Source organism: Roseovarius sp., from assembly GCF_040223625.1.
Taxonomy (GTDB): domain Bacteria; phylum Pseudomonadota; class Alphaproteobacteria; order Rhodobacterales; family Rhodobacteraceae; genus Roseovarius.
Window position 1 is genome coordinate 1 of the sequence record NZ_JAVKFX010000019.1, and the last position, 56279, is coordinate 56279.

The 56279-nt window shown below is 66.6% G+C and carries 55 protein-coding genes (1 of these 55 running past the window's edge); 33 read left to right on the forward strand and 22 right to left on the reverse strand.

Translation table 11 applies throughout. From position 1 onward, the window contains the following. Window positions 1–94 precede the first annotated feature (94 nt). Window positions 95–1018, reverse strand: a complete 924-nt coding sequence (locus RLN94_RS05230) for a LysR family transcriptional regulator (RefSeq protein WP_350130050.1) — start codon at window positions 1016–1018, stop codon at window positions 95–97. 97 nt (window positions 1019–1115) lie between these two features. Between RLN94_RS05230 and RLN94_RS05235 the strand changes: the two genes are divergently transcribed. Next, window positions 1116–1760, forward strand: coding sequence for a class I SAM-dependent methyltransferase (locus RLN94_RS05235; protein ID WP_350130048.1), 645 nt, complete (start codon window positions 1116–1118; stop codon window positions 1758–1760). Between the two features lie 9 nt (window positions 1761–1769). Here the strand turns inward: RLN94_RS05235 and RLN94_RS05240 are convergent, their stop codons facing one another. Next, window positions 1770–2225 carry an Lrp/AsnC family transcriptional regulator gene (locus tag RLN94_RS05240; protein ID WP_350130073.1) on the reverse strand — a complete coding sequence of 152 codons (456 nt, stop codon included), beginning with the start codon at window positions 2223–2225 and terminating at the stop codon, window positions 1770–1772. A gap of 124 nt (window positions 2226–2349) precedes the next feature. Between RLN94_RS05240 and RLN94_RS05245 the strand changes: the two genes are divergently transcribed. The 4 genes from RLN94_RS05245 to RLN94_RS05260 all read left to right on the forward strand — a co-directional run bounded on the left by RLN94_RS05245 (window position 2350) and on the right by RLN94_RS05260 (window position 5272). After that, on the forward strand, window positions 2350–3396 hold the full coding sequence (locus RLN94_RS05245) for a Glu/Leu/Phe/Val family dehydrogenase (protein WP_350130046.1): 1047 nt from the start codon (window positions 2350–2352) through the stop codon (window positions 3394–3396). Window positions 3397–3458: 62 nt separating this feature from the next. Then, window positions 3459–4040, forward strand: a complete 582-nt coding sequence (locus RLN94_RS05250) for a hypothetical protein (RefSeq protein WP_350130044.1) — start codon at window positions 3459–3461, stop codon at window positions 4038–4040. A 145-nt stretch (window positions 4041–4185) separates the two neighbouring features. Further along, window positions 4186–4536 carry a hypothetical protein gene (locus RLN94_RS05255; protein WP_350130042.1) on the forward strand — a complete coding sequence of 117 codons (351 nt, stop codon included), beginning with the start codon at window positions 4186–4188 and terminating at the stop codon, window positions 4534–4536. A gap of 28 nt (window positions 4537–4564) precedes the next feature. Next, window positions 4565–5272, forward strand: coding sequence for a class I SAM-dependent methyltransferase (locus RLN94_RS05260; protein ID WP_350130040.1), 708 nt, complete (start codon window positions 4565–4567; stop codon window positions 5270–5272). 4 nt (window positions 5273–5276) lie between these two features. On the opposite strand, the gene RLN94_RS05265 is transcribed toward RLN94_RS05260, so the two are convergent. Next, window positions 5277–6062 carry an ABC transporter permease gene (locus tag RLN94_RS05265; RefSeq protein WP_350130038.1) on the reverse strand — a complete coding sequence of 262 codons (786 nt, stop codon included), beginning with the start codon at window positions 6060–6062 and terminating at the stop codon, window positions 5277–5279. A 148-nt stretch (window positions 6063–6210) separates the two neighbouring features. Here RLN94_RS05265 and RLN94_RS05270 point away from each other — a divergent pair, with 148 nt between their 5' ends. After that, window positions 6211–6813 carry a GcrA family cell cycle regulator gene (locus tag RLN94_RS05270; protein ID WP_350130403.1) on the forward strand — a complete coding sequence of 201 codons (603 nt, stop codon included), beginning with the start codon at window positions 6211–6213 and terminating at the stop codon, window positions 6811–6813. A gap of 83 nt (window positions 6814–6896) precedes the next feature. Here the strand turns inward: RLN94_RS05270 and RLN94_RS05275 are convergent, their stop codons facing one another. The 4 genes from RLN94_RS05275 to RLN94_RS05290 form a co-directional block, all read right to left on the reverse strand. Continuing rightward, on the reverse strand, window positions 6897–7721 hold the full coding sequence (locus RLN94_RS05275; protein ID WP_350130401.1) for an MBL fold metallo-hydrolase: 825 nt from the start codon (window positions 7719–7721) through the stop codon (window positions 6897–6899). Between the two features lie 115 nt (window positions 7722–7836). Next, the gene (locus tag RLN94_RS05280) at window positions 7837–8346 is read right to left on the reverse strand and encodes a YHS domain-containing (seleno)protein (protein ID WP_350130399.1); all 510 of its coding nucleotides are present in this window, start codon (window positions 8344–8346) and stop codon (window positions 7837–7839) included. A gap of 49 nt (window positions 8347–8395) precedes the next feature. Next, window positions 8396–9253, reverse strand: coding sequence for a cysteine hydrolase family protein (locus RLN94_RS05285; RefSeq protein WP_350130397.1), 858 nt, complete (start codon window positions 9251–9253; stop codon window positions 8396–8398). A 167-nt stretch (window positions 9254–9420) separates the two neighbouring features. After that, a complete protein-coding gene (locus RLN94_RS05290) occupies window positions 9421–9885 on the reverse strand; it encodes a nuclear transport factor 2 family protein (RefSeq protein WP_350130395.1) in 465 nt (154 codons plus the stop codon). A 273-nt stretch (window positions 9886–10158) separates the two neighbouring features. Here RLN94_RS05290 and RLN94_RS05295 point away from each other — a divergent pair, with 273 nt between their 5' ends. Continuing rightward, on the forward strand, window positions 10159–10728 hold the full coding sequence (locus tag RLN94_RS05295; protein ID WP_350130393.1) for a TetR/AcrR family transcriptional regulator: 570 nt from the start codon (window positions 10159–10161) through the stop codon (window positions 10726–10728). Window positions 10729–10827: 99 nt separating this feature from the next. Here RLN94_RS05295 and RLN94_RS05300 read toward each other — a convergent pair whose 3' ends face one another. The 9 genes from RLN94_RS05300 to coxB all read right to left on the reverse strand — a co-directional run bounded on the left by RLN94_RS05300 (window position 10828) and on the right by coxB (window position 18266). Next, complete coding sequence (locus RLN94_RS05300; protein ID WP_350130391.1) at window positions 10828–11412, reverse strand: GNAT family N-acetyltransferase; 585 nt, start codon at window positions 11410–11412, stop codon at window positions 10828–10830. Next, window positions 11412–12674, reverse strand: a complete 1263-nt coding sequence (locus tag RLN94_RS05305; RefSeq protein ID WP_350130389.1) for a M16 family metallopeptidase — start codon at window positions 12672–12674, stop codon at window positions 11412–11414. The genes RLN94_RS05300 and RLN94_RS05305 overlap by 1 nt, the downstream gene beginning before the upstream one ends. After that, window positions 12671–14059, reverse strand: a complete 1389-nt coding sequence (gene thrC / locus RLN94_RS05310) for a threonine synthase (protein ID WP_350130387.1) — start codon at window positions 14057–14059, stop codon at window positions 12671–12673. Before thrC ends, RLN94_RS05305 begins: the two co-directional genes overlap by 4 nt. Further along, on the reverse strand, window positions 14056–14739 hold the full coding sequence (locus RLN94_RS05315; protein WP_350130385.1) for an SURF1 family protein: 684 nt from the start codon (window positions 14737–14739) through the stop codon (window positions 14056–14058). The genes thrC and RLN94_RS05315 overlap by 4 nt, the downstream gene beginning before the upstream one ends. Before the next feature lie 88 nt (window positions 14740–14827). Further along, window positions 14828–15634 carry a cytochrome c oxidase subunit 3 gene (locus RLN94_RS05320; RefSeq protein WP_350130383.1) on the reverse strand — a complete coding sequence of 269 codons (807 nt, stop codon included), beginning with the start codon at window positions 15632–15634 and terminating at the stop codon, window positions 14828–14830. A gap of 27 nt (window positions 15635–15661) precedes the next feature. Next, complete coding sequence (locus tag RLN94_RS05325; RefSeq protein WP_350130381.1) at window positions 15662–16243, reverse strand: cytochrome c oxidase assembly protein; 582 nt, start codon at window positions 16241–16243, stop codon at window positions 15662–15664. After that, on the reverse strand, window positions 16243–16404 hold the full coding sequence (locus tag RLN94_RS05330) for a cytochrome c oxidase system small membrane protein (protein WP_300896283.1): 162 nt from the start codon (window positions 16402–16404) through the stop codon (window positions 16243–16245). Before RLN94_RS05330 ends, RLN94_RS05325 begins: the two co-directional genes overlap by 1 nt. Then, on the reverse strand, window positions 16404–17345 hold the full coding sequence (gene cyoE, locus RLN94_RS05335; protein ID WP_350130378.1) for a heme o synthase: 942 nt from the start codon (window positions 17343–17345) through the stop codon (window positions 16404–16406). The genes RLN94_RS05330 and cyoE overlap by 1 nt, the downstream gene beginning before the upstream one ends. Window positions 17346–17420: 75 nt before the next feature. Next, entirely contained in the window at window positions 17421–18266 is an 846-nt protein-coding gene (coxB, locus tag RLN94_RS05340) for a cytochrome c oxidase subunit II (protein ID WP_350130376.1), read from the reverse strand. A gap of 190 nt (window positions 18267–18456) precedes the next feature. On the opposite strand from coxB, the gene tldD reads away from it, so the two are divergent. The 7 genes from tldD (at window position 18457) to RLN94_RS05375 (ending at window position 27333) form a co-directional block, all read left to right on the forward strand. Continuing rightward, complete coding sequence (tldD, locus tag RLN94_RS05345) at window positions 18457–19878, forward strand: metalloprotease TldD (RefSeq protein ID WP_350130374.1); 1422 nt, start codon at window positions 18457–18459, stop codon at window positions 19876–19878. Between the two features lie 14 nt (window positions 19879–19892). Then, on the forward strand, window positions 19893–20708 hold the full coding sequence (locus RLN94_RS05350; RefSeq protein ID WP_350130372.1) for a class I SAM-dependent methyltransferase: 816 nt from the start codon (window positions 19893–19895) through the stop codon (window positions 20706–20708). A gap of 121 nt (window positions 20709–20829) precedes the next feature. Continuing rightward, window positions 20830–22050: a DNA-processing protein DprA gene (gene dprA, locus RLN94_RS05355; protein ID WP_350126157.1), complete on the forward strand. Its 1221-nt coding sequence runs from the start codon at window positions 20830–20832 to the stop codon at window positions 22048–22050. Window positions 22051–22330: 280 nt separating this feature from the next. Continuing rightward, window positions 22331–24868 carry a type I DNA topoisomerase gene (topA, locus tag RLN94_RS05360; RefSeq protein WP_350126150.1) on the forward strand — a complete coding sequence of 846 codons (2538 nt, stop codon included), beginning with the start codon at window positions 22331–22333 and terminating at the stop codon, window positions 24866–24868. A gap of 139 nt (window positions 24869–25007) precedes the next feature. Then, the gene (locus tag RLN94_RS05365; protein WP_350126147.1) at window positions 25008–25580 is read left to right on the forward strand and encodes a L,D-transpeptidase; all 573 of its coding nucleotides are present in this window, start codon (window positions 25008–25010) and stop codon (window positions 25578–25580) included. A gap of 428 nt (window positions 25581–26008) precedes the next feature. Then, entirely contained in the window at window positions 26009–26704 is a 696-nt protein-coding gene (locus RLN94_RS05370) for a CoA transferase subunit A (protein WP_350126144.1), read from the forward strand. Window positions 26705–26706: 2 nt separating this feature from the next. Then, entirely contained in the window at window positions 26707–27333 is a 627-nt protein-coding gene (locus RLN94_RS05375; protein WP_350126141.1) for a CoA transferase subunit B, read from the forward strand. Between the two features lie 119 nt (window positions 27334–27452). Here the strand turns inward: RLN94_RS05375 and RLN94_RS05380 are convergent, their stop codons facing one another. After that, window positions 27453–28238 carry a lytic transglycosylase domain-containing protein gene (locus tag RLN94_RS05380; protein WP_350126154.1) on the reverse strand — a complete coding sequence of 262 codons (786 nt, stop codon included), beginning with the start codon at window positions 28236–28238 and terminating at the stop codon, window positions 27453–27455. 405 nt (window positions 28239–28643) lie between these two features. Here RLN94_RS05380 and RLN94_RS05385 point away from each other — a divergent pair, with 405 nt between their 5' ends. From RLN94_RS05385 to RLN94_RS05460, 16 genes are all read left to right on the forward strand, one after another. Beyond that, window positions 28644–28832, forward strand: coding sequence for a Flp family type IVb pilin (locus RLN94_RS05385; protein ID WP_350126138.1), 189 nt, complete (start codon window positions 28644–28646; stop codon window positions 28830–28832). A gap of 188 nt (window positions 28833–29020) precedes the next feature. Beyond that, entirely contained in the window at window positions 29021–29227 is a 207-nt protein-coding gene (locus tag RLN94_RS05390) for a Flp family type IVb pilin (protein ID WP_350126126.1), read from the forward strand. Window positions 29228–29404: 177 nt separating this feature from the next. Continuing rightward, the gene (gene cpaB / locus RLN94_RS05395) at window positions 29405–30274 is read left to right on the forward strand and encodes a Flp pilus assembly protein CpaB (protein WP_350126129.1); all 870 of its coding nucleotides are present in this window, start codon (window positions 29405–29407) and stop codon (window positions 30272–30274) included. 238 nt (window positions 30275–30512) lie between these two features. Further along, window positions 30513–31931: a type II and III secretion system protein family protein gene (locus tag RLN94_RS05400; protein WP_350126132.1), complete on the forward strand. Its 1419-nt coding sequence runs from the start codon at window positions 30513–30515 to the stop codon at window positions 31929–31931. Window positions 31932–31947: 16 nt separating this feature from the next. After that, entirely contained in the window at window positions 31948–32607 is a 660-nt protein-coding gene (locus RLN94_RS05405) for an OmpA family protein (protein WP_350126135.1), read from the forward strand. Between the two features lie 254 nt (window positions 32608–32861). After that, window positions 32862–34100 (forward strand): CpaE/TadZ family protein, encoded by a 1239-nt coding sequence (locus tag RLN94_RS05410; protein WP_350168646.1) that lies wholly within the window; start codon window positions 32862–32864, stop codon window positions 34098–34100. 14 nt (window positions 34101–34114) lie between these two features. Then, window positions 34115–35563 (forward strand): TadA family conjugal transfer-associated ATPase, encoded by a 1449-nt coding sequence (locus RLN94_RS05415; protein ID WP_350158742.1) that lies wholly within the window; start codon window positions 34115–34117, stop codon window positions 35561–35563. Window positions 35564–35568: 5 nt separating this feature from the next. Then, complete coding sequence (locus tag RLN94_RS05420; RefSeq protein ID WP_350127124.1) at window positions 35569–36537, forward strand: type II secretion system F family protein; 969 nt, start codon at window positions 35569–35571, stop codon at window positions 36535–36537. Between the two features lie 4 nt (window positions 36538–36541). Further along, on the forward strand, window positions 36542–37519 hold the full coding sequence (locus tag RLN94_RS05425) for a type II secretion system F family protein (protein ID WP_350127121.1): 978 nt from the start codon (window positions 36542–36544) through the stop codon (window positions 37517–37519). Window positions 37520–37546: 27 nt separating this feature from the next. Beyond that, window positions 37547–38095: a tetratricopeptide repeat protein gene (locus RLN94_RS05430; RefSeq protein ID WP_350127119.1), complete on the forward strand. Its 549-nt coding sequence runs from the start codon at window positions 37547–37549 to the stop codon at window positions 38093–38095. Between the two features lie 29 nt (window positions 38096–38124). Continuing rightward, window positions 38125–38982, forward strand: a complete 858-nt coding sequence (locus RLN94_RS05435; protein ID WP_350127116.1) for a tetratricopeptide repeat protein — start codon at window positions 38125–38127, stop codon at window positions 38980–38982. Continuing rightward, window positions 38983–39483, forward strand: coding sequence for a prepilin peptidase (locus RLN94_RS05440; RefSeq protein WP_350127113.1), 501 nt, complete (start codon window positions 38983–38985; stop codon window positions 39481–39483). A 114-nt stretch (window positions 39484–39597) separates the two neighbouring features. After that, on the forward strand, window positions 39598–40908 hold the full coding sequence (locus RLN94_RS05445; protein WP_350127110.1) for a DUF8689 domain-containing protein: 1311 nt from the start codon (window positions 39598–39600) through the stop codon (window positions 40906–40908). A 145-nt stretch (window positions 40909–41053) separates the two neighbouring features. Continuing rightward, window positions 41054–43459 (forward strand): ligase-associated DNA damage response DEXH box helicase, encoded by a 2406-nt coding sequence (locus RLN94_RS05450; RefSeq protein WP_350127107.1) that lies wholly within the window; start codon window positions 41054–41056, stop codon window positions 43457–43459. A 53-nt stretch (window positions 43460–43512) separates the two neighbouring features. Continuing rightward, the gene (pdeM, locus tag RLN94_RS05455) at window positions 43513–44175 is read left to right on the forward strand and encodes a ligase-associated DNA damage response endonuclease PdeM (RefSeq protein ID WP_300896258.1); all 663 of its coding nucleotides are present in this window, start codon (window positions 43513–43515) and stop codon (window positions 44173–44175) included. Between the two features lie 60 nt (window positions 44176–44235). Further along, window positions 44236–44661, forward strand: coding sequence for a PaaI family thioesterase (locus RLN94_RS05460; RefSeq protein WP_350127104.1), 426 nt, complete (start codon window positions 44236–44238; stop codon window positions 44659–44661). 111 nt (window positions 44662–44772) lie between these two features. On the opposite strand, the gene folD is transcribed toward RLN94_RS05460, so the two are convergent. Together folD and RLN94_RS05470 are read right to left on the reverse strand one after the other, a co-directional pair. Further along, window positions 44773–45675, reverse strand: coding sequence for a bifunctional methylenetetrahydrofolate dehydrogenase/methenyltetrahydrofolate cyclohydrolase FolD (gene folD / locus RLN94_RS05465; RefSeq protein ID WP_350127101.1), 903 nt, complete (start codon window positions 45673–45675; stop codon window positions 44773–44775). A 79-nt stretch (window positions 45676–45754) separates the two neighbouring features. Further along, window positions 45755–47431, reverse strand: a complete 1677-nt coding sequence (locus tag RLN94_RS05470) for a formate--tetrahydrofolate ligase (protein WP_350127098.1) — start codon at window positions 47429–47431, stop codon at window positions 45755–45757. A 258-nt stretch (window positions 47432–47689) separates the two neighbouring features. On the opposite strand from RLN94_RS05470, the gene RLN94_RS05475 reads away from it, so the two are divergent. Further along, complete coding sequence (locus RLN94_RS05475; protein ID WP_350127095.1) at window positions 47690–48685, forward strand: EF-hand domain-containing protein; 996 nt, start codon at window positions 47690–47692, stop codon at window positions 48683–48685. Window positions 48686–48759: 74 nt separating this feature from the next. Here the strand turns inward: RLN94_RS05475 and ileS are convergent, their stop codons facing one another. Continuing rightward, entirely contained in the window at window positions 48760–51693 is a 2934-nt protein-coding gene (gene ileS / locus RLN94_RS05480; protein ID WP_350127092.1) for an isoleucine--tRNA ligase, read from the reverse strand. A gap of 877 nt (window positions 51694–52570) precedes the next feature. Here ileS and RLN94_RS05485 point away from each other — a divergent pair. After that, on the forward strand, window positions 52571–52981 hold the full coding sequence (locus RLN94_RS05485) for a group III truncated hemoglobin (protein ID WP_350060653.1): 411 nt from the start codon (window positions 52571–52573) through the stop codon (window positions 52979–52981). 37 nt (window positions 52982–53018) lie between these two features. Here RLN94_RS05485 and RLN94_RS05490 read toward each other — a convergent pair whose 3' ends face one another. Continuing rightward, a complete protein-coding gene (locus RLN94_RS05490; protein WP_350168651.1) occupies window positions 53019–54020 on the reverse strand; it encodes a YcjF family protein in 1002 nt (333 codons plus the stop codon). Next, window positions 54017–55444 (reverse strand): YcjX family GTP-binding protein, encoded by a 1428-nt coding sequence (locus RLN94_RS05495; RefSeq protein ID WP_350127084.1) that lies wholly within the window; start codon window positions 55442–55444, stop codon window positions 54017–54019. The genes RLN94_RS05490 and RLN94_RS05495 overlap by 4 nt, the downstream gene beginning before the upstream one ends. A 260-nt stretch (window positions 55445–55704) precedes the next feature. Between RLN94_RS05495 and truA the strand changes: the two genes are divergently transcribed. Further along, window positions 55705–56279, forward strand: partial view of a tRNA pseudouridine(38-40) synthase TruA gene (gene truA, locus RLN94_RS05500; RefSeq protein WP_350127081.1) — the 5' portion only. It continues 193 nt past the right edge of the window; only the first 575 of its 768 coding nucleotides appear in the window; its start codon is at window positions 55705–55707; its stop codon lies beyond the right edge, outside the window.

Consider the following 56279-nt stretch of genomic DNA (forward strand, 5'->3'; position numbering starts at 1 on the left):
TCCGTCGTGGAACGCGAAGCCTAGGGGCCCGGCGTTACGGGATTCGATACCCTGCGGTCACTGGGATTCGGCCCTCTGCCCCGTAGGCGGGGCTTCAGCCGGGCCCCGCCGGCTCCCCCGGCCCCCGCCCCGTTTCCGCAAAAAACTCCGCCAGCATATCGAACACCAGCCGGATCCGCTTCGACGTATACACCTCCCGGTGGGTCACCAGCCAGACCGGAATGCGCACCGGCTCGACCCCCGGCAAAAGCGCCTCCATCCCCGGCGTCCGCCGGCCCAGGTCATCCACCATCATCGCGATCCCCAGCCCCTGCCGCGCCAGTTCCCACGCCACGACCCCGCTTTCCGAACCGACCCGGAAATTCGCCTCGGTCAGCGGATAACCCAGCGGCACCAGGAACCCGATCATCCGCGCCACGTCCCCGAACCCGATGAAATCATGGGTGCCCATGTCGGCCGCCGTCTCCGGCCGCCCCCGCGCCTCCAGATACACCGTCGCCGCATAGGGCCGCACCGTCGCCTCCTGCACCAGCCGCGCGGTCAGGTCGGGCTGTTCGGGCCGCACATGCCGGATGGCGATATCCGCCTCCCGCCGCTGCAGATCCCGGATATCGTTGGCGGCCACGAGATCGATCTCGACCCCCGGCGCGGCCTGCCGGATCCGGGCCACGACCGGCGGCAGCATGTGGGCGCACATCACGTCCGAGGCGGTGATCCGCACCTGCCCCGCAACCTCCTGCGCCGCACCCGACGCCGTCAGCGCCATCCGCTCCGCCGCCGCCCCCATGGCGCGGGTATGCTCCAGCAGGTCCAGCCCCGCCTTCGTCAGCATCAGCGACCGGCCCGCCCGCTCGAACAGCGTCACGCCCAACGCCTCTTCCAGCCCCGCCACCTGCCGGCCCAGCGTCGGCTGGGTCTGCCCGAGCGCCCGCGCGGCCGCCGAAAACGACCCTTCCTCGGCCGTGGCCCAGAAGGCCCGCACCTGGTTCCAGTCGAACGCGATGGACTGCCAATTCATGCATTATTGCATAGCATGACTGCGCATTTCGGCAATTCCTCTTCGACCTGCGCATGGGGTAAGGACGACCCACGCACTTAAGGCAAGAGACACAGACATGATCGCGGCACAGACATTCTGGGACAAGGCGGCGAAAGGCTACGCCAAATCGCCCGTCCGGGACGAGGCCGCCTATGCCACCACCCTGACCCGCGTCCGCGCCCATCTGGCACCACAGAACCGCGTGCTCGAACTCGGCTGCGGCACCGGCACCACCGCGCTGAAGCTGGCCGATGCGGTGGCCCACATCACCGCCACCGACATCTCCGGCGAAATGGTGCGGATCGGGCAGAAGAAGGCGGCGGCGCAAGGAGTCAACAACGTCACTTTCCTGCGCGGCGTGCCGGGCGACGCGGCGCTCGCCCAAGACGGCCCCTACGACGTGGTGACCGCCTTCAACCTGCTGCACCTGATCGAGGACCTGCCGGCCTACCTCGCCCGGATCGCGCCTCTGGTGAAACCCGGCGGCCTCTTCATCTCGAAATCCGTCTGCCGCCCCGACCCGGGAGCGGCCGGCCTCAAGTTCGCCGCCCTCTGGCTGATCCTGCCGGTGATGCAGGCCCTGGGCAAGGCGCCCTTCGTGGCCTTCCGCCCCATCCCCGCGCTCGAGGCGCAGATCGAAGCGGCCGGGTTCACCATCCTCGAGACCGGCAATTACCCGGCCCGCCCGCCCAGCCGGTTCATCGTCGCCCGAAAACTCTGACCCCCGGCCTCACCCCTGCGGCAGCGCATCCCGCCGGATCATCGTCCGCAGCGCGAAGCTCGACCGCATCGAGCGGATGTTCTCGGTCTGCATCAGGCCATCCTCGAGAAACCGGTCGAACGCCGCAAGATCCGCCGCCACCACCCGGATCAGCACGTCGCGCGTGCCGGTCATCAGGTAGCATTCCATCACCTCCTCGAACCGCCGCAGGTCACGCTCCAGCGCGGTGATCGCCGCACGCGTCTGCTTTTCCAGCTCGACGAAAATGAACACGTTCAGCGGCAGCCCCAGCCGCTCCTGGTCCACTCGGGCGGAATAGCCGGTGATGATCCCGTCCTTCTCCAGCCGCGCGATCCGCCGCGCCAGCGGGGTGGGCGACAGGCCGATCCGCTCGGACAGGTCGGCCAGCGTCTGGCGCCCGTCCCGTTGCAGCGCGGCGATGATCTGGCGATCGGTCTTGTCCATTTCCTCCACCATGTCTGGCTGGGTTGGTGATTTTCACCAATCATACATCAAATTCAGTCGATCTTTGCTGATTTTTTGCACGCGCCTTCGATTATGCCTACTTCCATCGCAGGAGGAGATTGCCATGCTGACACGTCTGTCATCCGACACCCACGAAGAGGTCTACCGCGTCGAGGATCCCGCCAGCGGGCTCCGCGGTTTCATCGCGCTGCATTCCACCACCCGTGGCCCGGCAGCGGGCGGGCTGCGAATGCGGGTCTATGACAGCGACGAGGCGGCGCTCGATGACGTGCTCAACCTCTCCCGCGGCATGAGTTACAAGAATGCCGCGGCCGACCTGCCGCTGGGCGGCGGCAAGGCGGTGATCATGGGCGACCCGGTCAAGGACAAGTCGCCGCAGCTCCTGCGCGCCATGGGCCGCGCGGTGGAACAGCTCGACGGGGGCTACTGGACCGCCGAAGACATGGGCATGACCCCCGAGGACATGGGCGTCATGGCCGGCGTGACCCGTTTCGTCGCCGGCCGCGACGACGGCACGCACGCCAGCGGCGACCCCTCGCCGGTCACGGCGCAGGGCGTGCTGGGCGCCATGAAGGTGGGCGCCGCCCGGGTCTTCGGCAGCCGCGACCTCCGCGGCAAGACCGTCGCCGTTCAGGGCCTCGGCCATGTCGGCTGGCACCTCTGCCGCCTGCTGCACGACGAAGGCGCAAAGCTCATCGTTGCCGACATGAACCCGGCCCGCACAGCCACCACCGCCCGCGATTTCAACACCGCCGTTGGCGACCCCCGCACCATCCACGCGGCCGAGGCCGACATCTTCGCCCCCTGCGCCATCGGCGGCATCCTCAACGCCGAAACCATCCCGCAGATCCGCGCCAGGCTCGTCGCCGGCGCCGCCAACAACCAGCTCGCCACCGACGCCGATGCCGACCTCCTGCACACCCGCGGCATCCTCTACCTGCCCGATTACGTCGCCAATGGCGGCGGCATCATCAACGTGGCCGCCGAGATCCTGCATATCGAGGATCCCGCCCCCTGGGTCGCGGACAAGCTCAAGGCCATCGAGACCACCATGGAGCGCATCCTCGCCCGCGCCGAGGGCGAGAACGCCAGCCCCGCCCACCTCGCCGACCGCATCGTCGAGGACCGGATGCTGGCCCGCGCCGGCTGACGGCGCTTGCCGGGCGGGCGCACAGGGCGTACCCTTCAGCCAACCCGATGAAGGAGGCCGCGATGCGCCCGTTCCGCCTGTTCCTGCCCCGCCTGATCCTGCCCCTCGCGCTTGCGCTCACCTGCACCGCCGCCGCGGCGGGCACCACGGTTCCGCTCGGCCCTTCCCCGGTGCTGGGCGGCGGCCAGTATTCCACCGGCGGCGGCGTCACCGTCGCGGTCGAGATGCGCAACTGGGCCGGCAAGACCGGCCTCTGCGGCGTCTGGGCCGAAAGCGAGCGGCTCACCGCCTATGTCCGCCACAAGGGCAACGTGGTGCTGCGCAAAGGCTCCATTGCATTGGGCGGCGAAGTGCTCACCCACAACCTCAACTTCCTCGAACAGGTCGCCCCCAGCCAGAGCTACACAGGCGCCCCCGCCGGGTGTGTCCGCCTCTCGCGCAACTGGCGCGCGAGCGATGCAAACCGCCGGCTCGAGGTGCGCATTCCCCGGCAGGAACTGCATTTCGACCGCAACGGCAACAAGGGTGGCGGCCTCCGCGTCACCTTCCGTGACACCGGACACGCCAACCCGGCCCTGACCTCCGGCTCGCTCCTGCCGAAGAAATGGACAAGCGTCGGCTCATGGAGCGGCAAGGTCGAGTAGGGCCATCCTGCCCGCACCCCGCCCCCATCTTGCCGATTGTAAATCCCGCCCGTTTGAGCGATGATCGTGCAAATCGATCCGCACCATTCTGACCGGGGGCTCAACCCCGGCAGGGGTTGCGGGCTGGCAGATACGGGCAAGGGCAATGAAACGGGCAACACTCCTCGGACTGGCGGTATTTCTTGCAGGCTGCGGCGGCAGCGGCCCCCGCGACCCCGATCGCGTGGTCGTCATGCGCTCGGCCCCGGTCGCCTTCGGCCCGATCAGCAAGGCCTGCCTGCAATCCGGCCGCGACGGCCGCACGCGCGAGCTGTGCGGCTGCATCCAGGCGGCAGCCGACAAGACCCTCACCAATTCCCAACAGCGCCGCGCCGTCAGCTTCTACTCCGATCCCCACCGGGCCCAGGAGATCCGGCAGTCGAAGCGCTCGGTCGACGAGGAATTCTGGGATGCCTATGTCCGGTACGGCAAGCTCGCCGAACAGCTGTGCACCTGATACGGCAGGAAAGACGGAGACAGGCGGCATGAGCGGATTCTTCGATTTCCTCAAATCCCTTCCGCCCTATGACGACAACGCCAACACCGTCCGCCGGCTCGACCAGCGCCACCGGCTGATCATCGACCCGTTCCAACCCCAGATCGCCGGCGCCCGCGTGCTCGACCTCGCGGCCCATGACGGGCGCTGGTCCTACGCGCTCGCCCATGCGGGCGCGGAGGAAGTCATCGGCGTCGAGGCCCGCGCCGACCTCGTGGCCCGCTTCGAGAAGTTCCCCGACACCCCCTTCAAGCCGCGCGTCACGCTGCATTGCAACGACCTCTTCGCCGAGATCGAGGCGCGCATCGCGGCGGGCGAAAGCTTCGATGTCATCGCCGTCTACGGCATCTTCTACCACATCATGGATCACTTCCGCCTGCTCTCGCTCCTCCGCCGGCTGGGCCCGCAAATCATCATCATCGACAGCGAGTTCATCAAGGCCGACAACGCCATGGTGCAGGTGCTCAAGGAAGAGGTCTCGAACCCGCTCAACGCCGTCACCGACGTCGCCGGCCAGACCCATACCGTCGTCGGCGTGCCCAGCCGCCGCGCGACCGAGTTCATGGCCGAGGCGCTCGGGATGCACCTGACCTGGGTCGACCACGCGCTCCTGCTGGGCGACAACCGCACCGGCATGAAGGATTACTTCCGCGAGGGCCGCAAGGTCCGGCTGACCTGCGCCCTCACCCCGGCCTGAGCCATCAGGCCTTGAGGCGATAGCCCCGCCGGAACATCTGCCACGCCAGCGCCGACACCGCCAGCGTCGCCCCGACGGCCACCCCGAGCCCCAGCCAGGGCGAGCTGTCCGAAACCCCGATCACCCCGAACCGCACCCCGTCGATCAGGTAGAAGACCGGGTTGGCATGGGTGATCTCCCGCAGCCCCGGCGGCAGCGCCTCGACCGAGTAGAACGTGCCCGACAGGAACGCCAGCGGCGTGATGATGAAATTGGTGATCGCCGCCATCTGGTCGAACTTGTTGGCGAAAATCCCCGCCACCATGCCCAGCCCGCCCACCAGCGCCGAACCCAACACCACGAAGGTCAGCGCCCAGAGCGGATGCTGCGGCACGATCCCCAGGAACACGAACAGCCCCGCGCTGATCGCCAGCGCCACGAACACCCCGCGGCCCACCGCGCCCGCAAGATACCCGATCACCAGCTCCGCCGGGCTTAGCGGCGGCATCAGCGTATCGACGATATTGCCCTGCACCTTGCCGATCACGATCGACGACGAGGTGTTGGCGAACGCGTTCTGGATCACCGTCATCATCAGGATACCCGGCGCGATGAAAGTGGTGAAATCCACCCCCATCACCTCGCCCCGGCGCGGGCCGATGGCGATAGAGAAGATCACCATGAACAGCCCCGCCGTCACTAGCGGCGCCAGCAGCGTCTGGGTCCAGACCGACATGAAGCGCTGAATCTCGCGGGCGCACAGCGTGTACAGCCCCATCCAGTTGACCCGCCCGAAACGGCGGCTACCCATCCGGATCGCAGGTGTGCCCGTGGCGCCCTCCGGGGCGGCCGGGTGATTCGATACCTTGTAACTCATGCTGCAGTGATTAGAATAGAAGCCTCTGAAAAGGAACCGGGCGGCCCGCCGATTGGCCGCCTTTTGACATAAGGGGTGGCGCATGTCCTGGAGCGACGAGCGTGTCGAGAAGCTGAAGAAAATGTGGGCCGAGGGCCAGTCTGCCAGCCAGATCGCGAAGGAACTGGGCGGCGTGACGCGCAATGCCGTGATCGGCAAGGTGCACCGGCTCGGCCTGTCGAACCGCAACGGCTCGGGCGGTGGCGCCGCGGCCGAACCCGCGCCCAAGCCCAAGCCGGCCGCCGCGGCCGCGAAACCGCGCAACAAGGCCAAGCCCGCCGCGAAACCCGCGCCCCGGCCCGAGGCCAAGCCCGACGTGCCGGTCGAGGAACCGGCCGAGGCCACGACCGCGTCCACCAGCCGCGCCAAGGCGATCATCCCCGCCGGCCAGCCCCTGCCGCCGCAGCCCTCCGCCAACGAAATCGACCCCGAGGCGCTGGCCAAGGTCAGCGAGATCGAGAAGAAGGCCAAGAAGCTCACGCTGATGGAGCTGACCGAGCGCACCTGCAAATGGCCCGTCGGCGACCCGGCGACCGAGGATTTCTGGTTCTGCGGCTTGCCCGTGCAATCCGGCAAGCCCTATTGCGAAGCCCATGTCGGCGTGGCCTTCCAGCCGATGAGCTCGCGCCGCGACCGCAAACGCTAGCCCGCTCTCCGCCCCGGGCCCGACCCGGGGCCTCGCAAGCCCCCCCCGCCCCGGCCCCCGAGCCGGGGCCTCTTACTTCAGCCTCACTCCCCCTCGCGCAGGAACGCCGGCCGCAGCACCATCACCGTCGGCTGCGCCGGCAGCCGCTCCAGCGATACCGTCAACTCGCTCCCCTCGGTCAGCACCACGTCGAACCGCTCTGCCATCCCGTCAAGGAAGGCCCCCAGCGTGCCGTCCCCGAACCAGTGCATCGGGATCACGATCGACGCCTTCAGCCGGTTCATCACCCGGAACACCGACGGCAGGTCCAGCGTCAGCCCGCCATCGACGGCCACCATCACCACGTCCATCCGCCCGATGGCGACATATTGCTCGTCCGTCGGCTCGTGATGCAGGTGGCCCAGATGCCCGATACACAGCCCGGCAACCTCGAACACGAAGATCGAGTTGCCCTCCGGCTCCACCCCCTCGCCCCAGGCCGAGCGGATATCGGTCGACACGTTCCGCACCACCATCTCGCCCAGGTCGAGATAATGGTCGATGCCCGCCCCGAACTCCTCGCCCCAGCCCGGCAGCACATGCGGAATCGCCGGGTCGGGATGCGCCGTCCAGTGCGTCGAATGCGCATGGTTCATCGTCACCACGTCGGGGATGAAGTCGACATTGCCCAAGAAGCCGGTGAAATCCGTCACCGCCGAAAGCCCGCCCTCGGTCTGCAACAGGAAGCTCGCATGGGTCACGTAGCGGATGCGCACCGACCGCTCCGGCACCGGGTCGGTATAGGCCACCGGCCGGACATACTCGACCCCCGGCGTGGCCTCGGCCACCGCGATGCAATGGCTCGGCTGGCGCTCCTGCGCCACGGCTGTGGATGAAAGGGCAATCAGAAACAGCGCAAGACGAAGCATCGGCGGCACCTCCCTTACGCGAAGCTAGCACGTCCCGCCCCGATGTCACCGCCCGCCACGGCAAGAGCCCCGGCATGACCGGGGCTCCCACAGCTCGTTGCCCAAGTTTTGCGCCTCAGAGCTCTTCGATCGGCGTCGCGCGAAGGCCCGGCCACTTGTCTTCGGCCCCGGCGATCACGGCCTCCCTGTCCTCGAGATACTTCTCGAAGATCGCCGCGTTCACGAAGAGGTACAGCTTGCCCTCCACGATATCGGCATAGCGCACATCCCCGTCGAGCTTCTTGCCCACATAGACGCCAAAGGCGCAGAAGCCCCCGAACTGAGGCAGGTACTCCCCCGGCGCGGCGTCGAACCTGGCCTTGGCCTCGGCATCGGCGAAGTAGTAATCCACCCCGTCATGCGCCGAGCTATGGGCGGCATCGCCGATGGCGGGGCCCTCGCCCTCGAACATCGCCACCGCGTCGAAACCGTGCAGGCCCAGCGGGTTGCCGGTCAGCGTCAGGCCGTTATTGACGTTGTACTCGTCCGCGGCCAGCGCCCATGTGGCCAAGGAAAACGTCGCGATCGAGGCCAGCGTCAGCGTACCGGCCCAGTGCAGCGTGCCTTTCAGAAAGTCGGAAGTCATTGGTATCTCCTATGAATGTAAGGTTGGTCGAATAATTTCAGGAACGGGCTCAGACCGCCCGGCCGATCCGGTCGACAGCGTCCTGCGTCCACCAGACGCCATTTGCCACCATGCGGAAGTTGATGATGGCGGCGAGGTAACCGTCGCCCTCGGGCACCTTCGCCCCGGCGGTCGCATCGCGCACCACGGCCACCTCGAAGCCCAGCTCCAGCAGCTCGTAAAGATGCGCCTGGGTGCACAGGTTGGCCGACATGCCCGCCAAGATGACCTTGTCGATCCCCCGCTTGCGAAGCTGCAGGTTCAGGTCGTTCTGCGCCGGGCTGTACACCTTGTGGGGCGAACAGATGACGGTCTCGCCATCCTCGATGTATTTCTTGTACTGCGGCATCCAGTCGGCGCCCGAGCCCTCGAAGCCGGTCAGGTTCAGCGGCCCGGGCCGGTCGAACATGCCGATCGCGTGCATGGTCGCCTCCAGCGTGCCCTCGAACTGCCACTTGTGGTCATGCGGGTAATAATAATGGGGCGAGATGAATACCGGCATCCCGGCGGCCTTGGCGGCGATGAACAGCCGCTCGATATTGTCGACCGTGCCCTGCTCGGTCACGCTCTCGCCGACCACGCCCCATGTCACGCCCTCCTCCGACAAAAAGTCGACCTGCGGATCGGTCACCACCAGCGCGGTGCGCTTGAGGTCGATCTCCATGTCGATCTGTGGCAGGCCCGGCGTCTCGGGGTCGGCATAGGCGGCTCGCGCCGCTTCGGTGGCGGCTGCGGCACCCTGCCCGGACAGCGCGGCCGCGCCCGCCGCAGCGGCCGCCGCGGCCCCCGCCAGAACCCGCCGGCGGGCGTGGTCCACATGCTCCGACGTGATGCCGCAGCCGCAATCGTGATCGTGTTCCTGTGTCATGACAATATTCCTTTGCTTGAAGTTGAGACGGGCCGGCACTCCCGGCACCGTCAGGCCGACAGACCTTCCCCGTCCGCAGCCATCATCCCGCTGCGCCGAAACCGGTCCGTGTCCTTGGGAAACCGGCGCCGTGCCTCACACCGCGCCGGAAATCTCTGCGCCGGGCGCTAAAGCCCCAGCGCGCTCAGCCCCGGGTGATCGTCCGGCCGCCGCCCCTGCGGCCAGCGCATCAGGCGCTCCGCCTCGGCAATCGGCAGGTCGTTGATCGAGGCGATCCGCCGCCGCATCAGCCCGTCACCGGCGAATTCCCAGTTCTCGTTGCCGTAGGAGCGAAACCACCGCCCGCCCTCGTCGCACCACTCATAGGCAAAGCGCACCGCGATCCGGGCCTCGCCGAAACTCCACAGCTCCTTGATCAGGCGATACTCGTGCTCGCGCGCCCATTTCCGGCTCAGGAACCGCACGATCGCCGGCCGCCCCTCGAACATCTCGGCCCGGTTCCGCCAGGTGCTGTCGGGCGTGTAGGCCAGCGCCACCGCCTCGGGCGCGCGGCTGTTCCAGGCATCCTCGGCCAGCCGCACCTTTTCGGCAGCCGTGTCACGGGTGAAGGGGGGAAGCGGGGGGCGTGCCATCTTTGTCTCGTCTTTCCTTGTCTGGGCGCCCCGGCCGGTCAGGCAGGGAGGAGAGGAGGACAACGTCCGGCCGGGGCGCGATGGGTTAACCGATCGGTCAACTAACGGCAGTCTGTACCGATCTGTTAACCCTGTCAACCTAGTTTACTTAGCGGCGGTTCGCGTTTCCGTGAGCTCATGAAAAATGGAATGGATTTGAAAGCGTTACGCGTGCTGCCTTGAAAATCTCCCGCCGCCAACCTAAAACAGATCGGTAAACTCTTGAGGCGAATCATGCAGCAGACGAAACGGGACGAACTCGTTCGCAAGGCGCTCGACACGTTCTACCGGAACGGCTTCCACGCCACCGGTATGGACATGATCGCCGCCGAGACCGGCGTCTCGAAAACCTCGATCTACAAGCATTTCCGCACCAAGGAAGACCTGATCCTCGCCGTCCTGCGCCTGCGCGACGAGAATTTCCGCAACTGGCTCTTCCGCCGCATGGACGACCTCGCCGACACGGCCGGGGGCCAGTTGCTGGCCATGTTCGACGCGCTGGAAGAATGGTTCAGGCAGGACAGCTACCGCGGCTGCATGTTCATCAAGGCCAGCGCCGAATACCAGGAACTCGACGACCCGATCCACACCCAGTCCGCCGAGCACAAGCGCCTCCTGCAGGACCATGTCACCAGCCTCTGCAGAGAGGCCGGCGCCGCCGCCCCGCAGGACCTCGCCCGCCAGCTCCTGCTCTTGAAGGAAGGCGCCATCATCATGGCCGTGCTCGGCCGCGGCCCCGCCGCCGCCCAGGACGCCAAAACCGCCGCCCGCACCCTCATCGACGCCGCCCTCCCCAAAGCCTGAGCCTGAGAAAGCACCCGCCGCTTCTTCTTGGTGAAAATATCCCGGGGGAAACGTTGAAATTCCAAGGGGATTTCAACGGTGGGGGCGGAGCCCCAAACCCTAACCGATCCCCGTGCGCCCCCGCCGGTCCGCGCGCAAAGCGGCGTAGAGCACATGCGTCCGCCACCGCCCGTTGATCTGCAGATAGCTCTGCGCCACGCCCTCGTACTTGAACCCGCACTTCTCCAGCAACCGCCGCGAGGCCTGGTTCTCCGGCAGGCAGGCCGCCTCCAGCCGCGACAGGTCAAGCCGCTCGAAGGCATGATGCACGATCCCGGCAATCGCCTCGCGCATGTAGCCCTGCCGCGCAAAGGGCGCGCCGACCCAGTAGCCCAGCGTGCCCGATTGCGCGGGCCCCCGGCGGATATTGTCCAGCGTGATCGCCCCCAGCAGCACCTCGTCCTCGCGCCGCACAAGGAACAACGGCACCGCCGAGCCCGCCGAGATCGACCGCTGCGCCCAGTACACCCGGTTGGTGAACCCCTTGCGCGACAGGTGATCGCTCGCCCATTGCGGCTCCCACGGCACGAGGAAATCGGCACTCTGCTCGCGCAGCGCGGACCACTCGCGGAAATCGGAAAGCTGCGGCTGGCGCAGCGTCAGGCGTTCGGTTTCGATCCGCGTTTTCCGGCGCGGCAGGAACATCAGGCCGCGCGCCTTTCCTGCAGCGCCTGCAACGTCGGCGCCTCCTCGACCGGGCCGTAAAGCGCCATGGCGGCGGGGGCCCTGGTGATCGTCGTCTCGGCGATCGCCCGCACTTCCGGCAAGGTGACGGCGTCGATGCGCTCGACCACCTCGTCGATCCCCGGCACCCGGCCCCAGATCTGGATCATCCTTGCCAGCCGCTCGGCCCGGTTCGACGGGCTTTCCAAACCCATCAGCAGCCCGGCCTTCATCTGCGCACGGGCCCGCTCCAGCTCGGCCGGGCTCAGATCCTCGGCCGCCCGCTTCATCTCGTCCACGGTGATCTGCGCGAGGTCCTGCATCTGGGCACCCGCAGTGCCCGCATAGATCGTCATCATCCCGGTATCCGAATAGGCCCCGGCCTGCGCGAAGATCGTGTAGCACAGGCCCCGCCGCTCGCGGATCTCCTGGAACAGCCGCGACGACATCGAGCCGCCCAGCGCACAGGAATAGATCTGCGCCGCGTAAACACCGGGGTCGGTATAGTTCGGGCTCTCGAAGGCCAGCGCGAAATGCGCCTGTTCAAGCTGTTTCACCCGGCGGCTCTCACCGCCCTCGAACCGCGCGGTCGGCGCCGGCCCGGCATTGTCACCGCGCATGTCGCCGAAGAACCGCTCCGCATCGCGCACCAGCGCGTCATGGTCCACCGCGCCTGCCGCCGACAGGATCATCTGCCCGGGCCGGTAATGCTGATCCACGAAGCCGGTCAGGTCCTCGCGCGAAAACCCCTTCACGCGCGCCTCTTCGCCAAGGATCGTGCGGCCCAGCGGATGGTTCGGATAGGCCTTCTCCTGCAGCCAGTCGAAGATGATGTCGTCGGGCGTGTCCAGCGCCTGCCCGATCTCCTGCAGGATCACGCCCCGCTCCACCTCGATCTCGCGTGCATCGAACACCGGCTTCCGCAGGATATCCGCCACCACGTCCAGCGCCAGCGACACGTCCTCCTTCAGCACGCGGGCATAGAACGCCGTCACCTCGCGCGAGGTATAGGCGTTGATATACCCGCCCACATCCTCGATCGCCTCGGCGATCTGAAGCGAGCTGCGCCGCTCGGTCCCCTTGAAGGCCATGTGCTCGAGGAAATGCGCGATACCGTTCTGCGGCTCGGTCTCGTGGCGGGCCCCGGCCAGCACCCACACGCCGATGGCGGCCGATTGCAGGCCGGGCATGTATTCGGTGACGATGCGGAACCCGTTCGGAAGGGTGGTGAGATTAACGGTCAATGGCCGGTGCGGTCCTTGATGATGTCTTCGATGGCGGTCAGGTCGTTCTCGACCCGTGTCACACGCTCTGACCGGTCATACAGGTCAGCCATATGCAAGGGCAAGGGGGGTCGAAGGCCGCTCGCCTCTTCCACCGCGTCGGGGAACTTGGCCGGGTGCGCCGTGGCCAGCGTGATCATCGGCGTGCCGGGCGCGCGCTGCTCTTCCGCCACCTTCACGCCCACGGCGGAATGCGGGCACAAGAGCTCGCCGGTGCCATCCCACAGCCGCGCAATGGTTGCCCGCGTCTCCGCCTCCGAGCAATTGCCGGAATCGAAGCTTTCCCGCAGTGCCTCCAGCGCGCCCTGGCTCACCTTGAACCCGCCCGCCTTCAGCTCGTCCATCAACTGCCCCACGGCGTTGCCGTCCTCGCCATAGGCATAATACAGCGCCCGCTCGAAATTCGAGCTCACCTGTATATCCATCGACGGGCTGATCGACGGGATCACCCCGTCCGGCACGTAATCCCCGGCGCTCAGGCAACGGTGCAGGATGTCATTCTGGTTGGTCGCCACCACCAGCCGGTCGATCGGCAGGCCCATACGTTTTGCGATGTAACCGGCAAAGATATCCCCGAAATTCCCCGTCGGAACTGTAAAACTCACGCTTCTGTGCGGCGCGCCAACCGACACGGCCGAGGTGAAGTAATACACCACCTGCGCCAGAACCCGCGCCCAGTTGATCGAGTTCACACCGGCAAGCCCCACCGCGTCGCGGAAGGCGAAGTCGTTGAACATGTCCTTCACCCGCGCCTGGCAATCGTCGAAATGCCCGGTCACGGAAAGCGCGTGCACGTTGTCCTCCGACGGCGTGGTCATCTGCCGCCGCTGCACCTCCGACACCCGGCCATGCGGGAACAAGATGAACACGTCCACCGCCTCAAGCCCCCGGAACGCCTCGATCGCCGCGCTGCCGGTATCGCCGCTCGTGGCGCCGACGATGCACACCCGGTTCCCCGACCGCGTCAGCGACGCCTCGAAAAACTGCCCGATCAGCTGCATCGCGAAATCCTTGAAGGCCAGCGTCGGCCCGTGGAACAACTCCAGCAGGAAATGGCCGGAGCCAAGCTGCTTCAGCGGGGCCCGCGCGTCATGGGCGAACCCGGCATAGGCCCGCTCGATGATCCCGCGGAACTCGTCCTCGGTGAACGCCCCGCCAAGGAAGGGCCACATCACCCGGAACGCGGCCTCTTCATAACTCACACCGTCCAGCGCGGCGATATCCGCGTGGCTCATCTGCGGAATGCTCTCGGGCAGGTACAGCCCGCCATCCCGGGCCAGCCCGGTCAGCATCGCCTCCTCGAAGCTCAGAACGGGGGCGTTGCCCCGGGTCGAGATGTATTTCATGTCTCTGCCCCTTTCGCGGGTTGACGCATGCGCCAGATAAGCAGGCCGGTCATCGCGGCCCACAGAACGGCCAGCGAAAACCACGTGATCGCGTATTCGAGGTGATCGTTGGGAATGCCGCTCGTGTCTACGGGCAAAGGCGTCGCGCCCGTGTCACCGGGCGACATCTCCCGCACCACCACCAGCAGCGGCTCGGTCTCGAACACCCCGGCCATTTGGTCGATATCGCGGGCGAACCACATGTTCTCGGCCACGTCATTCTCGGGGGTCGAGGAATTGCGGTCATCCGGCCAGTGCAGGTTGCCGGTCACCTCGACCGGCCCGGTCGGCGGCGCGCGCATCTCGCCGTCGATCTTGATGAACCCCCGGTCGAGCAGCACCCGCCGCCCCTCCTCCGTCTCGAAGGGCGAAATGATGCGGTACCCGGCGCCCACGTGCTTCTGGCTCACCAGCACCCGCAACAGCCCCGGCTGGAACCGTCCGGTCATCTCGACCGGCAGGTACTTGTCCGCCTCCGCCTCCGGGCTGTCCGGCAGCGCCACGGGCTCGGCCGCGATCTTCGCCTCGATCTTGGCCAGCTCCTCCTGCTTCCACGCCAGCCGCTGGACCTGCCAGACACCAAGGCTCACCAGCACGGCGACGCCGGCGATACCGAACAGCAGGGGAAGAATGAAACGCACGGTCCGGGTCCTCAAGTGAAAAGGGTGCGCTTCAAGCGCACCCTATTGATCTTGTGCAGGGCGCGCCTCCGCGCACCTTACGCCGGCCTCAGCCGCCCCAGATATAGACGGCTGCGAACAGGAACAGCCACACCACGTCGACGAAGTGCCAGTACCACGCCGCGGCCTCGAAGCCCACGTGGTTCTCGGGGGTGAAATGCCCCCGCAGCACCCGCATCAGGCAGACGAACAGGAAGATCGTCCCGATGACCACGTGTGCCCCGTGGAAGCCCGTCGCCATGAAGAAGGTGGCGCCATAGATGTTGCCCGAGAAGCCGAACGCCGCGTGGGTGTATTCGTACACCTGGAATACGGTGAACAGCGCACCCAGCGCGATGGCCAGCACAAGGCCCCACTTCATGTCGTCGCGGTTGTTCTCATGCACCAGCGCATGGTGGGCCCAGGTACAGGCCGCGCCCGAGCACAGCAGGATCAGCGTGTTGATCAGCGGCAGGTGCCACGGGTCGAACGTCTCGATCCCGGCGGGCGGCCAGACGCCTTCCACCAGCGGGCTCGCGCCCTCGGGGTCCATCGGGTACATGGCGTGCTTGAAGAAGGTCCAGAACCACGCCGAGAAGAACATCACCTCGGACATGATGAACAGGATGAACCCATAGCGCAGGCCGATCCGCACGACGGGCGTGTGATCGCCCACGTGGTTCTCCTTGATGGTCTCGGCCCACCAGCCGAACATCGTGTAGGCCACGCCCACGGTGCCCATCAGAAGCACCCAGGGCCCGCTGCCATGGAAGAAGAGAACGGCGCCAAAAAGCATGACGAACCCGGCGATCGCGCCGACCAACGGCCAGATCGAGGGGTTCAGGATGTGATAGTCGTGGTTTTTCTCATGTGCCATGGTGCGTATCCCTCGCCAGAGCGTGTCTTAATTCGTGGTTGTACTTGTTTCGCCGTCCGTCGCAAGCGCTGCCTGCTCTTCGGGGAGGTCGATTTCGTAGAACGTGTAGGAAAGCGTGATCACGTTGGTATATTTCGCGTCCCGGTCCTGCAGGATTTCGGGATCGACGAAATAGGTCACCGGCATCTCGACTCGCTCGCCGGGCTGCAGCACCTGCTCGGTAAAGCAGAAACAGTCGATCTTGTCGAAGAACCCGCCCGCCTCGTAGGGGGTGACGTTATAGGCCGCCTGCCCGGCCACGGGCCGGTCGGTGGGGTTGTAGGCCTCGAAGAAGGCCAGCCCGGTCTCGCCCAGCCGGATCTCGACCTCGCGCTGCATGGGCTTGAACTCCCACGGCATGTCGCGCTCCTTCGAGGCCGAGAAGCGCACCTTGATCGTCTCGTCGAGGATCTCCTGAGACCCGGCCGAGGCTGTGCCGGTGGTGCCGCCGAACCCGGTGACCCGGCAGAACCAGTCGTAGAACGGCACCGACGCCCAGGCCAGCCCGCCCATCACCAAGACCACGCTGACAAGCTTGACCACGGTCCTGCTGTTGCCATCCATCGCCATCAGTCCGCCACCTCGTTGATCGGCATGGTGAAATCGTCCGTCGACACCTTCGCCACGGTCAGCCCGAAGACCAGCGCCACGAACCCCGCCAGCACAAGGCCAAGGCCAAGGTTGCGGGAAAAGCGCCGCTTGTGCAGGTCATGCTGTTTCGACAGCGCCATCACCAGCCTCCCAGGCCCAGGGGCGCCATCGCGGTATCCAGCGCGATCGCCCCGAAATGGGCAAAGAGATACAGCAGCGAAAGTTTGAAGAACGACCGCTCCGCCTTGTAGTTGTCCGCCTCCGCCGCGCTCTCGTCGCGCCGCCAGATCGCCCAGGCCCCCTTCAGGAACAGCGCGTTCAGAACCACGGCCACGGCAAGGTAGACCGGCCCCCCGATCGAGGTGAACCCGGCGCCGATGGCCAGCGCGGCCAGCAGCACGGTGTAGACAAGGATATGCACCCGCGTCACCCGGCGCCCGTGGGTCACCGTCAGCATCGGCACGCCGGCATCGTCGTAATCCGACCGCATGAACAGCGCCAGCGCCCAGAAATGCGGTGGCGTCCACATGAAGATCAGCGCGAACATCAGCACCGATTCCAGGCTGAAACTGCCGGTCGCGGCGACCCAGCCGATCATCGGCGGAAACGCCCCGGCGGCCCCGCCGATCACGATGTTCTGCGGCGTCCAGCGCTTCAGCCACATGGAATAGATCACCACGTAGAAGAAAATCGTGAAGGCCAGCAGCGCGCCCGCCAGCAGGTTCGTTGCCAGCGCCAGCATCACCACGGCAAAGCCCGCCAGCGCCATGCCGAAGCCGAACGCCTCGGATTCGGTGATCCGCCCCGAAGGGATCGGCCGGTTCCGGGTGCGCTTCATCACCCGGTCGATATCGGCATCCCACCACATGTTCAGCGCGCCCGAGGCGCCGCCGCCCACGGCGATGAACAGGATCGCGGCAAAGCCCACCACCGGATGCACGGCGCCCGGCGCGGCATAGAGGCCGACAAAGGCGGTGAACACCACCAGCGTCATCACCCGCGGCTTGAGCAGGGCGAAATAATCGCCGAACCCGGCCTCGCCGGTCTGCGGTGTGCTGGCTGTAACGCTTGCGTCGCTCATCTGGCTCTCCGGATGGCGGCGGCACCCACCCTACGCGATCCCGTAGGGCGGGTGCCGACCCACCACATACTTACATCACTCGGCGGCCGAGGCCACGTCGACCGACCGCGGCGTGCCGGCATATTCCTCGATCGCGCCGTCAAGCCACTCGTCGTACTCTTCCTGGCTCACGACCTTGACCGTGATCGGCATATAGGCGTGGTCCTTGCCGCAAAGCTCGGAACACTGGCCGAAATAGGTGCCTTCCTTCTCGGCCTCGAACCACAGCCGCGCGGTCCGGCCCGGCACCGCGTCCTGCTTCACGCCGAAGGCAGGGATGGTCCAGGAATGGATCACGTCGGCGCCGGTCACGTGCATGACGACGGTCTGGCCCACCGGCACCACGACGGCCGTATCGGTCGCCAGCAGGTACTCGTCCGGGCTGTAGCCGTTCTCTTCCAGCTCCTCGCGCGGCAGCATGAAGCTCTCGAAGCCGAAATCGTGGTCTTCGTACTCGTAGCCCCAGAACCACTGGTACCCGGTCACCTTGATGTTGATATCCCCCTCGGGAATCTCCTGCTGCTTGAACAGCACTGGAAGCGAGAACGCCCCGATGAAGACCAGGATCACGATCGGGACCACCGTCCACGCCACTTCGACCGGCGAGTTGTGGGTGAATTTCGCGGGCTCCGGGTTGGATTTGCGGTTGTACCGCAGGATGCAGATCGCCAGCAGGGCACAGACGAACAGCACGATGGCCGCCATGATGACGTTGATCATCCCGTCCAGCCAGTGAATGTCGCGCGCCAGTTCGGTCGCGGCGACCTGGAATCCGATGCCCCCCTCGTGCGGCTTGCCGATGTTCTCGGCCGCCTCCTGCGCGATGGCGGGGAAGGCGGTCATTGCGGCCATGGCGGCCAGCAGGCTGGAAAGTCTTCGCATTTTGCACCCTGATCGGTTGAAGCGTTCGTCGTGTATAAGTAAATCTCTGGGCAGGCCGCAGGGCAGCCCCCTCGTTCGCTGACGGTAAAAACCATATTCTGCCCCCGCAGACAAGAAAGACCATTGCGGCAAACGGACGCTTTTTTGATTCAGATCAGGTTTTAGCGCCCCCCGTGACAAGGACAACGCCATGAGTGACACCCCTTTCCGCCCGTTCGAGACCGCCCTCGACCGCGATCTCGCCCTGAAACGGCTGGGCGAGGCGACCGCCGGCGCCGATGATGGCGAGCTGTTCCTCGAGCGCCGCCGGTCCGAGGCCATCGTCTTCGACGACGGTCGGGTGAAATCCGCCTCCTACGACGCCTCCGAAGGCTTTGGCCTGCGCGCCGTGCGGGGCGAGGTGGCAGGCTACGCCCATTCCTCCGACATTTCCGAAGGGGCGCTCACCCGCGCGGTCGAGACCGCCCGCCTCGCCGTGGGCGACGGCGGCGGCACCATGGCCGCGCCGCCTGCCCGCACCAACACCCACCTTTATACGGAAGACGACCCGATCGCCGGCGCCGCCTTCCCGGTGAAACTCGAAACCCTGCGCGAGATCGATGCCTTCGCCCGCGATCTCGACCCGCGCGTCGTACAGGTCAGCGCCACCATCGCCGCCTCGCATCAGGAGGTGGTGATTCTCCGCCCCGACGGCACCGAGGTGACCGATATCCGCCCGATGACCCGCCTGAACGTGGGCGTGATCGTCGAACAGGACGGCCGCCGCGAATCCGGCGGCGCCGGCGGCGGCGGGCGGCTCGGGCTCGACGGGCTGCTCGACCCGGCCGACTGGCAGGCAAAGACGCAGGAAGCGCTGCGCATCGCCCTCGTCAACCTCCGCGCCGAACCGGCGCCCGCGGGCGTCATGGACGTGGTGCTCGGCCCCGGCTGGCCCGGCATCCTGCTGCACGAGGCCATCGGCCACGGCCTCGAGGGCGATTTCAACCGCAAGGGCTCCTCGGCCTTCGCCGGCCTCATGGGGAGCCGCATCGCCGCCCCCGGCGTCACCGTGCTCGACGACGGCACCATCCCCGACCGCCGCGGCTCGATCACCATCGATGACGAGGGCACGCCCAGCCGCCGCAACGTGCTGATCGAGGACGGCATCCTTGTCGGCTTCATGCAGGACCGCCAGAACGCCCGCCTCATGGGGGTCGAGCCCACTGGCAACGGCCGCCGCGAATCCTACGCCCACGCGCCGATGCCCCGGATGACCAACACCTACATGCTGGGCGGCGATACCGACCCGGCCGACATCCTCGCCGATCTTTCCGACGGCATCTACGCCGTGGGCTTCGGCGGCGGGCAGGTCGACATCACCAACGGCAAGTTCGTCTTCTCCTGCACCGAGGCCTATCGCGTGAAGAACGGCAAGGTCGGCGCGCCCGTCAAGGGCGCCACCCTGATCGGCGACGGCGCCACCGCGCTTCAGAAGATCCGCGCGCTCGGCAACGACATGGCGCTCGATCCGGGCATGGGCAATTGCGGCAAGGCCGGTCAATGGGTGCCGGTGGGCGTCGGCCAGCCGTCAGTGATGATCGGCGGGCTGACCGTGGGCGGCTCGGCCGCCTGAGCGGGCCCTGCCCCATGTCGCAGCCCGACGCCCCGCAAGACCCCGACGCCCTCCGCGCCTTCGGCGGCAGCGTCTCCTTCGGCCGCACCGCCGCCGATTACGCCACCCACCGCGCAGGCTTCCCGCAGGCCTTCTTCGACCTGCTCGCCGCCCGGGGCTACGCCACGCCTTCCGCCCGGGCCCTCGATATCGGCACCGGCACCGGCACGCTCGCCCGCGGCCTCGCCCGCATGGGGCTGCGGACCACCGCCCTCGACCCGTCCGACGACCTGATGGCGCAGGCCGTGCAACTCGACACCGAGGCCGGCGTCACAACCACCTATATTAAAGGTGTCGCCGAATCCCTGCCCTTCGACGATGCCGCCTTCGACCTCGTCACCGCCGGCCAGTGCTGGCACTGGTTCGACCGGCCCCGCGCCGCCGCCGAGGCCGCCCGCGTCCTCCGCCCCGGCGGCCGCTGCCTCATCGCCCATTTCGACTGGCTGCCGCTGCCCGGCAACGTGGTCGCCGCGACCGAGGCGCTGATCCTCGCCCACAACCCGGCCTGGGCCGGCGCACAGGGCACCGGCCTCTACCCCGCATGGCTTTCCGACCTCGCCACCGCGGGCTTCGCCGGCCTCGAAACCGCCTCCTTCGACATCGACCAGCCCTATTCCCACACAGCATGGCGCGGCCGCATCCGCGCCAGCGCCGGGGTTGCGGCCAGCTTGCCGGAGGACGAGGTCGCCAGATTCGATTCGGCCCTGGAAAGATTGCTGCGCACCGATTTCCCCGACGACCCCCTTCAGATCCCGCACAGGGTATGGATCGCCACGGGGCTGAAAGGCTGAATGCCCCCGCCCCCGCGAAAAAGTGGCGATGCAGACAAGATTCTCCAAAATTTCTGCGTTTGGTTTACTCTGCGTTAACCCTGCGTGCGCTACCCATGGTTTGCAAGCAGGCGGAGTCACGATGTCCGAGGATACACATCCTTCCACTCACCCCCCACTCCCACCCACCACGGAAGATGATCGGATATCGTGGCTCCGTTTGCTGCGTTCACGGCGGGTCGGCCCGTCGACCTTCTACCGCCTGTTGGCCGAGAACGGATCGGTCACCGCCGCGCTCGAGGCCCTGCCGGACCTCGCCCGCGCTTCCGGCGCCAAGGATTATTCCCCTTGCCCCGCCGGCGTGGCCGAGGCCGAACTGGCCACCGCCCGCGCCACCGGCGCCCGCATGATCACCATCGGTGACGACAGCTACCCCCCATCCCTCGCCGAAACCGCCGATGCCCCGCCGCTCCTCTGGGCCATGGGCGACCTCTCCGCCCTCACCCGCCCGATGATCGCCCTCGTGGGCGCGCGCAACGCCTCCTCTCTCGGCCTGCGCATGGCCCGGGCCCTGGCCAGGGAACTGGCCGAGGCGGGATATGTCGTCGTCTCCGGCCTCGCCCGCGGCATCGACACCGCGGCCCACACCGCCGCCTGCGACAGCGGCACGATCGCCGTGCTCGCCAGCGGGGTCGACGTGATCTACCCGGCCGAGAATGCGCGCCTCGCCGACGACCTCCTCGCCCACGGCCTGCGCCTGTCGGAGCAGCCGATGGGCCTCGTGCCGCAGGCCCGCCACTTCCCCGCCCGCAACCGCATCATCAGCGGCCTTGCCCGGGCCGTCGTCGTGGTCGAGGCGGCGGCGAAATCCGGCTCGCTCATCACCGCCCGCACCGCCCTCGACCAGGGGCGCGAGGTGGTCGCCGTGCCCGGCCATCCGTTCGACGCCCGCGCCTCGGGCTGCAACATGCTGATCCGCGACGGCGCCACGCTCGTCCGCAACGCCGCCGACGTGATCGAGGCGCTGCCGGCCGACGCCGCCCAACCGGCCGAAACGACCGCGCCCGAACTCCCGCTCTCCAACCCGCCTCTCCAGCCTGACGCTCCCCGGCCTGTACCAACTGAAACCGCCCATGCCGTGCCACCTCCCGACAAGCGCAGCCTGCGCGAAACCGCGAAGCTGCACGGCCAGATCCTCCACAGCGACATCCTCCAGCGCCTCGGCCCCACCCCCCTGGCCGAGGATCAGCTCATCCGCGACCTCTCGGCCCCCGCCGCCGCCGTCGCCCCGGTCCTGACCGACCTGGAACTCGACGGCCGCGTCATCCGGCACCCCGGCGGCCTCCTCTCCCGCAGCGCCTGACCCCGCACGACAGCCCGCAAGGGCTGGCAAGCCGCCGCCCTCCCGCCGACGGTCGACATAACGGCGCGGAACCCGACCCACCGGTTGGGCGCAAAAGGCGCGACCTCCCCATCCGATAGCCGCCGCCGAGCTGCGGGGCAGCACCTTTCCAGCCCGAGAGCACCGAAACCCCTCTACCAGCGGCCCACCGCGGCCCCGCATCCGGGCCTCATTGACATTCCCGCTTGCCAGCCCACATGTTGCCCCGCCATAAGCGACCCCCGAGTCGGAAGGAGTTTTCATGCCAGTTGTCGTCGTCGAATCCCCGGCCAAGGCCAAGACCATCAACAAGTACCTGGGGTCCGACTACACGGTTCTGGCGTCCTACGGCCACGTCCGCGACCTGCCCGCCAAGGACGGCTCGGTCGACCCCGAGAACGGCTTCGACATGACATGGGAGATCGGCGCCGACAGCCGAAAACACGTCAAGGCCATCGCCGACGCGCTCAAGGACGACAACGCCCTGATCCTCGCCACCGACCCCGACCGCGAAGGCGAGGCGATCAGCTGGCACCTCGAGGAGGCGCTGCGCAAGCGCAAGGCCCTCAAGAAGGACACCCCCGTCAGCCGCGTGGTCTTCAACGCCATCACCAAGTCCGCCGTCACCGAGGCGATGAAGAACCCGCGCGAGGTCGACGCCCCGCTGGTCGAGGCCTACCTCGCCCGCCGCGCGCTCGACTACCTGGTGGGCTTCAACCTCTCCCCCGTGCTCTGGCGCAAGCTGCCCGGCGCCCGTTCGGCCGGCCGGGTGCAATCGGTCTGCCTCCGCCTCATCGTCGAGCGCGAGATGGAGATCGAGGCATTCCAGCCCCGCGAATATTGGTCGGTCAAGGCCCTCCTCGCCACGCCCCGCGGCAAGGAATTCGAGGCCCGCCTCGTCAGCTGGGCCGGCAAGAAGCTCGACCGCTACGACATCCCCGACCAGACCCAGGCCGAACTGGCGGTCCAGGCCATCACCAGCCGCGACCTCACCATCGCGGGCGTCGAGGCCAAGCCGACCTCGCGCAACCCGTCAGCCCCCTTCATGACCTCCACGCTTCAGCAGGAGGCCAGCCGCAAGTTCGGCATGGGCGCCCGCCAGACCATGAGCGCGGCGCAACGGCTATACGAGGCCGGGCTCATCACCTACATGCGGACCGACGGCATCGACATGGCCCCCGAGGCCGTGCACGCCGCCCGCGACGCCATCGCCGACCGCTACGGCGCCGAGTACGTCCCCGACAGCCCGCGCATGTACAAGAACAAGGCCAAGAACGCCCAAGAAGCGCACGAGTGCATTCGCCCCACCGACATGACGCGCGACGCCTCCCAGATCAAGATCTCCGACGCCGACCAGCGCAAGCTCTACGACCTGATCTGGAAACGCACGCTCGCCTGCCAGATGGCCGCCGCCCGGCTCGAGCGCACCACGGTCGAGATCGAAAGCGCCGATGGCCAGGTCGGCCTCCGCGCCACCGGCCAGGTCGTGCTCTTCGACGGCTTCCTCAAGGTCTACGAGGAAGGCCGCGACGACACCGGAACGGAGGATGAGGACGACAAGCGCCTGCCCCAGATCATGCAGGGCGACAAGGCCGAGAAGCGCGGCGTCACCCCCGAACAGCACTTCACCCAGCCCCCGCCCCGGTACACCGAGGCGACGCTGGTCAAGAAGATGGAAGAGCTCGGCATCGGCCGCCCCTCCACCTATGCCTCGATCGTCACCACGATCCAGGACCGCGAATACGTCCGCAAGGACAAGAACCGCCTCATCCCCGAGGACAAGGGCCGCATCGTCACGATCTTCCTGCTGAACTTCTTCCGCAAATACGTGGGCTACGAGTTCACCGCCAATCTCGAGGAAGAGCTCGACGTGATCAGCGCGGGCGATGCCGACTACAAGAAGGTGCTTGCCGATTTCTGGCGCGACTTCTCGGCCGCCATCGCCGAAACCTCGGAACTGCGCACCGCCGAGGTGATCGACAAGCTCGACGAGGCGCTCGCGCCCATGCTCTACCCGCCCCGCGACGACGGCACCGATCCGCGCGCCTGCCCGCTCTGCGGCGAGGGGCAGCTGCACCTCAAACCCTCCCGCTCCGGCGGTTTCGTCGGCTGCTCGCGCTACCCCGAATGCCGCTACACCCGCCCGATCTCGGGCGATGCGGGCGAGGCCGGCGACCGCGTGCTGGGCGAAGACAATGGCGACGAGATCACCCTGCGCTCGGGCCGCTTCGGCCCCTACGTCCAGCGCGGCGAGGTGACGGAAGAGAACAAGAAACCGCCCCGCGCCAGCCTGCCCAAGGGCTGGAGCCCCGATGACATGACCCTGGAAAAGGCCCTGACCCTCCTCGACCTGCCCCGCGTGGTCGGCACGCATCCCGACGACGGCGAACCGGTCGAGGCCGGCATCGGCCGCTACGGGCCCTTCGTCAAGCACGGCCGCCTCTACGCCAACCTCAAGGAGGTCGAGGAGGTCTTCACCATCGGCATGAACCGCGCGGTCGAGGTGCTGGCCCAGAAAGCCGCCTCCCGCGGTCAGGGCCGCGCCGCCGCCAAGCCGCTCAAGGAGTTGGGCGAGCACCCCGAAAGCGGCGGGCCGGTCAACGTGATGGACGGCCGCTATGGCCCCTATGTCAAATGGGACAAGGTCAACGCCACCCTGCCCAAGGGCACCGAGCCGGACGACGTGACCATGGAGATGGCCGTCGAACTGATCGCCGAGAAGGCCGCCAAGAAGGGCAAGGGCCGCAAGGCGCCCGCCAAGAAGAAGGCCCCGGCCAAGAAGGCGGCGGCCGACAAGTAGCCCGCGATCCATGCGCCCCGTGCAAAGCCGCCCTGCCACCGGGGCGGCTCACGCGCTTGTGACGCCCCGCCTTCTTCCGCCCCGCGCGGGGCCGTGGCACATCTGCCCGAAACATCCTCGAGCAGAAGGAGCACGCCAGATGCCCCGCCACACCCTCAACCGCCGCACCCTGATCCTCTCCGGTCTGGCGACCACCATCGTCACCCCCGCCCTCGCGCAGGAGCACGAACAGCTCCCGGCCGAACCCGGCGTGCGCCGCAACATCTCGGCCTTCGGCCAGATGAACTGGCGCGACCATTTCGACCCCGGCGCGCCGGCCTACATCATCGCCGACACCACTTCGCGCGCGCTCCACTACTGGAACGGCGCGGGCGAGGATTACCGCATCTACCCCACCTCCGTGCCGATGACCGACGAGCTGACCAAGCGCGGCTTCACCGAGATCGTGCGCAAGAAGGTCGGCCCCGACTGGACCCCGACCGCCAGCATGGTCGAACGCAACCCGGAATTGAAATACATGCCGCCGGGCCCCGACAACCCGCTCGGCACCCATGCCATGTATCTCGACTGGCCCGCCTACCTGATCCACGGCACCCACGACACCCGCAAGATCGGCCGCCGCTCCTCGGACGGCTGCATCGGGCTCTACAACCACATGATCGAGGAGCTCTACGGCATCTCGCCCGTGGGCACCAAGGTGCGGATCATCTGACGCAGGTATAACGCCCGCCCCGGGCCTGACCCGGGGCCTCTTGCGGAGTTCGGGACGGAAGCGAGCACCGCTTTCCTCTCGGCCTGACACCCGCCCGGAACAGAGCCGCGCCAAAGCGCGGCGCCGGGCGAGCGGTCGTTCATTGAGACGCCATTGGTTCGAGCCCAATGGACGACGCGGTCCCCACGGGCAGGCGCTTTCGCGGTGTTGCACGACGCTTCATAGGAAAGGATGTACTCAGCACCATAAACTGCCATCCACTTCCGTTGCAGCGCCTCCCCACGGGCCGGCCCTCGCCCGGCGGGGCAAATCACGTGCCTACCTCTATTACGTAGAAACCCCTAATCCCGCCACCCCACCGGCCCAGCCGTTGACTCTCTCCCGCCCCCTCCGTCATATCGGGGCCGAATGACAGGAGGGTTCATTTCATGAGCAAGATCTACGGGTCCGCCGCCGACGCGCTGGACGGGCTTCTCCAAGACGGGATGCTGATTGCCGCGGGCGGTTTCGGCCTGTGCGGAATCCCCGAACTGCTGATCGACGCCATCCGGAAATCCGGCGTCAAGGATCTCACCGTCGCCTCGAACAACGCGGGCGTCGACGATTTCGGCCTCGGCCTGCTGCTGCAGAGCAAACAGGTGAAACGGATGATGAGCTCCTACGTGGGCGAGAACAAGGAGTTCATGCGCCAGTACCTCGGCGGCGAGCTCGAGCTCGAATTCAACCCGCAAGGCACGCTCGCCGAACGCATGCGCGCCGGCGGCGCCGGCATCCCCGGCTTCTACACCAAGACCGGCGTCGGCACCCAGATCGCCGAGGGGAAAGAGCACAAGGAGTTCGACGGCGAGACCTACATCCTCGAACGCGGCATCTTCGCCGACATCTCCATCGTCAAGGCATGGAAGGCGGATGAAACGGGCAACTGTATCTTCCGCAAGACCGCCCGCAACTTCAACCCGCCGGCGGCGATGTGCGGCAAGACCTGCATCATGGAAGTGGAAGAGATCGTCAAACCCGGCGAGCTCGACCCCGATCACATCCACCTGCCGGGCATCTACGTGCACCGCCTGATCCAGGGCGAGCACGAGAAGCGCATCGAACAACGTACCGTGAGGGAGGCCTGATCATGCCCTGGGATCGCAATCAGATGGCGGCACGCGCCGCGCAGGAGCTGGAAGACGGCACCTATGTCAATCTCGGCATCGGCATCCCCACGCTCGTGCCCAACTACATCCCCGAAGGCGTCCACGTAACGCTGCAATCGGAAAACGGCATGCTCGGCATGGGCCCCTTCCCCGTTGCGGGCGAAGAAGACCCCGACCTGATCAACGCCGGCAAGCAGACCATCACCGAACTGCCGCACACCTCCTATTTCGACAGCGCCATGAGTTTCGGCATGATCCGCGGCGGCAAGATCGCCATGGCGATCCTCGGCGCCATGGAAGTGGCCGAGAACGGTGACCTCGCGAACTGGATGATCCCCGGCAAGCTGGTCAAGGGCATGGGCGGCGCGATGGACCTCGTCGCCGGCGTGCGCCGCGTGATCGTGGTGATGGACCACACCAACAAGGCGGGCGAGTCGAAGCTTCTGAAGGAATGCACCCTGCCGCTCACCGGCACGGGCGTGGTCAACCGGATCATCACCAATCTCGGTGTGCTCGACGTGACCGAAGGCGGCCTGAAGATCGTGGAATGCGCCCCCGACGTCACCCGCGAGGAGATCATCGAGAAGACCGAGGCGACGATCGTCTGACGTCTGCCAACGGGCGCCCCGCGCGCGCGCTACAAAACCACCCGCCCCGGCCCCCGAGCCGGGGCCTCGCCCCCTGCGGGAGACAGAGGCCCCGGGTCACACCCGGGGCGCGCCGTCCCCTACTTCACCGCCAGGTTCAGCGCACAGGCATCGGTGATCAGCTCCGGCCGCGTCTTGCACAGCCCTCCCGCCACCTGGAACGCCGCCAGAACCTTGGGCACGTAATCCCGCGTCTCGCTATAGGGCGGCACGCCCTCGTGGCGCTTCACCGCGTTCTCGCCCGCGTTATACCCCGCCAGCGCCAGAACCGCGTCGCCCCCGAACTCCTTCAGCAGCCAGTCGAGATAAGCCACCCCGCCCTTGATGTTCTGATCGCTCGCCAGGCTGTCGGTCACCCCGAACCGCGTCGCGGTATCCGGCATGAGCTGCATCAGCCCCTGCGCCCCCTTGTGGCTCTCCGCCGTGGTCCGACCGCCCGATTCCACCGCGATCACCGCCAGCACCAGCGCCGGCGACACGTCCGTCCCGATTGTCGCGCGCAATATGTTGGCCCCCTGCGCCGAGGCGATGCTCTGCAGCGCCTGCAGCCGCGGCCCGGCCACCGTCACCCCGCCCGGCCCGTCCTCGAGGCTGGCAAAGGCGCTCCGCAGGCGCAGGGCCGGGTCCTCGGCCAGCCCGGGCGACACCTTGCTCCAGAACCAGTCATACCGCCCCGAGGCCGCCGCCGCGGCACTCTCCGTGCCGCTCTCCTTGTCCTCGGCCTTGGGCTTGGCCGGTTTCGCCACCACCTGGTCGCCGGGCTCGATCTGCACGTTGATCCGCTTCTTGGTGCCGGGCTTGGGCGGCTTGGCCATCTTGAAGGTGAACTCGGGATAGGGCGGCGGGCTGTCCGCGGGGGCCGGCATGGCCCCGCACAGGCCAACGCCCAGCGCCGCCGCGCATATAAGGAAGGGTTTCACTGCACTGCCTCGTTCTTTTGCGCAAGCCTATCTCAAAAATCCGTTTGTTTCACGGCTTTTGTGCCCGTCACAGAAACGGAAACGCGTACGATTTCCGCCCAAAACACCCGAAAACAAGCGCCGCAAGAGGAAATTTTTACCTTTTAAATCGTTTGATTTCAGCCACTTGACCCCCTCCAAGCCAAAAATTTTCCGATTCACAAAATGCTACCAAAGCCGCCCAAATCCTGCCCGATTCCACAGGCTATATCTGCTCATACCGCAACGGCAGCGGGCCTTAGAGAGAGGCGGCCCACAGAAAGCTGGAACGGTTAGTAACGTAGCTTAAGTGATCCTTTGGAGGGACCAACCATGATCAAGTTCATCAAAAAATTCCGCAACGACGAAGAAGGTGCCGTGACTGTTGACTGGGTCGTTCTGACCGCAGCTGTTGTCGGCCTGGGCGTTGCCGGCGTGTCGACCGTCTCCGGCGGTGTGAACACCCTGGCCAGCTCGATCCAAACCGGCGTTTCGGGTAAGACCGTTTCGAACGGCGACTAATAGGCGGCTTCGCCTGACGACATGCACGTGGCCGCGAAGTTCCGATTTCGCGGCCATTTGCTTTTCTACGAGGGCACGCGCCGCGTGGACACCGGGCCTCCGCCCATCCCTTGATCTGACACACGACCCGCACCGCCTTTCCCCACGGAACGGCCAGCCGGTCGGCAAGACACGAGAGCGAGCCCGACATGACATTCCCCCGCAATATCTTCCGCAAGTTCAAGACCCACCTGAGCGAAGAGGATGGCTCCGCCAACGCCGAATGGGTGGTGATCGCCGCCAGCGTCGTGGGCCTTGCGGCGGCATCGACCACCAGCATCGGCGGCGCGGTCGATGTGCTGTCGGGCGATATCGGCACCTCCGTCTCGGGCAAACAGGTCTCGGCCGAAGGCTGACCCCGCCCGACCCCGCCGGCCGGCCCGCGGCACCGCAGGCCCCGAGAACCGCGCGGAACAATCGTCAAACCGCCACCGGCCTTCCCTTCTTTCGCCATATTGCGGCGTCAGAACATCTGCCGGAAAACCGGCCCGTCAGGGGCCGACCGAAGAGCAGTCCATCGAAAGGATAAGGCCATGCGTTTGGTTTTCGGACTCGTCCTCATACTCGGCCTCGGCCTTGCCGGCTTTGCCGTCTACATGGCCAAGAGCTACATCCAGCGGTACCAGGCCGAGCTGGCCCATGAACGGTCGAACCGCGATCCCGGCATCGACACGGTCGAGGTCTATGTCGCCACGAAGAAACTGAAATACGGGCAGGAGCTCAACCTCGACGACGTCCGCCTCACCCCTTTCCCGGCCATGTCGCTGCCCGAAGGCGTGTTCGAGACCGAAGAGGCGCTCTTCCCCGAAGGCGATGCGGAACCCCGCACCGTCCTGCGCTCGATCGAACCGAACGAGGCGATCCTCGCCGTCAAGGTGACGGGCCCGGGCGAAGAGGCCGGCATCACCTCGCAGCTCGAGCGCGGCATGCGCGCCTTCGCCATCAACGTCGACGTCACCAGCGGCGTCTCGGGCTTCCTGCGCCCCGGCGACCGCGTCGACATCTACTGGACCGGGCAATCCGCCAGCGCCGGGTCCCAGCTCGAAGGCCGCGGCGCCAAGGAAGTGACCAAGCTGATCGAGACCAACGTCAAGCTGATCGCGGTCGACCAGGAGGCCAACGCCGACACCAACGAGGCGATCATCGCCCGCACCGTCACCGTCTCGGCCCGTCCGCAGCAGGTGGCCTCGCTGGCCCAGGCGCAATCGACCGGACGGCTCTCGCTGTCGCTGGTCGGCGCCGAGGACGATTCCATCGCCGAGGCGATCGAGGTCGACCAGCGCAGCCTGCTCGGCATCGAGGAACAGGTGGTCGAAAGCGCCCCGATCCAGCAGGAGATCTGCACCATCCGCACCCGCCGCGGGGGCGAGGTGATCGAAACCCCGATCCCCTGCACCAACTAGGCCGGTTTTCCCGATCCGATTTTCTGAAAGGCGCCGCTCCCCGCGGCGCCTTTTCACGTCCCGGTTCACGCCTCCCCGCGCGCCAACTGGTTTCATTCGCGCAACGATCCCGCAAAAATTTCATCAAAGCCGGCCCGAAAGTCATTGATTCTTGCAAAAATTTCGGAATTGGCCCATCCTGACCGAAATGCGGGCGCCAAGACCCGCTTCTCGAGGCGTGATCGGAAAGGCAGGTCACATGACAATTCAGCGCTTACTCAAGGCCGCCCTGGCCGGGCTGGTTTTGGCGTACGGGCCAATTGCGGGCTCGGCCATGGCAGAGTCGCTCCAGGTCGTCCGGAAGGGAACCGGGCGAGACCTCAGCATCACCATGAACCAGGCGGTCGTGGTCGAAAGCGACGTGCCCTTCGCGGAACTCAGCATCGCCAACCCGGCCATCGCCGACTTCTCCACCCTTTCCGACCGCACGATCTACGTGCTCGGCAAATCGCCGGGCCGCACTACCCTCACCCTGCTCGACGCCACCGGGCGCCTCATCACCAATGTCGAGGTCCGCGTCAGCGCCGATATCTCCGAATTCAAGGAACGCCTCCGCCAGGTCCTGCCCGGCGAGGCGATCGAGGTCCGCTCCGCCAATGACGGCATCGTCCTCTCGGGCACGGTCAGCAGCACCACCCGCATGGACCGCGCCCTCGAACTGGCCCAGCGCTACGCACCCGAGCGCGTGTCGAACCTCATGTCCGTCGCCGGCAAGCACCAGGTGATGCTCAAGGTCCGCTTCGCCGAGATGCAGCGCAGCGTGTCCAAGGCACTCGGCACCTCGCTGTCGATCGACGGGCGCAACAATTCCGGCGTCGGCGTCATCGGCGGCACCAACACCACCAACACCCAAGGGGCCGTGCTCAACACCCTCGCCGGCGCCATCCCCTCTGTCCAGGCCAACAACGGCGCCATCGCCTTCGGCTTCGACATCGGCTCGACCGAGGTCGGCATCCTGCTGGAAGCGCTGGAAACCAAGGGCGTCGTCCGCACCCTGGCCGAACCGAACCTCACCGCCCTGTCGGGGCAGGAGGCCAAGTTCCTCGCCGGCGGCGAATACCCGATCCCGGTGGCCCAGGAAAACGGCGTCACCACGATCGAGTTCAAGCCCTTCGGCGTCGAGCTCAACTTCATCCCCCGCGTGGTCGATGACGGGATCATCAACCTCGAACTGGCCGCGGCCGTCTCCTCGATCGACGCCGCCAACGCGCTCGTCGTAGACGGCCTGACGGTCAACGCCTTCCGCCGCCGCGACACCTCCACCACCGTGGCCATGCGCGACGGGCAAAGCTTCGCCATCGCCGGCCTGCTGCAGGACGATTTCCGCGACAACAGCGGCCAGGTGCCGTGGATCGGCGACGTGCCGGTGCTCGGCGCGCTGTTCCGCAGCGCCGACTACCAGCGCGCCCAGACCGAACTGGTGATCATCGTCTCGGCCCACCTCGTCACACCCACCACGGGCGAGGCGCTGGCCCTGCCCACCGACCGCGTCCGCATCCCCAGCGAGCGCGACCTTTTCCTCAACGGCCGTGTCGCCCGCGACGTCCCCGAAAACAGCCCGGCAGGCGAAGTCGCCCGGCAGGATTTCAACGGCTCCTACGGCTACGTAATGGACTAGGCGAGAGGACAGCGCCATGAAACGACCCCTCCTTGCGACAACGGCCCTTCTGGCGCTGACCGCGTGCTCCTACCCCACCGAAGTGCTCCGGTCCTACTCGGAATCCGGCTCCATCGCCGATGGCGGCAATTTCGGCAATTCCACCATGAACAACACCCAGATCATGACCGGCGAAAAACACTACGCCGTCGATCTGTCGCGCCGCTTCGCCAGCGAGGTCGGCAACACGGTGAACTTTGCCTTCAACTCGGCCCGGCTCGACGCCACCGCCGTAAACGTGCTGCGCCGCCAAGCGCATTTCATCCGCCAGTTCCCCGAGGTCCGCTTCCGGGTCTACGGCCACACCGACCTAGTCGGCTCGACCTCCTACAACAACAGCCTCGGCCTGCGCCGGGCCCAGGCGGTGGTGAACTTCTTCGCCAGCCAGGGCATCAGCCGCTCCCGGCTCGAGGCGGTCGTTTCCTACGGCGAAACCCAGCCGCTCGTCGCGACGCAGGACCGCGAGCGCCGCAACCGCCGCACCGTCACCGAGGTCAGCGGCTTCGTCGCCTCCCACCCGATCATCATGGACGGCAAATATGCCGAGGTCGTCCACCGCGAATATGTCGAAAGCGCGACATCGGCAACCACGCTGGCGATCGTCGGCAACAGCGAAGGGGTCGCCACCGGCGAATGAACGGGCGGCCCGACCGCCCGCCACACCGAGATCTCCCTGTCCGGCAGCAGCCGGGCCACCTGAAGAAGCCCGCCACAATGGCGGGCTCTTTTTGTCTACCGGTTCCGCACAATTGGAGTTTTTTGGCCCAAATGTTGCCCACATTATCGGCGAGGTTCCCACGATAACGAGTTCCCCGGAACGTATCGGGGGCGGCGCTGCGAGGGACGCAGAAGCGTGCGCCATGCGCCGCAGATTGATGAATGGGACCCGGAATGACGAGTAGTGACAGCAGCAATTCGGAACAGATACCGCTTGTCGCCTGCACGGTCAGCCGCGATGTGCAGAACTTCGACCTGCTCATCGAGGACATGGAAGCCGCGCTCGGCGAGGCCTGGGGCGATCTGAACATCAACGAGGCGCTGGCCTTCTTCGGCCAGCCCGAGGCGACCGGCATCGAGTTCGCCGCCGTCGCCATCGACGATTCCGACGAAGACGACATCCCGCTGCTCAGCGAAATCATCACCATGGCCAGCTCGCGCGGCATCCGCGTCATCCTCATCGCCGAGGATGTCAGCCCCGCCGTCCTGCACCAGCTCCTGCGCCAGGGCGCCGACGAATTCGTGCCCTACCCCCTGCCCGAGGGAGAGCTCGAGGCAGCGATCGAACGCATCCGCCGGCGCGAGGAACAGGCCACCGTCGAAGGCACCCCCTTCGCCGCCGGCAACACGCCCGGCGACGGCGTCCTGCTCGCGGTCCAGGGCCTTGCGGGCGGCACCGGCGCCACCACGATGGCCGTCAACCTGGCCTGGGAACTGGCCACCGTCGACAAGAACGACCCGCCGCGCGTCTGCCTGCTCGATTTCGGGCTTCAGACCGGCTCGACGGCCACCTATCTCGACCTGCCCCGCCGCGACGCAGTGTTCGAGATGTGGTCCGACACGGAATCCATGGACGAGGACATCTTCAAGCAGTCGCTGATCGCCTTCGAGGACAAGCTCTGGGTGCTCACCGCGCCCACCGACATGCTGCCGCTCGACATGATCACCCCCGAGGATGTGGGCCGCGTGCTCGAATTCGCCCGCTCGAAATTCGACTACGTGATCGTCGACATGCCCGCCACGTTGGTGCAATGGACGGAAACCGTCCTCAACGCCGCGCAGATCTACTTCGTCACGCTCGAGCTCGACATGCGCTCGGCCCAGAACGCCCTGCGCCTCAAGCGCGCGCTCCGCTCCGAGGACCTGCCGGTCGAGAAGCTCCGCTTCTGCCTGAACCGCTCGCCCAAGTTCACCGATCTCAACGGCAAGAGCCGCGTCAAGCGCATGGCCGAAAGCCTCGAGATCAGCATCGAGGTCCAGCTCCCCGATGGCGGCCGTGTCGTCACCCAGGCGGGCGACCACGGCTCCCCGCTCGCTCATTCGGCGGCCAAGAACCCGCTGCGCAAGGAAATCGCCAAACTGGCCGCGTCGCTGCACGAGATCGGCAAGCCCGACGCCGAAGAAGCGGCGTGAAAGGTAGATAACAGATGTTTTCCCGTTACAAGAAATCGGGCGCCGCGCCCGAAAAGGCCGCCAAGGTCAAGGCACCGGTGGACACGCCCAAGCCGCAACCGGCCGAGGCCCCGCCGAAACCCACGTCGCTGCGCCGGCCCTCGCCGACGCAGACCGCCGCGCCCTCGCCGGCCGACAAGGACCGCAAGCGCAAGGAGCGGCTGGCCGAGATCAAGCTCGACCTGCACCGCTCGCTGCTCGACAACCTCAACCTCGCCGCGCTCGACACCGCCACCGAATCCGACCTTCGCGCCGAGATCAGCTCGATCGCGGCCGAGGTGCTGGAAGAGCGTTCCATCGTCCTCAACCGCGAAGACCGCGCCACCCTCACGCAGGAGCTCTACGACGAGGTCAAGGGCCTCGGCCCGCTCGAAACCCTGCTCAAGGACGACTCGGTCAACGACATCCTCGTCAACGGCCCGCACCAGATCTTCGTCGAACGCGACGGCAAGCTCTCGCTCTCCGACGTGACCTTCAAGGATGAAAAGCACCTGCTGCGGATCATCGACAAGATCGTCTCCGCCGTGGGCCGGCGCGTGGACGAATCCAACCCTTACGTCGACGCCCGCCTCGCCGACGGCTCGCGGTTCAACGCCATGGTGCCGCCCATCGCGGTCGATGGCAGCCTCGTCTCGATCCGGAAATTCAAGAAGGACAAGCTCGGCATCGACGATCTCGTCCGCTTCGGCGCCTTCTCGGAAGAAATGGCCGCCTACCTCCAGGCCGCCGTCGCCACCCGCCTCAACGTCATCGTCTCGGGCGGGACGGGCTCGGGCAAGACCACCACGCTCAACGCGCTCTCGTCCTTCATCGACAACGCCGAGCGCATCCTCACCATCGAGGACACCGCCGAACTTCAGCTCCAGCAGACCCATGTCGGCCGGATGGAAAGCCGCCCCCCCAACGTCGAGGGCAGGGGCGAGGTCTCGCCCCGCGACTGTCTCAAGAACGCCCTGCGGATGCGCCCCGACCGCATCATCGTCGGCGAGACGCGCGGCGAGGAGGTGATCGACATGCTGCAGGCCATGAACACCGGCCACGACGGCTCGATGACCACGATCCACGCCAACAACGCCCGCGACGGCATCTCGCGGCTCGAGAACATGGTCGCCATGGCCGGCATCGAAATGCCGCTCAAGGCCGTCCGCAGCCAGATCGCCAGCGCCGTGAACCTCATCGTACAGGCCTCGCGCCTCCAGGACGGCTCGCGCCGCATGGTCTCGATCACCGAAATCACCGGCATGGAAGGCGACGTGATCTCCATGCAGGAAATCTTCCGCTTCCAGCGCACCGGCCTCACCCCCGACAACAAGATCATCGGGCATTTCACCGGCACCGGCGTGCGCTCGAACTTCTCGGAACGCTTCCGCCTGTGGGGCTACGACCTGCCCCCCAGCATCTATGAACCCGTCGCGGCAGAGTAACGCACATGAGCATCAGCATCGAACCCATCATCTACGGCCTGATCTTCTTCGGCGTGCTCGTGCTCGTCGAGGGCATCTACCTGACCGTCTTCGGCAAATCGATCAGCCTCAACAGCCGCGTCAACCGCCGGCTCGACATGCTCGACAAGATGGGCAACCGCGAGCAGGTGATGGAGAAACTCCGCAAGGAGATGACCCAGCACCTCAAGGCGCGCAACATCCCGATCTACGCCATCCTGTCCTCCAAGGCGCAGAAGGCGGCCATCGCCTTCACCCCGAAACAGCTCATCATGCTGATGGGCGCGGTGTCGGTCTTCGCCTTCGTGGGCCTCACCATCGCCACCGATACCGAGGTCGCGGTCCGCGCCGCGGTCTCCATCGGCATCGGCATCGGCGGCGTCTTCGTCTGGATCAACTCCAAGGCGTCCAAGCGCATGAAATTGCTCGAGGAACAGCTCCCCGACGCGATCGAACTGATGGTCCGCTCCCTGCGCGTCGGCCACCCGTTCTCCTCGGCCATTTCCATCGTCGCCAACGAGGTCTCCGACCCGCTCGCCACCGAGTTCGGCATCATCGCCGACGAAAGCGCCTATGGCCGCGACGTGGGCGAGGCACTCAAGGACATGGCCGAACGGCTCGACATGCAGGATCTCCGCTTCCTCGCCGTCGCCGTCACCATCCAGCAGCAATCGGGCGGCAACCTCGCCGAGATCCTCGACGGTCTCGCCAAGGTGATCCGCGCCCGCTTCCGCCTGTTCCGCCGCGTCAAGGCCATCACCGCCGAGGCGCAGTGGTCCGGCAACTTCCTGTCGGCCTTCCCGATCCTGGCCCTCGTGGGCATCCAGATGGTCAAGCCCGATTATTACGACGAAGCGATGACCCACCCGCTCTTCATCCCGGCCTGCATCGCCGTGGGCGGGTTCCTCGTGACGAACATCTTCGTCATGCGGTCGCTCGTGAACATCAAGGTCTGAGGCCATGTTCGATCAACTCACCGGAACCCTCACCGATCAACTCGGCCCCTTCGGCCCGCTGATCGCCGTCGGCACGCTCGGCGTGGTCCTGATCCTGATCTGCATCCCGATCCTGATCAAACAGTCGCAGGACCCGCTCGACAAGCTGAAGAAGGCCAACAACTCCGGCAAGGCGCCGAGTTCGGGCAAGGAACGCCTGCGCGCCAAGTCGCGCAACGAGAAACTCGAGAAATACGCCACCTTCCTCGAGCCGCAGGACGAGAAGCAGCTCAGCAAGATGCGGCTGACGCTGATGCAGGCCGGCTACCGCGACCGCGACGCCGTGCGCTATTTCCACTTCGCCCAGTTCGCCCTCGGCATCGGCGGGCTGATCCTCGGGGTGATCTATTTCGTGTTCTTCGTCTCGAACGACGAGACCACCACCCAGCAGACGCTGATGTACACGCTCGGACCGGGCGGCGTGGGCTACATGCTGCCCAAGTACTGGGTCACCAAGCGCCTGCAACAGCGCCAGGAAGAGATCGAACAGGGCTTCCCCGACAGTCTCGACATGATGCTCACCTGCGTCGAGGCGGGCCAGTCGATGGACCAGGCGATCATCCGCGTCTCGCGCGAGATCCAGGCCTCCTACCCGGCGCTCGCCCAGGAATACGAGATCGTCTCGCAACAGATGAAGGCCGGCCGCGACAAGCCCTCCGTGCTCAGCGACATGGCCGAACGCTGCGGCGTGCAGGACATCTCCAGCTTCGTCACCGTGCTGATCCAGTCGCAAAGCTTCGGCACCTCGATCGCCGACGCCCTGCGGGTCTATGCCGGCGAGATGCGTGACAAACGGGTCATGCGCGCCGAGGAAAAGGCCAACAAGCTGCCGACGAAGATGACATTGTCCACGATGATGTTTACAGTGCCCCCACTACTGATCATCCTTGTCGGGCCGTCGGTTCTGGGCATCATGGAACTGTTCTCGATGGCGGGCAAGTAACCACAACGCCGAAATGGCGGGGCAGACATGATACGGGCACGAGCCGCTTTCCTGGCTTGCATCGCCCTTGCTGCATGCAGCGAGGGCGTTTCGCGTGACAATCCCTTCGCGCCGGGCATCAAGTCCGGCGCCGAAGCCGTCGACGGCATGCTCGTCGGCCACCGGCTGATGGATGCGGGCGAATACGAATTGGCGATCGACGCCTATTCCCGCGCCGCCCTCCAGCAGGGCATGACCGCCGACGTCCTCTCCGGCATCGGCACGGCCAACCTCAAGCTCAGCCGCCTGCACACCGCCGAACGCCTCCTCCGCCAGGCCCTCGACAAGGACGAGCGCAGCCCGGAAATCTGGAACAACTTGGGCGTCGTGCTGATGGAACGTGGCGAAATTGCGGAAGCGGAACAGGTCTTCCGCCGCGCCTACGCCCTCGATAATGGCCAAAGTGACTCAATTCGCGACAATTTGCGGTTAGCACTCGAAAAATCGGAAATTTCCGAGTACACTCCCGAGGAAGAACAAGATTACAAATTGGTACGGCGGGGCACCAGCGACTACCTGATCCGCAAGATACCATGACGAGGCAAGGGCAGTAAAAGGACGCAAAAATGCGCCATCTGATGACTTTGAGCGTATGCGCTGTCAGCGTATTTGCGCTTTCCGCGTGCGACAAGAAGACAGGCACCGATGTCGACCGCGCCTTCCAGGGCGTCAATGTCGTCGACGAAAGCAACCTCAACGACGTGATGCTTTCCGTGGCCGACCCGAACGAGGCCGTCTCCTACTTCCAGCGCGCCACCGGCGAACAGCCCGAGCGGCTCGAACTCTCCCGCGGGCTCGCCAAGTCGCTGGTCCGCGCCAAGCGCTCGACCGAGGCGGCATCGGCCTGGAAGAAAGTCGCCGAACACCCCGAGGCCACCGACGAGGACCGCGTCGACTATGCCGACGCGCTCATCCGCAACAACGACTGGGAGCGCGCCGAGCAGGTGCTCGACCGCATCCCGCCCACCTTCGAAAGCTTCAAGCGCTACCGGCTCGAGGCCATGGTCGCCGACAGCAACCAGGAATGGCAGAAGGCCGACAGCTTCTACGAAACCGCCATCGGCCTGACCACACGCCCGGCGGGCGTGATAAACAACTGGGGCTATTCCAAGCTCACCCGCGGCGACTATGCCGAGGCCGAACGCCTCTTCGCCGACGCCATCCGCCAGGACAGCTCGCTCTTCACCGCCAAGAACAACCTCGTCCTCGCCCGTGGCGCACAGAAGAACTACTCCCTGCCCGTGGTCAACACCTCCCAGACCGAACGGGCCCAGCTGCTCTACACGCTGGCGCTCTCGGCCATCAAGCAGGGCGACACCACCATCGGCAAGGGCCTCCTGCGCGACGCCATCGACACCCATCCCCAGCATTTCGAGGCCGCCGCGCGGTCACTCGCCGCACTCGAGGACAACGTGAGCAACTAGATGGCCCTCGCGATCTCGCCATCCGAGGCGCTCTGGTTCCTGCCCTTCGTCGTCCCGATCTGCCTCTGGGTGATGTGGAGCGACCTGTCCGCCATGCGCATCCCCAACCTCTCGGTGATTGCCCTGGCGGCGGTCTTCATCGTGGTGGGCCTCGTCGCCCTCCCCTGGGCCGACTACCCGTGGCGCCTCCTGACCATGGTCGTCGTCCTGGTGCTGATGTTCGGCGCCAACGTCATCGGCCTGATGGGCGCGGGCGACAGCAAGTTCATCGCCGCCGCCGCCCCCTTCATCGACCCGGGCGATGTGGGCCCGCTCTGCCTGATCTTCGCGGCGAACCTGCTGGCCTGCTTCGTCACCCACCGCATCGCCAAGCACACCGCCCTCCGCCGCCTCGCCCCCGACTGGATAAGCTGGGACCGCGGCCGCAAGTTTCCCATGGGCTTCGCCCTCGGTGCCACCCTCATCGTCTACCTCGCCCTGGGCGCCGCCTACGGCACCTGAGGCCCGCGCGCGGCCCCGCCCGCGATGCCCACACCACGCCCGCCCCCTTCCACATTTTCACCGTTTTTCCCCCCGATATTGCCCCCGACCGGAACCGAATACAGGGGCAGACACATGAACATGCAGGCATCCCAGGGCGTCCAGCCACCCCCGCCCCCCAAGGGGCTGGAGGACATGCAACTCCCCATCGTGATGATGCGCGACATCCTCATCAAGACGATGTTCCGCAAGAACCTCGACACCGTCAGCGACCTGGCCGAGGCCATCTGCCTCCCCCGCGCCGTCACCCAGGAACTGATGGACATGGCCCGCTCCCAGTCGATGGTCGAGGCGATGGGCACGCTCAGCGCGACCGCCGGCTCGGAAATGGGCTACCAGCTCACCGACAGCGGCAAGGCCCGCGCCCTCGACGCGCTTTCGCAGTCGGAATATTTCGGCGCCATGCCCGTGCCCCTCGCCGTCTACGGCGAACAGGTCCAGCGCCAGTCGATCCGCAACATCCAGATCACGCGCGAGGAACTGGTCCAGTCCATGGGCCACCTCGTCCTGCCCAACAGCCTGCTCGACTATCTCGGGCCCGCCGTCTCGGCCGGCCGTTCGATCCTGATGTACGGGCCGCCGGGCAACGGCAAATCCTCGATCTCCAACGGCATCCGCGCCGCCATGGGCGACAAGATCTACGTCCCCCGCGCCATCGAGTACTCGGGCCAGGTCATCACCGTCTACGACCCGATCGTCCATTCCAAGGCCGAGGTCGAAACCGACGACCCCAACAGCCTCCGCCGCCGCCGCACATGGGACACCCGCTACGTCCGCTGCGAACGCCCCACCGTGGTGACCGGCGGCGAGCTGTCGCTCTCCATGCTCGACCTCGTCTACAACCCCACCGCCCGCACCTACCAGGCGCCGCTGCAGCTCAAATCCTCCGGCGGCATCTTCATCGTCGACGACCTCGGCCGCCAGGCCGAACCGCCGCAATCGCTGGTCAACCGCTGGATCGTGCCGCTCGAGGAATCGAAGGACATCCTCGCCCTGCAATCCGGCGAGAAATTCGAGGTGCCCTTCGACACGCTGGTGATCTTCTCCACCAACTTCCACCCCAACGAGATCTTCGACCAGGCCGCACTCCGCCGGATCTTCTTCAAGATCAAGATTGACGGGCCCAGCCAGGCCGACTTCCTCAAGATCTTCGCCATGGTCGCCAAGAAAAAGCAGATGCCCCTCAACGAGGCCTCGCTGCTGCACCTGCTCAAGAAGAAATACCCGACGATCAACAACGTCTATGCCAACTACCAGCCTGTCTTCCTCATCGACCAGATGATCGCCACCTGCGAATTCGAGGGCATCCCCTACCAGATGACCCCCGAACTGATCGACCGCGCCTGGGCCAACATGTTCGTCAAGGACGAGAAGATCGTGAAGTGACGGCAGGATAGCCGACCGCTTCAGTCCCCCGGAATCGCGAGGCCGCCCGCAAGGGCGGACGAGCACAACGGCGCGAGACGGCCCGAAAGGGCCGGCGAGCAAACTCCCCTCGCCCTCGCCCCCCCGCCGGTCTAGATACCGGGGCATGACCGCCCTGCCCCCGCTCTTCACCGACTGGTTCGCCGCCCGCGGCTGGCACATCCACCCGCACCAGCAGGCCATGCTCGACCGCGCCGACGCCCCGGCGCAGCTCCTCATCGCCCCCACCGGCGGCGGCAAGACGCTGGCGGGCTTCCTGCCCACCCTCGTGGACCTCGCCGAAGGCGATCACGCCGGCCTCCACACCCTCTACATCTCCCCCCTCAAGGCGCTCGCCGCCGACATCAAGCGCAACCTCACCACCCCGGTCAGCGAGATGGGCCTGCCCATCCGCATCGACGACCGCACCGGCGACACGCCCGCCTCCCGCAAGAAACGCCAGCGCGCCGACCCGCCCCATATCCTGCTCACCACCCCTGAAAGCCTGGCCCTCCTCACCTCCTACGAGGACGCCCACAGAACCTTCGCCGGCCTCAAACGCGTGGTCATCGACGAAATCCACGCCCTCGCCGAATCCAAGCGCGGCGACCAGCTCATGCTCGCCCTCTCCCGCCTGCAGGCCCTCTGCCCCAACCTCCGCCGCGTCGGCCTGTCGGCAACCGTCGAAGACCCCGCCGCCATCGCCCGCCTCCTCGCCTGCCACCCCGACCCCTGCGACATCCTGCAGGCCGATCCGGGCCCGGAACCCGACATCGCCATGCTCACCACCGAGGAACGCCCCCCCTGGGCCGGCGGCGGTGCCGCCTATGCCATCCCCGCCGTGCTCGAGCAGGTCCGCCGCCACCGCACCACGCTGATCTTCCACAACACCCGGGCGCAGGCGGAAATCTTCTTCCACAACCTCTGGCTCGCCAACGAGGAAAGCCTGCCCATCGGCATCCACCACGGCTCCCTCGACCGGGTCCAGCGCGAACGGGTCGAGGCCGCCATGCAACAGGGCCGCCTCCGCGCCATCGTCTGCACCGGCTCCCTCGACCTCGGCATCGACTGGGGCGATGTCGATCTCGTCATCCAGGTCGGCGCGCCCAAGAACGTCAAGCGCCTCGTCCAGCGCATCGGGCGCGCGAACCACAATTACAACGCTCCCTCCAAGGCCCTCCTCGTCCCGGCCAACCGCTTCGAGGTGGTCGAATGCCAGGCCGCCCTGCAAGCCGTCCGCGACCACGACCTCGACGGCGAACCGCGCGGCCGCGGCCCTCAGGACGTGCTCTGCCAGCACATCCTGATACGCGCCTGCTCCGGCCCCTTCTCCGCCTCCGACCTCTTTGCCGAAATCACCACCGCCGGCGCCTATGCCGATCTCACCCGCGCCGAATTCGACGCCTGCCTCGATTTCTGCGCCACCGGCGGCTACGCGCTCCGCGCCTACGACCAGTGGCAGCGCCTCAAGCAGACCGACGGGCTCTGGCACCTCCGCGACCCCCGCAGCGCCAAGCTGATCCGCATGAACATCGGCACCATCCAGGACACCGACCTCCTCAAGGTCCGGATGCAACGCTCCCGCGGCGGCAAACCCCTGGGCGAGGTCGAGGAAGCCTTCGCCGCCTCCCTCACCCCCGGCGACACCTTCCTGATCGGCGGCGAAATCGTCCGCTACGAATCCTTGCGCGAAATGACCGTCGAGGTCAGCCGCGACCGTGGCCGCCAGCCCAAGATCACCGTCTTCGGCGGCACCAAGTTCGCCACCTCCACCCAGCTCAGCCAGCGCATCCTGTCGCTCCTGAACACCGGCGACTGGTCCGCCCTGCCCGCCCACACCGCCGACTGGCTCCGCCTGCAATCCGACATGTCGCGCCTCCCGAAATCCGGCGAGTTGCTCATCGAAAGCTTCCCCCACGAAGGCCGCGAACACGCCTGCATCTACGGCTTCGCCGGCCGCAACGCGCAACAAACCCTCGGCCTCATCCTCACCAAGCGGATGGAGGAGCTGGGCCTTCACCCCATGGGCTTCGTCTCCACCGATTACGCCACCCTCATCTGGGGCCTCGACCCGCTCACCGACCCCGGCCCCCTCTTCGACCTCTCCAGCCTCCGCGAAGGCCTCGACCGCTGGCTCGCCGGCAACCAGCTGATGAAACGCACCTTCCGCGCCTCGGCCACCATCGCCGGCCTCATCCAGCGCAACACGCCCTCCGCCAAGAAATCCGGGCGGCAGGCCACCTTCTCCTCCGACATCCTCTACGACACGCTGGCGCGCTACGACCCCGACCACCTCCTCCTCCAGATCACCCGGACCGAGGCCATGCGCGGCCTCATCGATTTCGGCCGCATCGAGGAAATGATCGCCCGCATCGACGGCCGCATCGACCTTCTCCGCCTGCCCCGCGTCACCCCCTTCGCCGCCCCCCTCTTCCTCGAACAGGGCCGCACCCCCGTCGAAGGCGCGGCACAGGAACGCCTGCTGGCCGAGGAAACCGAGCGGCTCATGGCCGCCGCCGGCCTCTCCACCTGAATTTCCACCCGCAGGGTCTTGAAATCGCCCCCTTTCCGCGCGAAGAACAATGCATGAACGGGCATGATTTCTCCCTCGCAGGCGCGCCGCTCGTGGCGCTCGGCTCCGGCGCGCTCTACTGGCCCGCCGAGGGGCTGCTCTGCATCTCCGACCTGCACCTCGGCAAGGCCGAACGCCGCGCCCGGCTGGGCGACGGCTACCTGCCCCCCTACGAGACGCAGGATACCCTCTCCCGCCTCGAGGACGACCTCCGCCTGACCGAGGCCACCACCGTCATCTGCCTCGGCGACAGCTTCGACGACCGCGCCGCGGCAGATGCCCTTCGGGACGAGGAAAAACTCTGGATCGCTGCCCTCCAAGCGGGCCGCCGCTGGGTCTGGATCGAGGGCAATCACGATCCCGGCCCCGTCGAACTCGGCGGCACCCATCTCGCCGAGCTTCCCCTCCCGCCCCTCACCTTCCGCCACATCGCCAAACCCGGGCAAAGCGGAGAGATTTCGGGCCATTACCACCCCAAAACCACCCTGCGCACCCGCGGCCGCGCCATCACCCGCCCCGCCTTCCTGATCGACGCCGACCGCGTGATCATGCCCGCCTACGGCACCTATACCGGGGGCCTGCGCAGCAACGACCGCGCCTTCGCCCCCCTCATGCGCGACGAGGCCATCGCGGTGCTCACCGGCCCCGTGCCCCACGCCGTGCCCCTGCCCCGCTGAAACCCGTTCCCCTTCCCGCGCCGCCCCGCTACCCTGCGGGGCGAACAGGAAAGGCCCGCCATGACCCCGCAAATGGAAGAGAAAATCCGCCAAAGCTTCGCCAAGCAGTCGATGATGGCCACCCTCGGCGCCCGCCTCGGCCAGCTCGAAACCGGCGCCATCGAGGTCGAGGCCCCCATCCTCCCCGGCAGCCTCCAGCAACAGGGCTTCGCCCATGCCGGCCTCACCTTCGCCATCGGCGACACCGCCGCCGGCTACTCGGCCCTCTCCGTCATGCCCGAGGACAGCGAAATCCTCACCACCGAACTCAAGATCAACCTCCTCGCCCCCGGCCAGGGCGAGAAACTCATCGCCCGCGGCAAGGTCATCAAACCCGGCCGCCGCCTCGTCATCGTGCAATCGGATGTCTACGCCGTGCAGGACGGGAACGAGACCCACATCGCCATGCTCATGGGCACGACCATCGCGGTGAAGGTGGCCACCTAAAATCGCGCGTCACCGCCCCGTAGGGTGGGTGCCAACCCACCTAACACCCTCACACAAAACAAAAAACGCCCCGGAAACCCCGGGGCGCCCTTCAACCGCAATCCGCAAACCTCAGGCCGTCAGCCCCTCCGGCTCCGGCACCCCGTTCGCCCGGCAACAGGCCGTCACCGTATTCGCCAGCAAACAGGCAATCGTCATCGGCCCCACGCCACCCGGAACCGGCGTGATCGCACCCGCCCGCTCCGAGGCCGACGCGAATTCCACGTCCCCCACAAGCCGCGTCTTGCCTTCACCCTTCTCCGGCGCGTCGATCCGGTTGATGCCCACGTCGATCACCGTGGCGCCCTCCTTGATCCAGTCGCCCGGCACCATCTCGGGCCGGCCCACCGCCGCCACCACGATATCCGCACGCCGCACAACCTCGGCCAAATCCTTCGTCCGCGAATGTGCAATCGTCACGGTACAGCTATCGCCCAGCAACAACTGCGCCATCGGCTTGCCGACGATGTTCGACCGCCCGACAACCACCGCGTTCAGACCCGACAGGCTCCCGTGGTGCTCCCGCAGCATCATCAGGCAGCCCAGCGGCGTGCACGGCACCATGCTCTTCTGCCCGGTCCCCAGCAGCCCCACGTTCGAAATGTGAAACCCGTCCACATCCTTCTCGGGGCTGATCGAGTTGATCACCAGATCCTCGTCCAGATGCTTCGGAAGCGGCAATTGCACAAGGATCCCATGCACATCCGGGTCATTGTTCAACTGGTCGATCAGCGCCAGAAGATCGGCCTCCGACGTATCCACATCCAGCTTGTGCTCGTAGGAGTTCATCCCCGTCTCGACGGTCTTCTGCCCCTTCGAGCGCACGTAGACCTGGCTGGCCGGGTCCTCGCCGACCAGCACCACCGCCAGCCCCGGCGTGATCCCGTGCTCGTCTTTCAGTTTCGCGACATGCGCCGCGACCTTTTCCCGAACCTTCGCGCTGAAGGCTTTCCCGTCGATGATCTGAGCGGTCATTTATCCATCCCTGAAATTGCGGTGGGTTCCCCCCACCCTACGACCGCAACCGTAGGGTGGGTGTCAACCCACCTGCCCCTTAAAAGAGACCTTCGATCTCGCCCGCCTCGTTCAGCCGGATGTTCTCGGCCGCAGGCTTCGAGGGCAGGCCCGGCATCGTCATGATCTCACCACAGACCACCACAACGAACCCGGCCCCGGCCGACAGCCGCACTTCGCGCACCGGCACCGAATGCCCCACCGGCGCCCCGCGCAGGTTCGGATCGGTCGAGAAGCTGTACTGCGTCTTCGCCATGCAGACCGGCAGGTTGCCGTATCCCTGCTCTTCCCAAAGCTTGAGCTGGTCGCGGATCTTCTTGTCGGCCAGCACCTCGTCGGCGCGGTAGATGCGCTTGGCGATGGTCTCGATCTTCTCGAAGAGCGGCATGCTGTCGGGGTAGAGCGGGCCGAAATTCGCGTTCCCTGCATCGACCACCTCGACCACCTTCTTCGCAAGGTCCTCCGACCCTTTCGAGCCATCCGCCCAGTGCCGCGACACCACCGCCTCGGCCCCGTGCTCCTTGACGTAATCCTTCACCGCCTGGATCTCGGCCTCGGTGTCGTTGACGAAATGGTTGATCGCCACTACCACCGGCACGCCGAAGGATTTGACGTTCTCGATATGCCGGCCAAGGTTCGGGCAGCCCTTCTTCACGGCGGCCACGTTTTCCTCGCCAAGGTCAGCCTTGGCCACGCCGCCGTTCATCTTCATCGCCCGCACCGTGGCCACCAGAACCACCGCCGACGGCGCCAGCCCGGCCTTGCGGCACTTGATGTTCATGAACTTCTCGGCGCCCAGGTCGGCGCCGAACCCGGCCTCCGTCACCACGTAATCCGAGATCTTCAGCGCGGTCGTCGTCGCGATGACCGAGTTGCAGCCATGCGCGATGTTGGCGAACGGGCCGCCATGCACGAAGGCGGGGTTGTTCTCCAGCGTCTGCACCAGGTTCGGCTGCATCGCGTCCTTCAGCAGAACGGTCATCGCCCCTTCCGCCTTGATGTCGCGGCAATACACCGGCGTCCGGTCCCGGCGATAGGCCACGATCATCGCGCCTAGCCGCTTTTCGAGGTCCTTCAGGTCCGAGGCAAGGCACAGGATCGCCATCACCTCCGAGGCCACGGTGATGTCGAACCCGTCCTCGCGGGCGAAACCGTTCGACACGCCGCCAAGGCTCGAGGTGATCTGCCGCAGGCTGCGGTCGTTCATGTCCACCACGCGCCGCCACGTCACCCGGCGGGTGTCGATCTCTTCCGAGTTGCCCCAGTAGATGTGGTTGTCGATCATCGCCGACAACAGGCTGTGCGCGCTGGTGATGGCGTGGAAATCGCCGGTGAAGTGAAGGTTCATGTCCTCCATCGGCACCACCTGCGCATACCCGCCCCCGGCCGCGCCGCCCTTCATCCCGAAGTTCGGGCCGAGCGACGCCTCGCGGATACAGATCATCGCCTTCTTGCCGATCCGGTTCAGCCCGTCGCCAAGCCCCACCGTCGTCGTGGTCTTGCCCTCGCCCGCCGGGGTCGGGTTGATCGCCGTCACCAGGATCAGCTTGCCGGTCGCGTTCTTCTGGACCGAGTCGATATACTCCTGGCTCACCTTCGCCTTGTCATGGCCATAGGGCAGCAGGTGGTCGGACGGGATGCCCAGCTTGTCGCCGATCTCCTGGATCGGCTTCTTCTTGGCTTCGCGGGCGATCTCGATATCGGATTTATGGCTCATGTCTGGTCCTCTGGTGGCCGCGGGAGGCGGAGTCTCTCGGCCCGGTCAATACAGAACCCGCCCCCGCATACGAATTGCGAATCCGACATTTCCCGCGCCTCTTGCGGCGGGCGGTCGCAGATCGGTTTCATATCGGAAACCCGCCCTCCCCCGCGACTCGAATCATGGAACTGGCAAGGGGGAGGTCCCGTTGGCACTCCAGAAGGCGGCATCAGGCCGCCCACCGGGATCACCCCGGGTTTGAAAGGAGGAAATACCATGACACGGATTTTCACGACGCTACTGACCACCACGATGCTGGCCGGCGCCCCCGCGCTCGCCGCAACGGATTCGGCCGACAACAGCTCGGCCAACAACATCTGCGAGAACGCCTTCAACTGGGGCGACGCCGATGAAAACGCCAAGCTGACCCGCACCGAGATCGAGAACATGCGCGATCAGGACTACGGCGCCATCGACGCCAATTCCGACGGCGAGATCAGCAAGCAGGAATATGTCAACTGCCTCGGCACCTCGGCCAAGATGGCCCGCGACGAGGCCGAAACCGGCCAGGAGCAGGGCAAGTACAACATGGCCGAGTGGTCGCATCTCGCCGATGACGAAACCACCGAAATGAGCGCCGAGGATTGGGCCAATGAAGCCCGCAAGGCCTGGGAAGACGGCGACACCGAGAAGCAGGACGCCATGAGCTATGGCGGCTCCGCTTCCGAGACCAGCGAGGAATTCGCCCGCGCCGCGACCCAGCGCTTCAAGATGCATGACACCAATGGTGACGGCATCATCACGGTCAGCGAGTACGAGACCGACGTCTCGGAAACCAAGTTCGACGATCAGGCCATCCAGGCCCGGTTCAACGAGCTCGACGCCGACAACAGCGGCGGCATTTCACCGCAAGAATACCGCGGCGCCGGTGTCTGGGCGGCCCAGCCGGGCGGCCTGAAGGCCGAAGGCCAGTCGAACGCCACCACCGATGGTGACGCCGCCAGCGGCGGCAGCTCGGCCAGCGCCAAGGACTATGTCGACGATGGCAGCGAGAACAAGACCAGCGTCACGGCCGATGGCCTGTCGAACAATGCCGACACCACCGGCGGTGTGAGCGCGGCCAACAACGAAGCTGACAGCGCCACCGACCAGAGCGCCGACAGCACGGCCGAGGCCGACACCGACATGACCGCCAACGAAGACCAGGCGGCCAACGATCAGGGCGAAGCCTATGTCGTGCCGGTCTACCACTACTACATCCGGGTCATGTAACCACTTGACGACCCGATGAAAAAGGCCCGCCGCGATCCCTCGCGGCGGGCCTTTCCTTTTGTCGCGCCCGGCCCTCAGCCCAGCGCCGCGTCACACCGCTTGCAGGTGCCCGGGTGCTTGTGCGTCCCCACATCCGGCAGGATCTTCCAGCACCGCTGGCATTTCTCCCCCTCGGCCTTCTCGAACACCACCGTCACGCCCTCGACCTCCGGCAGGCGATAGGCCTCCGCCGGGCTCGGGTCGCCGGTCAGCCAGATGGCCGACGTGATGCAGATATCTTCGAAATTCACCGATTTCAGGATCTTCAGCATCTCGCGATCGTCGACATGCACCACCGGCGCCGCCTCGAGGCTCGCGCCGATCACCTTGTCGGTTCGCTGCACCTCCAGCGCCGCGGTCACCACGCGCCGCGCCCGCCGCACCTGCGCCCATTTCGCCGCCAGCGGCTCGTCGATCCAGTCCGCCGGCGTCTCCGGGATATCCACGAGGTGGACCGAGCTTTCCTCGCCCGGGAACCGCTCCAGCCAGACCTCCTCCATGGTGAACACCAGCACCGGCGCCAGCCACGTGGTCAGCCGGTGGAACAGGATATCCATCACCGTCCGTGCCGCCCGCCGCCGCTCGGTATCGCCGTCGCAGTAAAGCGCATCCTTCCGGATATCGAAGTAGAACGCGCTCAACTCCACCGTGGCAAAGTTGAACAGCGCCTGGAACACGCCCTGGAAGTCATACTCGGCATAGCCCTTGCGCACCTTGTGATCGAGCTCCGCCAGCCGGTGCAGCACCCAGCGCTCCAGCTCCGGCATATCCGCGGGCTTCACCCGGTCCGCCTCGCTGAAATGGCTCAAGGCCCCCAGCATGAACCGCATCGTGTTGCGCAGCCGCCGGTAACTGTCGGCGGTCCCCTTCAGGATCTCCGGCCCGATCCGCTGGTCGTTGGTGTAATCGGTCTGCGCCACCCACAGCCGCAGGATATCGGCGCCGTACTGCTTCACCACCTCTTCCGGCACAATCGTGTTGCCCAGCGACTTGGACATCTTGTTGCCCTTCTCGTCGAGCGTGAAGCCATGGGTCAGAACCCCGCGATAGGGCGCCTGCCCGATCGTCCCGCACGCCTGCAGCATCGAGGAATGGAACCACCCCCGGTGCTGGTCGGTGCCTTCGAGGTAGAGATCGGCCAAGCCATCCTCGCTGCCATCCTCCCGATCGCGCAGCACGAAGGCGTGGGTCGAGCCACTATCGAACCACACATCGAGAATGTCGTCGACCTTCTCCCACTCGGCCGGATCATAGTCATTGCCGAGGAACCGCTCCTTGGCCCCGGGCTTGTACCACGCATCGGCCCCTTCCGCCTCGAATGCCTCCAGGATGCGCGCATTGACGGTCTCGTCGCGCAGCAGGAAATCTTCGTCCGTCGGCATCGCGCCCACCTTGCGGAAACAGGTCAGCGGCACGCCCCAGGCCCTTTGCCGGCTCAACACCCAGTCCGGCCTTGCCTCGATCATCGAATACAGCCGGTTTCGCCCGGTCTTCGGTGTCCACTTCACCTTGTCGATTGACGTCAGCGCCCGCTTGCGGATGGTCTTGCCGAACTTGTCCTGCCCGTCGCCGACCTCCCGGTCGATGGCGGCAAACCATTGCGGCGTGTTGCGATAGATCACCGGCGCCTTCGAGCGCCACGAATGCGGGTAGGAGTGCTTGATCTTGCCCCGCGCCAGCAATCCGCCCACCTCGACCAGCTTGTCGATGATGGCCTTGTTGGCATTGCCCTCCTTGCCCTTGCGGTTGAGGATCTCGGTGCCGCCGAAGAAGGGCAGATCCTCGCGGAACGTCCCGTCATCCATGACGTTGTAGGTGATCACCTCGTCCAGCATCCCCAGGCCGCGATAGAGCTCGTACTCCTCCATCCCGTGGCTCGGCGCGCAATGCACGAACCCGGTGCCTTCCTCGTCGGTGACGAAATCCGCGGCGCGGAAATCCCGCAAATCATCCCATTCGCCATGCGCCCCCTCGGCCCCGGCAAACGGATGCTTCAGGCTCAGCCCCGACAATTCATCGGCGCTCACGTCCCGCACGCGTGTCCACATATCCGGTTCAAGCCTTGCCCGGCCCATCACGTCACCCGCCAGCTTGTCGGCCAGGATGAACCGGTCGCCCACATTGGCCCAGCACTGCTCCGGCGTGCCCGTGACCTCGTAAAGCCCGTAGGCGAAGTCCTCGCCATACACGACCGCCTTGTTCGACGGGATCGTCCACGGCGTCGTCGTCCAGATCACCACGAAGGCCCCCGCCAACCCGTCCCGGGCCTGACCCGGGACCTCGTCACCGGCCACCTCGAACTTCACCCAGATGGTAAAGCTCTCCTTGTCGTGATACTCCACCTCCGCCTCGGCCAGCGCGGTCTTCTCCACCGGCGACCACATCACCGGCTTCGACCCCTGGTAGAGCGTCCCGTTCATCAGGAACTTCTGGAACTCCTCCGCGATGATCCGCTCGGCCCGGAAATCCATCGTCAGGTAGGGCTTCGACCACTTCCCGGTCACGCCCAGCCGCTTGAACTCGTCGCGCTGCACGTCGATCCAGCCCTCGGCGAACTTCCGGCATTCCTGCCGGAAATCGACGATATCGACCTTGTCCTTGCTCTCGCCCTTGGCGCGGTACTGCTCCTCGATCTTCCACTCGATCGGCAGCCCGTGACAATCCCAGCCGGGGATATAGCGCGCATCCCGCCCCATCATCTGCTGGCTGCGCACCACCATGTCCTTGAGGATCTTGTTCAGCGCGTGGCCGATATGCAGATGCCCGTTGGCGTAAGGAGGACCGTCATGCAGCGTGAAGGGCTTCCGCCCCCCCTCCGCTACGGCCTTCTCGCGCAGGCGGGAATAGATGCGCAGGTCGTTCCAGCGCTCCAGCCACTCGGGCTCGCGCTTGGGCAGGCCCGCGCGCATCGGGAAATCGGTCTTCGGCAGGTTCAGCGTGTCTTTGTATTCGGGCATGTCGGCACACATGGGTGACGTCCTTTGTCACTTGGGTGGTCTCAGGTCTGGATGAGGGGGCGGCGCGGCTTGCCATGCGCCTTGTCCCGGCGGCTCGTCGGTCTCAGAGCGCCGGGCATGTAATTCGAATGATGATCGCGAACAGGTGCATCATGCGCCGGGTTATAGGCCGCGCGTCCGGCGGCGTCCAGAGCCGAGGCAAACCCCGTCCGCCCCACCGGCCCAGCGCCCCCGAACCGCGCCTCACACCCACCTTTCACTGTTCCGCAAATACTCAAATCCCCACCCTCCCAAACGCGCTTTCGTCCCAGGCCCGCCCCGAAACCGCCACACAAGCCACAAAGCGCCGCACCCCCTCGTTTCACTGTTCCGGAAATACTCAATTCCCCCCGTTTCCAAAACGCGCCCACCTCTCGGACCCGCCCCGAAACCGCCGCACGAGCCACAAAGCGCCGCCCCGCCCCGCTTCACCTTTCCAAAAAATACTCAAAGCCGACCCCGCCAACGCCGCCACGCCCTTGGTCGGCACCCACCCCTCCACGCCCTCGTTTTCCCCGCGGAAAACCACCAGGGAGAATCGGAATTTCCAGCCCCGGAATTCGCGCGATTTTCGCTCCACCCAACCTCACCCCCCGCGCCCGAAAATTCGAATTTTCCGCCCCGGAATTTTCCAAAATTCCGCCCCGCCCCCGTTGCGCGCACCACAACATCTCGCCCGTTGCGCCCGGAACGCCACATCAACCCTGGCCCGCACAGCCCCCGACACCGACGCGATACCGACAAAATACCGACTTGATACCGACGTCCAAACCCCTTCAAACCAAGGCCGTTAACCTCCGAATCGCCCGCAGCCCTTGCAACTCCCCCGCCCCACGGTCAAATCTCCCCCATGACCACCGCCCTGCCCCCGCGCTTCGACATCACCCGCCCCGAGATCGAGCGGGTCGTCGCCGTCTTCTACGAGCGCATCCGTGCCCATCCGGGCCTGGGCCCGGTCTTCGCCCAACACGTCACCGACTGGCCCGCCCACGAGGCCCGCATCGCCGCCTTCTGGGCCAACACCATCCTGCACGAGCGCGGCTATGACGGCACCCCCGTCGCCGCCCATGTCAACGCCGGCAACGTCCGCCCCGGCATGTTCTCCACCTGGCTCGCGCTCTTCGATACCGTCCTGAAATCCGAACTCCGCCCCGACCAGGCCGCCGCATGGTCGGCGCTGGCCCACCGCATCGGCCGCTCCCTCCGCGCCAGCGTCACCGAGCGCGAAACCCACGAAGGCGGCATCCCGAAACTCCGCTAGCGCCGTAAGGTGGGTGCCAACCCACCACTTCCCCGGCTCAGCCCCCCTGCCCGAACAGCCCCGTCAACGCCCGCCGCACCAGCGACGTCACCGACGGCCGCGCCACCCGCGCGAACGGCAACGGCCGGCACACCTCCATCGCCGCCACGCCGACCCGTGCCGTCAACGCCCCGTTCACCACCCCCTCGCCGAACCGCCGCGACAGCCGCGACAGAACCCCGCCGCCCGCGATCGAGCCCAGCATGTCATCGCCCACCGCCACGGCCCCCGTCGCCACCAGATGCGTCATCACCGCCCGTGCCAGCCGCCAGTTCCCCAGCGTCCCCGACCGCCCGCCATAGACCTCCGCAATCCGCCGGATCATCCGCAAATTCGCCGTCAGCGCCGCCACCACGTCCGCCAGCGCCAGCGGCACCACCGCCGTCACCGCCGCCACCTGCCGCGCCGCCGCCTCGACCTCCCGCGTCGCCACGGCATCCAGCGGCCCCAGCAATTCCGTCTCCGCCACCCCCAGCAACGCCGCCGCATCGAACTGGTCCGCCTGTGCCTCGGCCAGCCGCTCCCGCCCCCAGCGCGTATCCTCGCGCCCCGCGTAAAGGGCCACCAGCCCCCGCGTCACCTCCCGCGCCTTGCCCAGGTCATCGCCCGCCAGCGCCTCCTCGGCCTTGAGAAATAGCGCATCCAGCCGCCCCAGCCGCGCAAACGCCGCCAGCTCCTTCACCGCGATCGCCAGCAGCAAAATCAGCACCGCCACGATCAGCCCCGTGATCGCGTATCCCACCACGGGCCAGCGCCCGATCAGCCCCATGGCGAAATCCCACGCCGCCACCGACAGCACCGCCGCCAAGAGCGTCAGCAACAGCCCCCAGAACCACCGCGCCAGCCGCGACGGCCGCCGCGCCGCCAGCGTCGCCACGGTCAGCATCGCGCGGCCCTCCGGCGCCTCCGGCATCTCCGGGTCCGGCACCGGCGGCGCGACATCCGGGCCGGGCGCCGCCTCGGTCTCGTCGACATCGAACAGGATCGGCCCTTTGCTCATAACCTATCTCCGAACAGGAACTGCGCCGCCCGATCGAGCCGGATATGCGGCGGCCCGTCCCCGGGCCGCAGCGTCAACGGCGCCGGCGCGAACCGCATCACCTGGTAATCCGCATCGAGCCATTTCTCCGCCCCCGCCCGCGCCGGGGTCAACAGCCGCGCCGGATCCTCCGGCAACGCGCCCGGATAGAACGCCGCCTGCTTCCCGCGCGACCCGTCCGCGTTCATCAACGTCCCCCGCACGCACTCCACCGATCCGCCCTCATGCGGCCGCGTCTCCTCGGTCGTCGCCCGCAGCGCCGCAATCGCCATCGCCTTCGTCTCGGCCCCTGCGAAATCCGCCCGGTCCCTTGCCTCGCGCATCAGCGCCGCCATGATCCCGGCCAGCGCCCCGTGTTGCGTATGGTGCAGATGGTCCGCCTTGGTCGCCGCGAACAGGATCTTCTCCACTCGCCGCCCGCGCAGCAACCGGCTCAGGAACGCGTTCCGCCCCGGGCGGAAGGCTCCGAGAATATCCGCCATCGCCTGCCGCATATCCTCCACCGCCGCCGGCCCCCGATGGATCGCCCCCAGCACATCGACCAGCACCACCTGCCGGTCGATCCGGGCAAAATGATCGCGGAAAAAGGGCGTCACCACGCGCGACTTGTATGCCTCGAACCGCCGCTCCATCTCGCGCCAGAGCGACTTCCGCGGCGTGCTCTCGGGCTTGGGCAACGGCGCAAAGGTCAGCACCGGCGAGCCCTCCAGGTCGCCGGGCAGCAAAAACCGTCCCGGCGTGCAATCCGAATACCCCGCATCCCGCGCCTGCGTCAGATACGCCGTAAAGGCCCGCGCCAGCGCCTGCGCCTTGGGCTCCTCCAAGGGCTCAGCCCCGTCCGTCTCCTTCGCCAAGGCAAGGTACGCTGCCCCCTCGCCCCGGCCCTCCAGCCGGCCCAGCATCTCCGCCGACCACGTGGCGAAATCCTTGTCCATCAACCCGAGGTCCAGCAGCCACTCGCCCGGGTAATCCACGATATCCAGGTGCACCGTCCGCGGCCCCGAAAACCCCGACAACAACCCCGACGGCCGCACCCTGAGCGACAGCCGCAATTCCGACACCGCCCGCGTGCTCTCGGGCCAATGCGGCGACGCCCCGGTCAGCGCGCCCAGATGCGCCTCGTAATCGAACCGCGGCACCGTGTCGTCGGGCTGCGGCTGCAGGAACGCCGCTGAGATCCGCCCGTCACCGGCGGCAACCAGCCCCGGCATCCGCCCCCGGTCCATCAGGTTGGCCACCAGCGAGGTGATGAACACCGTCTTGCCCGCCCGCGACAGCCCGGTCACCCCCAGCCGGATCACCGGCTCGAAAAACGTCTCGGAAATCGTGCCCGACACGCCTTCGATCCCGCGTGTCAGCCCGTCTGCGATGGAGGAAATGACCAATGGGCCTGCCCCTGTCTGCCTGTCTGTGATTGCCTGTCCGTTCACTGTCACCCGACAAGATAGCCCCCACGGCGGGCTCTTGCCAGTGGGGGTGTTGCGCGCGCCACCGGGCTCCGGCGTCAACCATACGTCAACACCCTTGCCCTAGACCCTACCGATTGCCCGTACCGGCACCGGCTCCGCCCCCCGCGAAACCACCCCGCCGTTAACCTTTCGGCAAGGGATTGTCCGAAGCCTGCCCCCGCGCTAAGAGCCGCGTCATGCAACGCTACGCGCTCAAGGTCGAATATAACGGCGCCCCCTTTGCCGGCTGGCAAAGGCAGGCCGACCAGCCCTCGGTGCAGGGCGCGATCGAGACGGCGCTCGCCCGCCTCGAACCCGGCCCGCATACCATCGCCGCCGCCGGCCGCACCGATGCCGGTGTCCACGCGCTCGGCCAGGTGGCCCATTGCGATCTGACGAAGGACTGGGACCCGTTCCGCCTCTCCGAAGCCCTCAACTACCACCTCAAACCCCAGCCCGTCGCCATCCTCGCCTGCGCCCGCGTCGCCGACGACTGGCACGCCCGCTTCTCGGCCACCGAACGCCGCTACCTGTTCCGCCTGCTCATGCGCCGGGCGCCGGCCACCCATGACAGGGGACAGGTCTGGCACGTCAGAAATCCCTTGGATATCAACGCCATACGCGAAGGCGCGGCCCACCTCACCGGCCACCACGACTTCACCACCTTCCGCTCGACCATCTGCCAGGCCAAAAGCCCCGTCAAAACCCTCGACGAGATCACCATCGAGCCCGCCTCCGGCCTCTCTGGCCCCGAGCTCCACTTCCGTCTCCG

Coding starts and splice junctions, on each gene's coding strand:
- RLN94_RS05230 (WP_350130050.1), bottom strand. CDS start 1,018: ATGAATTGGCAGTCCATCGCGTTCGACTGGAACCAGGTGCGGGCCTTC.
- RLN94_RS05235 (WP_350130048.1), top strand. CDS start 1,116: ATGATCGCGGCACAGACATTCTGGGACAAGGCGGCGAAAGGCTACGCC.
- RLN94_RS05240 (WP_350130073.1), bottom strand. CDS start 2,225: ATGGACAAGACCGATCGCCAGATCATCGCCGCGCTGCAACGGGACGGG.
- RLN94_RS05245 (WP_350130046.1), top strand. CDS start 2,350: ATGCTGACACGTCTGTCATCCGACACCCACGAAGAGGTCTACCGCGTC.
- RLN94_RS05250 (WP_350130044.1), top strand. CDS start 3,459: ATGCGCCCGTTCCGCCTGTTCCTGCCCCGCCTGATCCTGCCCCTCGCG.
- RLN94_RS05255 (WP_350130042.1), top strand. CDS start 4,186: ATGAAACGGGCAACACTCCTCGGACTGGCGGTATTTCTTGCAGGCTGC.
- RLN94_RS05260 (WP_350130040.1), top strand. CDS start 4,565: ATGAGCGGATTCTTCGATTTCCTCAAATCCCTTCCGCCCTATGACGAC.
- RLN94_RS05265 (WP_350130038.1), bottom strand. CDS start 6,062: ATGGGTAGCCGCCGTTTCGGGCGGGTCAACTGGATGGGGCTGTACACG.
- RLN94_RS05270 (WP_350130403.1), top strand. CDS start 6,211: ATGTCCTGGAGCGACGAGCGTGTCGAGAAGCTGAAGAAAATGTGGGCC.
- RLN94_RS05275 (WP_350130401.1), bottom strand. CDS start 7,721: ATGCTTCGTCTTGCGCTGTTTCTGATTGCCCTTTCATCCACAGCCGTG.
- RLN94_RS05280 (WP_350130399.1), bottom strand. CDS start 8,346: ATGACTTCCGACTTTCTGAAAGGCACGCTGCACTGGGCCGGTACGCTG.
- RLN94_RS05285 (WP_350130397.1), bottom strand. CDS start 9,253: ATGACACAGGAACACGATCACGATTGCGGCTGCGGCATCACGTCGGAG.
- RLN94_RS05290 (WP_350130395.1), bottom strand. CDS start 9,885: ATGGCACGCCCCCCGCTTCCCCCCTTCACCCGTGACACGGCTGCCGAA.
- RLN94_RS05295 (WP_350130393.1), top strand. CDS start 10,159: ATGCAGCAGACGAAACGGGACGAACTCGTTCGCAAGGCGCTCGACACG.
- RLN94_RS05300 (WP_350130391.1), bottom strand. CDS start 11,412: ATGTTCCTGCCGCGCCGGAAAACGCGGATCGAAACCGAACGCCTGACG.
- thrC (WP_350130387.1), bottom strand. CDS start 14,059: ATGAAATACATCTCGACCCGGGGCAACGCCCCCGTTCTGAGCTTCGAG.
- RLN94_RS05320 (WP_350130383.1), bottom strand. CDS start 15,634: ATGGCACATGAGAAAAACCACGACTATCACATCCTGAACCCCTCGATC.
- RLN94_RS05325 (WP_350130381.1), bottom strand. CDS start 16,243: ATGGCGATGGATGGCAACAGCAGGACCGTGGTCAAGCTTGTCAGCGTG.
- RLN94_RS05330 (WP_300896283.1), bottom strand. CDS start 16,404: ATGGCGCTGTCGAAACAGCATGACCTGCACAAGCGGCGCTTTTCCCGC.
- cyoE (WP_350130378.1), bottom strand. CDS start 17,345: ATGAGCGACGCAAGCGTTACAGCCAGCACACCGCAGACCGGCGAGGCC.
- coxB (WP_350130376.1), bottom strand. CDS start 18,266: ATGCGAAGACTTTCCAGCCTGCTGGCCGCCATGGCCGCAATGACCGCC.
- tldD (WP_350130374.1), top strand. CDS start 18,457: ATGAGTGACACCCCTTTCCGCCCGTTCGAGACCGCCCTCGACCGCGAT.
- RLN94_RS05350 (WP_350130372.1), top strand. CDS start 19,893: ATGTCGCAGCCCGACGCCCCGCAAGACCCCGACGCCCTCCGCGCCTTC.
- dprA (WP_350126157.1), top strand. CDS start 20,830: ATGTCCGAGGATACACATCCTTCCACTCACCCCCCACTCCCACCCACC.
- topA (WP_350126150.1), top strand. CDS start 22,331: ATGCCAGTTGTCGTCGTCGAATCCCCGGCCAAGGCCAAGACCATCAAC.
- RLN94_RS05365 (WP_350126147.1), top strand. CDS start 25,008: ATGCCCCGCCACACCCTCAACCGCCGCACCCTGATCCTCTCCGGTCTG.
- RLN94_RS05370 (WP_350126144.1), top strand. CDS start 26,009: ATGAGCAAGATCTACGGGTCCGCCGCCGACGCGCTGGACGGGCTTCTC.
- RLN94_RS05375 (WP_350126141.1), top strand. CDS start 26,707: ATGCCCTGGGATCGCAATCAGATGGCGGCACGCGCCGCGCAGGAGCTG.
- RLN94_RS05380 (WP_350126154.1), bottom strand. CDS start 28,238: ATGCCGGCCCCCGCGGACAGCCCGCCGCCCTATCCCGAGTTCACCTTC.
- RLN94_RS05385 (WP_350126138.1), top strand. CDS start 28,644: ATGATCAAGTTCATCAAAAAATTCCGCAACGACGAAGAAGGTGCCGTG.
- RLN94_RS05390 (WP_350126126.1), top strand. CDS start 29,021: ATGACATTCCCCCGCAATATCTTCCGCAAGTTCAAGACCCACCTGAGC.
- cpaB (WP_350126129.1), top strand. CDS start 29,405: ATGCGTTTGGTTTTCGGACTCGTCCTCATACTCGGCCTCGGCCTTGCC.
- RLN94_RS05400 (WP_350126132.1), top strand. CDS start 30,513: ATGACAATTCAGCGCTTACTCAAGGCCGCCCTGGCCGGGCTGGTTTTG.
- RLN94_RS05405 (WP_350126135.1), top strand. CDS start 31,948: ATGAAACGACCCCTCCTTGCGACAACGGCCCTTCTGGCGCTGACCGCG.
- RLN94_RS05410 (WP_350168646.1), top strand. CDS start 32,862: ATGACGAGTAGTGACAGCAGCAATTCGGAACAGATACCGCTTGTCGCC.
- RLN94_RS05415 (WP_350158742.1), top strand. CDS start 34,115: ATGTTTTCCCGTTACAAGAAATCGGGCGCCGCGCCCGAAAAGGCCGCC.
- RLN94_RS05420 (WP_350127124.1), top strand. CDS start 35,569: ATGAGCATCAGCATCGAACCCATCATCTACGGCCTGATCTTCTTCGGC.
- RLN94_RS05425 (WP_350127121.1), top strand. CDS start 36,542: ATGTTCGATCAACTCACCGGAACCCTCACCGATCAACTCGGCCCCTTC.
- RLN94_RS05430 (WP_350127119.1), top strand. CDS start 37,547: ATGATACGGGCACGAGCCGCTTTCCTGGCTTGCATCGCCCTTGCTGCA.
- RLN94_RS05435 (WP_350127116.1), top strand. CDS start 38,125: ATGCGCCATCTGATGACTTTGAGCGTATGCGCTGTCAGCGTATTTGCG.
- RLN94_RS05440 (WP_350127113.1), top strand. CDS start 38,983: ATGGCCCTCGCGATCTCGCCATCCGAGGCGCTCTGGTTCCTGCCCTTC.
- RLN94_RS05445 (WP_350127110.1), top strand. CDS start 39,598: ATGAACATGCAGGCATCCCAGGGCGTCCAGCCACCCCCGCCCCCCAAG.
- RLN94_RS05450 (WP_350127107.1), top strand. CDS start 41,054: ATGACCGCCCTGCCCCCGCTCTTCACCGACTGGTTCGCCGCCCGCGGC.
- pdeM (WP_300896258.1), top strand. CDS start 43,513: ATGAACGGGCATGATTTCTCCCTCGCAGGCGCGCCGCTCGTGGCGCTC.
- RLN94_RS05460 (WP_350127104.1), top strand. CDS start 44,236: ATGACCCCGCAAATGGAAGAGAAAATCCGCCAAAGCTTCGCCAAGCAG.
- folD (WP_350127101.1), bottom strand. CDS start 45,675: ATGACCGCTCAGATCATCGACGGGAAAGCCTTCAGCGCGAAGGTTCGG.
- RLN94_RS05470 (WP_350127098.1), bottom strand. CDS start 47,431: ATGAGCCATAAATCCGATATCGAGATCGCCCGCGAAGCCAAGAAGAAG.
- RLN94_RS05475 (WP_350127095.1), top strand. CDS start 47,690: ATGACACGGATTTTCACGACGCTACTGACCACCACGATGCTGGCCGGC.
- ileS (WP_350127092.1), bottom strand. CDS start 51,693: ATGTGTGCCGACATGCCCGAATACAAAGACACGCTGAACCTGCCGAAG.
- RLN94_RS05485 (WP_350060653.1), top strand. CDS start 52,571: ATGACCACCGCCCTGCCCCCGCGCTTCGACATCACCCGCCCCGAGATC.
- RLN94_RS05490 (WP_350168651.1), bottom strand. CDS start 54,020: ATGAGCAAAGGGCCGATCCTGTTCGATGTCGACGAGACCGAGGCGGCG.